The 51060-nt window shown below is 60.2% G+C and carries 51 protein-coding genes, 4 tRNA genes and 1 pseudogene (1 of these 56 cut by a window edge); 23 read left to right on the plus strand and 33 right to left on the minus strand.

Annotated features, from left to right (window positions below; all coding sequences use genetic code 11):
* Nucleotides 1-172 carry the end of a cytochrome b gene (locus tag L6D74_RS11630; protein WP_236189229.1) on the plus strand. 383 nt of this gene lie to the left of the window's left edge, so the window shows 172 of its 555 coding nt (coding positions 384-555); its start codon lies beyond the left edge, outside the window; it ends in the stop codon at nt 170-172.
* On the opposite strand, the gene L6D74_RS11635 is transcribed toward L6D74_RS11630, so the two are convergent.
* On the minus strand, nt 169-1077 hold the full coding sequence (locus L6D74_RS11635) for a 1-aminocyclopropane-1-carboxylate deaminase/D-cysteine desulfhydrase (RefSeq protein ID WP_236189231.1): 909 nt from the start codon (nt 1075-1077) through the stop codon (nt 169-171). The two genes, L6D74_RS11630 and L6D74_RS11635, sit on opposite strands and share 4 nt — an antisense overlap.
* Before the next feature lie 41 nt (nt 1078-1118).
* Nucleotides 1119-3158: an NADPH-dependent 2,4-dienoyl-CoA reductase gene (locus tag L6D74_RS11640; protein WP_064597853.1), complete on the minus strand. Its 2040-nt coding sequence runs from the start codon at nt 3156-3158 to the stop codon at nt 1119-1121.
* 204 nt (nt 3159-3362) lie between these two features.
* Here L6D74_RS11640 and L6D74_RS11645 point away from each other — a divergent pair, with 204 nt between their 5' ends.
* Both L6D74_RS11645 and L6D74_RS11650 read left to right on the plus strand, forming a co-directional pair.
* Entirely contained in the window at nt 3363-4490 is a 1128-nt protein-coding gene (locus L6D74_RS11645; RefSeq protein ID WP_236189233.1) for a nitrilase-related carbon-nitrogen hydrolase, read from the plus strand.
* 3 nt (nt 4491-4493) lie between these two features.
* Nucleotides 4494-5534: an AraC family transcriptional regulator gene (locus L6D74_RS11650; protein ID WP_064597857.1), complete on the plus strand. Its 1041-nt coding sequence runs from the start codon at nt 4494-4496 to the stop codon at nt 5532-5534.
* Nucleotides 5535-5538: 4 nt separating this feature from the next.
* On the opposite strand, the gene L6D74_RS11655 is transcribed toward L6D74_RS11650, so the two are convergent.
* From L6D74_RS11655 to L6D74_RS11665, 3 genes are all read right to left on the minus strand, one after another.
* Nucleotides 5539-5688 (minus strand): hypothetical protein, encoded by a 150-nt coding sequence (locus tag L6D74_RS11655; protein ID WP_178076487.1) that lies wholly within the window; start codon nt 5686-5688, stop codon nt 5539-5541.
* 201 nt (nt 5689-5889) lie between these two features.
* Nucleotides 5890-6753: a DUF2242 domain-containing protein gene (locus L6D74_RS11660; protein ID WP_236189235.1), complete on the minus strand. Its 864-nt coding sequence runs from the start codon at nt 6751-6753 to the stop codon at nt 5890-5892.
* Nucleotides 6754-6845: 92 nt separating this feature from the next.
* Nucleotides 6846-7745, minus strand: a complete 900-nt coding sequence (locus L6D74_RS11665; RefSeq protein WP_236189237.1) for a LysR family transcriptional regulator — start codon at nt 7743-7745, stop codon at nt 6846-6848.
* A 122-nt stretch (nt 7746-7867) separates the two neighbouring features.
* Here L6D74_RS11665 and L6D74_RS11670 point away from each other — a divergent pair, with 122 nt between their 5' ends.
* Entirely contained in the window at nt 7868-9073 is a 1206-nt protein-coding gene (locus tag L6D74_RS11670; RefSeq protein ID WP_236189238.1) for an MFS transporter, read from the plus strand.
* 60 nt (nt 9074-9133) lie between these two features.
* On the opposite strand, the gene L6D74_RS11675 is transcribed toward L6D74_RS11670, so the two are convergent.
* The 10 genes from L6D74_RS11675 to L6D74_RS11720 all read right to left on the minus strand — a co-directional run bounded on the left by L6D74_RS11675 (nt 9134) and on the right by L6D74_RS11720 (nt 18532).
* On the minus strand, nt 9134-11005 hold the full coding sequence (locus L6D74_RS11675; protein ID WP_236189239.1) for a SurA N-terminal domain-containing protein: 1872 nt from the start codon (nt 11003-11005) through the stop codon (nt 9134-9136).
* A 231-nt stretch (nt 11006-11236) separates the two neighbouring features.
* The gene (locus tag L6D74_RS11680; RefSeq protein ID WP_002552737.1) at nt 11237-11509 is read right to left on the minus strand and encodes an HU family DNA-binding protein; all 273 of its coding nucleotides are present in this window, start codon (nt 11507-11509) and stop codon (nt 11237-11239) included.
* Nucleotides 11510-11657: 148 nt separating this feature from the next.
* Entirely contained in the window at nt 11658-14054 is a 2397-nt protein-coding gene (gene lon / locus L6D74_RS11685) for an endopeptidase La (protein ID WP_039767614.1), read from the minus strand.
* Between the two features lie 163 nt (nt 14055-14217).
* Complete coding sequence (gene clpX, locus L6D74_RS11690) at nt 14218-15501, minus strand: ATP-dependent Clp protease ATP-binding subunit ClpX (protein WP_064597867.1); 1284 nt, start codon at nt 15499-15501, stop codon at nt 14218-14220.
* Nucleotides 15502-15614: 113 nt separating this feature from the next.
* A complete protein-coding gene (clpP, locus tag L6D74_RS11695; protein WP_007951559.1) occupies nt 15615-16250 on the minus strand; it encodes an ATP-dependent Clp endopeptidase proteolytic subunit ClpP in 636 nt (211 codons plus the stop codon).
* Between the two features lie 92 nt (nt 16251-16342).
* Nucleotides 16343-17653: a trigger factor gene (tig, locus tag L6D74_RS11700; protein WP_236189240.1), complete on the minus strand. Its 1311-nt coding sequence runs from the start codon at nt 17651-17653 to the stop codon at nt 16343-16345.
* A 400-nt stretch (nt 17654-18053) separates the two neighbouring features.
* Nucleotides 18054-18129, minus strand: a tRNA-His gene (locus tag L6D74_RS11705).
* A 76-nt stretch (nt 18130-18205) separates the two neighbouring features.
* A tRNA-Leu gene (locus L6D74_RS11710) sits at nt 18206-18290 on the minus strand.
* 57 nt (nt 18291-18347) lie between these two features.
* Nucleotides 18348-18423 (minus strand) — tRNA-His (locus tag L6D74_RS11715).
* Nucleotides 18424-18455: 32 nt separating this feature from the next.
* Nucleotides 18456-18532, minus strand: a tRNA-Arg gene (locus L6D74_RS11720).
* A gap of 274 nt (nt 18533-18806) precedes the next feature.
* Here L6D74_RS11720 and folD point away from each other — a divergent pair.
* The gene (gene folD / locus L6D74_RS11725) at nt 18807-19661 is read left to right on the plus strand and encodes a bifunctional methylenetetrahydrofolate dehydrogenase/methenyltetrahydrofolate cyclohydrolase FolD (RefSeq protein WP_011335038.1); all 855 of its coding nucleotides are present in this window, start codon (nt 18807-18809) and stop codon (nt 19659-19661) included.
* Nucleotides 19662-19890: 229 nt separating this feature from the next.
* Nucleotides 19891-20829: a D-alanyl-D-alanine endopeptidase gene (gene pbpG, locus L6D74_RS11730; RefSeq protein ID WP_011335039.1), complete on the plus strand. Its 939-nt coding sequence runs from the start codon at nt 19891-19893 to the stop codon at nt 20827-20829.
* Between the two features lie 53 nt (nt 20830-20882).
* Here the strand turns inward: pbpG and L6D74_RS11735 are convergent, their stop codons facing one another.
* The 3 genes from L6D74_RS11735 to L6D74_RS11745 form a co-directional block, all read right to left on the minus strand.
* Nucleotides 20883-21089: a hypothetical protein gene (locus L6D74_RS11735; protein ID WP_007951563.1), complete on the minus strand. Its 207-nt coding sequence runs from the start codon at nt 21087-21089 to the stop codon at nt 20883-20885.
* A gap of 12 nt (nt 21090-21101) precedes the next feature.
* Entirely contained in the window at nt 21102-21308 is a 207-nt protein-coding gene (locus tag L6D74_RS11740; RefSeq protein ID WP_041475356.1) for a DUF6021 family protein, read from the minus strand.
* A gap of 93 nt (nt 21309-21401) precedes the next feature.
* On the minus strand, nt 21402-22073 hold the full coding sequence (locus L6D74_RS11745; RefSeq protein WP_064597872.1) for a peptidase C39 family protein: 672 nt from the start codon (nt 22071-22073) through the stop codon (nt 21402-21404).
* Nucleotides 22074-22304: 231 nt separating this feature from the next.
* Here L6D74_RS11745 and L6D74_RS11750 point away from each other — a divergent pair, with 231 nt between their 5' ends.
* The gene (locus L6D74_RS11750; protein ID WP_172829492.1) at nt 22305-22472 is read left to right on the plus strand and encodes a hypothetical protein; all 168 of its coding nucleotides are present in this window, start codon (nt 22305-22307) and stop codon (nt 22470-22472) included.
* A 74-nt stretch (nt 22473-22546) separates the two neighbouring features.
* Here L6D74_RS11750 and L6D74_RS11755 read toward each other — a convergent pair whose 3' ends face one another.
* Nucleotides 22547-23296, minus strand: a complete 750-nt coding sequence (locus L6D74_RS11755) for a TerC family protein (RefSeq protein ID WP_039767626.1) — start codon at nt 23294-23296, stop codon at nt 22547-22549.
* Nucleotides 23297-23325: 29 nt separating this feature from the next.
* Complete coding sequence (locus tag L6D74_RS11760; protein ID WP_064597874.1) at nt 23326-23565, minus strand: hypothetical protein; 240 nt, start codon at nt 23563-23565, stop codon at nt 23326-23328.
* A 146-nt stretch (nt 23566-23711) separates the two neighbouring features.
* Here L6D74_RS11760 and nhaR point away from each other — a divergent pair, with 146 nt between their 5' ends.
* The gene (gene nhaR, locus L6D74_RS11765) at nt 23712-24611 is read left to right on the plus strand and encodes a transcriptional activator NhaR (protein WP_007951569.1); all 900 of its coding nucleotides are present in this window, start codon (nt 23712-23714) and stop codon (nt 24609-24611) included.
* Here nhaR and L6D74_RS11770 read toward each other — a convergent pair.
* Nucleotides 24608-25768, minus strand: coding sequence for an MFS transporter (locus L6D74_RS11770; RefSeq protein WP_007951570.1), 1161 nt, complete (start codon nt 25766-25768; stop codon nt 24608-24610). The genes nhaR and L6D74_RS11770 overlap by 4 nt on opposite strands.
* Before the next feature lie 336 nt (nt 25769-26104).
* On the opposite strand from L6D74_RS11770, the gene sstT reads away from it, so the two are divergent.
* Entirely contained in the window at nt 26105-27337 is a 1233-nt protein-coding gene (gene sstT / locus L6D74_RS11775; RefSeq protein WP_236189241.1) for a serine/threonine transporter SstT, read from the plus strand.
* Between the two features lie 65 nt (nt 27338-27402).
* Here sstT and L6D74_RS11780 read toward each other — a convergent pair whose 3' ends face one another.
* Entirely contained in the window at nt 27403-27912 is a 510-nt protein-coding gene (locus L6D74_RS11780) for a DUF1993 domain-containing protein (protein ID WP_007951572.1), read from the minus strand.
* Between the two features lie 125 nt (nt 27913-28037).
* On the opposite strand from L6D74_RS11780, the gene L6D74_RS11785 reads away from it, so the two are divergent.
* On the plus strand, nt 28038-28688 hold the full coding sequence (locus L6D74_RS11785; protein WP_236189242.1) for a YceH family protein: 651 nt from the start codon (nt 28038-28040) through the stop codon (nt 28686-28688).
* A gap of 17 nt (nt 28689-28705) precedes the next feature.
* Here the strand turns inward: L6D74_RS11785 and L6D74_RS11790 are convergent, their stop codons facing one another.
* Both L6D74_RS11790 and L6D74_RS11795 read right to left on the minus strand, forming a co-directional pair.
* Entirely contained in the window at nt 28706-29224 is a 519-nt protein-coding gene (locus L6D74_RS11790) for a cupin domain-containing protein (protein ID WP_039767631.1), read from the minus strand.
* Between the two features lie 97 nt (nt 29225-29321).
* Nucleotides 29322-30140: a shikimate 5-dehydrogenase gene (locus L6D74_RS11795; RefSeq protein WP_064597881.1), complete on the minus strand. Its 819-nt coding sequence runs from the start codon at nt 30138-30140 to the stop codon at nt 29322-29324.
* 254 nt (nt 30141-30394) lie between these two features.
* On the opposite strand from L6D74_RS11795, the gene L6D74_RS11800 reads away from it, so the two are divergent.
* The 3 genes from L6D74_RS11800 to L6D74_RS11810 all read left to right on the plus strand — a co-directional run bounded on the left by L6D74_RS11800 (nt 30395) and on the right by L6D74_RS11810 (nt 31483).
* On the plus strand, nt 30395-30745 hold the full coding sequence (locus tag L6D74_RS11800; RefSeq protein WP_007951578.1) for a hypothetical protein: 351 nt from the start codon (nt 30395-30397) through the stop codon (nt 30743-30745).
* A gap of 258 nt (nt 30746-31003) precedes the next feature.
* Complete coding sequence (locus tag L6D74_RS11805; protein WP_007951579.1) at nt 31004-31198, plus strand: hypothetical protein; 195 nt, start codon at nt 31004-31006, stop codon at nt 31196-31198.
* 102 nt (nt 31199-31300) lie between these two features.
* Complete coding sequence (locus tag L6D74_RS11810) at nt 31301-31483, plus strand: hypothetical protein (RefSeq protein ID WP_064597883.1); 183 nt, start codon at nt 31301-31303, stop codon at nt 31481-31483.
* Here L6D74_RS11810 and L6D74_RS11815 read toward each other — a convergent pair.
* Nucleotides 31480-32541, minus strand: coding sequence for an AI-2E family transporter (locus L6D74_RS11815; RefSeq protein ID WP_236189243.1), 1062 nt, complete (start codon nt 32539-32541; stop codon nt 31480-31482). The two genes, L6D74_RS11810 and L6D74_RS11815, sit on opposite strands and share 4 nt — an antisense overlap.
* Nucleotides 32542-32697: 156 nt before the next feature.
* On the opposite strand from L6D74_RS11815, the gene trhP reads away from it, so the two are divergent.
* The gene (gene trhP, locus L6D74_RS11820; protein WP_064597885.1) at nt 32698-34026 is read left to right on the plus strand and encodes a prephenate-dependent tRNA uridine(34) hydroxylase TrhP; all 1329 of its coding nucleotides are present in this window, start codon (nt 32698-32700) and stop codon (nt 34024-34026) included.
* Nucleotides 34027-34063: 37 nt separating this feature from the next.
* On the opposite strand, the gene L6D74_RS11825 is transcribed toward trhP, so the two are convergent.
* Nucleotides 34064-34294: a hypothetical protein gene (locus tag L6D74_RS11825; RefSeq protein WP_064597887.1), complete on the minus strand. Its 231-nt coding sequence runs from the start codon at nt 34292-34294 to the stop codon at nt 34064-34066.
* A gap of 94 nt (nt 34295-34388) precedes the next feature.
* Nucleotides 34389-35102: a FadR/GntR family transcriptional regulator gene (locus L6D74_RS11830; RefSeq protein WP_064597889.1), complete on the minus strand. Its 714-nt coding sequence runs from the start codon at nt 35100-35102 to the stop codon at nt 34389-34391.
* A gap of 365 nt (nt 35103-35467) precedes the next feature.
* On the opposite strand from L6D74_RS11830, the gene L6D74_RS11835 reads away from it, so the two are divergent.
* Entirely contained in the window at nt 35468-36814 is a 1347-nt protein-coding gene (locus tag L6D74_RS11835; protein WP_236189244.1) for an MFS transporter, read from the plus strand.
* Nucleotides 36815-36828: 14 nt separating this feature from the next.
* Nucleotides 36829-38172, plus strand: a complete 1344-nt coding sequence (gudD, locus tag L6D74_RS11840; protein WP_064597893.1) for a glucarate dehydratase — start codon at nt 36829-36831, stop codon at nt 38170-38172.
* On the opposite strand, the gene L6D74_RS11845 is transcribed toward gudD, so the two are convergent.
* Nucleotides 38169-39044, minus strand: coding sequence for a LysR family transcriptional regulator (locus L6D74_RS11845; RefSeq protein WP_236189245.1), 876 nt, complete (start codon nt 39042-39044; stop codon nt 38169-38171). The two genes, gudD and L6D74_RS11845, sit on opposite strands and share 4 nt — an antisense overlap.
* A gap of 160 nt (nt 39045-39204) precedes the next feature.
* On the opposite strand from L6D74_RS11845, the gene ampC reads away from it, so the two are divergent.
* The gene (ampC, locus tag L6D74_RS11850; RefSeq protein ID WP_236189247.1) at nt 39205-40371 is read left to right on the plus strand and encodes a class C beta-lactamase; all 1167 of its coding nucleotides are present in this window, start codon (nt 39205-39207) and stop codon (nt 40369-40371) included.
* A 72-nt stretch (nt 40372-40443) separates the two neighbouring features.
* On the opposite strand, the gene L6D74_RS11855 is transcribed toward ampC, so the two are convergent.
* Entirely contained in the window at nt 40444-41010 is a 567-nt protein-coding gene (locus L6D74_RS11855; protein ID WP_236189248.1) for a DUF4174 domain-containing protein, read from the minus strand.
* Between the two features lie 210 nt (nt 41011-41220).
* Here L6D74_RS11855 and L6D74_RS11860 point away from each other — a divergent pair, with 210 nt between their 5' ends.
* Entirely contained in the window at nt 41221-41697 is a 477-nt protein-coding gene (locus L6D74_RS11860; RefSeq protein WP_236189249.1) for a GNAT family N-acetyltransferase, read from the plus strand.
* On the opposite strand, the gene L6D74_RS11865 is transcribed toward L6D74_RS11860, so the two are convergent.
* Together L6D74_RS11865 and L6D74_RS11870 are read right to left on the minus strand one after the other, a co-directional pair.
* Nucleotides 41679-42464, minus strand: a complete 786-nt coding sequence (locus tag L6D74_RS11865) for a sulfite exporter TauE/SafE family protein (RefSeq protein ID WP_039767649.1) — start codon at nt 42462-42464, stop codon at nt 41679-41681. The genes L6D74_RS11860 and L6D74_RS11865 overlap by 19 nt on opposite strands.
* Nucleotides 42465-42560: 96 nt before the next feature.
* A complete protein-coding gene (locus L6D74_RS11870) occupies nt 42561-43310 on the minus strand; it encodes a hypothetical protein (RefSeq protein ID WP_039767696.1) in 750 nt (249 codons plus the stop codon).
* Between the two features lie 247 nt (nt 43311-43557).
* Here L6D74_RS11870 and L6D74_RS11875 point away from each other — a divergent pair, with 247 nt between their 5' ends.
* From L6D74_RS11875 to L6D74_RS11885, 3 genes are all read left to right on the plus strand, one after another.
* Complete coding sequence (locus tag L6D74_RS11875) at nt 43558-44706, plus strand: aldose epimerase family protein (protein ID WP_236189250.1); 1149 nt, start codon at nt 43558-43560, stop codon at nt 44704-44706.
* Between the two features lie 90 nt (nt 44707-44796).
* Nucleotides 44797-45618 carry an aldo/keto reductase gene (locus L6D74_RS11880; protein WP_236189251.1) on the plus strand — a complete coding sequence of 274 codons (822 nt, stop codon included), beginning with the start codon at nt 44797-44799 and terminating at the stop codon, nt 45616-45618.
* A gap of 29 nt (nt 45619-45647) precedes the next feature.
* Nucleotides 45648-46118 carry a DUF1810 domain-containing protein gene (locus L6D74_RS11885; protein ID WP_236189252.1) on the plus strand — a complete coding sequence of 157 codons (471 nt, stop codon included), beginning with the start codon at nt 45648-45650 and terminating at the stop codon, nt 46116-46118.
* Here L6D74_RS11885 and L6D74_RS11890 read toward each other — a convergent pair.
* Entirely contained in the window at nt 46083-48443 is a 2361-nt protein-coding gene (locus L6D74_RS11890) for a DNA polymerase II (protein WP_236189253.1), read from the minus strand. The two genes, L6D74_RS11885 and L6D74_RS11890, sit on opposite strands and share 36 nt — an antisense overlap.
* Nucleotides 48444-48632: 189 nt before the next feature.
* Between L6D74_RS11890 and L6D74_RS11895 the strand changes: the two genes are divergently transcribed.
* Nucleotides 48633-49073: a CBS domain-containing protein gene (locus L6D74_RS11895; RefSeq protein WP_011335068.1), complete on the plus strand. Its 441-nt coding sequence runs from the start codon at nt 48633-48635 to the stop codon at nt 49071-49073.
* Here the strand turns inward: L6D74_RS11895 and L6D74_RS11900 are convergent, their stop codons facing one another.
* On the minus strand, nt 49074-49697 hold the full coding sequence (locus L6D74_RS11900) for a glutathione S-transferase N-terminal domain-containing protein (protein ID WP_011335069.1): 624 nt from the start codon (nt 49695-49697) through the stop codon (nt 49074-49076). It lies immediately after the preceding gene.
* A gap of 1090 nt (nt 49698-50787) precedes the next feature.
* Here L6D74_RS11900 and L6D74_RS11905 point away from each other — a divergent pair.
* Nucleotides 50788-51060: pseudogene (locus L6D74_RS11905) on the plus strand (energy transducer TonB); the annotation flags it as partial.

The raw sequence follows: 51060 nt of genomic DNA on the forward strand, positions 1-51060 counted from the left end.
GCTGGTGAGTGAGGACAAGGCCTACGCCAAACAGGTTGAATACTGGCACGTACTGATCAGCACGATTGGCTATTGGCTGATCGGCCTGCATGCGCTGGCGGGCATCTATCACCATTACGTGGTGCGCGATAACACGTTGCTGCGGATGATGCCCAAGCGCAGCCAGGGTTAACCGTCGAATCCGCGCCGGCCCTGCAAGCCGCCGGTGTGGACGAAGATCAAGCGCAAACCCCGGGCAAAGCGGCCCGCCTCGATCTGTTGTTTGAGCGCCAGCAAGGCCTTGCCGGTGTACAGCGGTTCGAGGGGAATGCCGCTGGCTTGCTCGGATTGCGCGATGAACTCAAGCAACGTCGGATCGACCTTGGCGAAACCGCCACGGCTGGCGTGGATCAGCTCAAAGCCTCCGGTGTCACCGACAATCGCCTCGACATTGGCCGCAACGCCGTGATCGTCGGGCACGGCCATTGCGCCATACACCGCACGTTGGCCTGCCTCGGCCAACACCAATCCCGCTAGCGTGGTGCCCGTGCCGCAGGCCAGCCACCAACCGTGGTAGTCGTCCCAACCAAGCTTGCCGAGTTGTTCACTGACCTGGTCCTTCAGCGCCGCGCAACCCTGCGCCCCCGGCAAACCGCCGCCACCTTCGGGCACCGGATGCAGCGTCGAATACTGCGCCAGCCACGGCTGCCAGAACCCCGGCTCGTGCCGCGCCCGATAACCGCCGTAACCGAGCCAGTGCAACTGCATGCCGAAATCCTGCAGATCCCTGACCGTCGGCGTGTCCTGCGGATGCCCGCGCAATAACCCGACCGTTGTGAATCCCAGGCGTTTGCCCGCAGCCGCCAGCGCATGCAGATGATTGGAGTGCGCACCGCCCAGGCTGATGATGCCTTCGGCACCCGCGCGGTCGGCGGCTTTCAGGTGTTCGACGAGCTTGAACCACTTGTTGCCGCTGATCAGCGGATCGATGCGGTCGAGACGCAGGATCGCGACTTCAATGCCGGCGGCGGTGAGCCAGTCCAGATGAAAGGGATCGAGGGGGGCTTGAGGTAGCCAGTCGGTGGGAGGCAGAAACATGAAGGCCGGCTCTGTGCAAAGAGCCGGCATTCTAGGGTGGATCAGAGCTCGGCGGCCAGACGCGAGCCCTGATTGATCGCACGCTTGGCATCCAGTTCGGCCGCCACATCGGCGCCGCCGATCAGGTGCACGTTCTGCCCGGCTGCTACCAGCCCGTCGTGCAGCTCGCGCAGCGGATCCTGGCCGGCGCAGATGACGATGTTGTCCACCGGCAGCACTTGCGGCTCGCCGGCTTCACCGATGCGGATGTGCAGGCCTTCGTCGTCGATCTTCAGGTATTCGACGCTGTTGAGCATCTGCACCTGCTTGTTCTTCAGACCGGTGCGGTGAATCCAGCCGGTGGTCTTGCCCAGACCGTCGCCGACCTTGGACTTCTTGCGTTGCAGCAGGAACACGTCACGGGCCGGTGCGTGCGGTGCAGCCTTGATCCCGGCCACGCCACCACGGGCTTCCAGATTCGTGTCGATGCCCCACTCTTTCCAGAACGCAGCGCGATCCTGACTGGTGGCCACACCTTCATGGACGAGGAATTCCGAGACGTCGAAACCGATACCGCCAGCGCCGATCACCGCCACACGCTTGCCGACCGGTTTGCGCTCAAGCAGCACATCCAGGTAGCTCAGCACTTTGGCGTTCTCGACACCCGGAATCGCCGGCAGACGCGGCGCAATACCGGTCGCCAGAATGACTTCGTCGTAACCGCCCTCGACCAGTTTCGCCACGTCGACGCGGGTGTTCAGGCACACCTCGACGTTGGTGGTCTGCAGTTTGCGTTTGAAGTAACGCAGGGTTTCGTAGAACTCTTCCTTGCCCGGCACACGTTTGGCGACGTTGAACTGGCCGCCAATCTCGCTGGCCGAATCGAACAGCGTTACCTGATGCCCGCGCTCGGCGGCCACGGTGGCAGCGGACAGACCGGCAGGACCGGCACCGACCACGGCGATCTTCTTGATCTGCTTGACCGGCAGGTAGTTGAGCTCGGTCTCGTGGCAGGCACGCGGGTTGACCAGGCAACTGGTGAGCTTGCCGCCGAAGGTGTGATCGAGGCAGGCCTGGTTGCAGCCGATGCAGGTGTTGATTTCGTCGGCGCGGCCTTCGGCGGCCTTGTTGACGAAGTCCGGATCGGCGAGAAATGGCCGCGCCATCGAGACCATGTCGGCATCGCCTTCAGCCAGAATCTGCTCGGCGATTTCCGGGGTGTTGATGCGGTTGGTGGTGATCAGCGGAATATTCACCGAGCCACGCAGCTTGGCCGTGACCTTGCTGAACGCCGCACGCGGCACTTTGGTGGCGATGGTCGGGATCCGCGCTTCGTGCCAGCCGATGCCGGTATTGATGAGGGTTGCGCCGGCCTGCTCGATGGCTTTGGCCAGGGTGACGATTTCTTCCCAGGTGCTGCCGCCTTCCACCAGATCGAGCATCGACAGACGGAAGATGATGATGAAGTTCGGGCCGACCGCTTCACGTACGCGGCGAACGATTTCCACCGGCAGGCGCATGCGGTTTTCATAGCTGCCGCCCCAACGGTCAGTGCGGTGGTTGGTGTGGGCCGCGAGGAACTGGTTAATGAAATAACCCTCCGAGCCCATGATCTCCACGCCGTCGTACTCGGCGGTCTGGGCCAGTACCGAGCAGGTGACGAAATCGCGGATCTGCTTCTCGATGCCTTCCTCGTCCAGCTCTTTGGGCTTGAACGGGTTGATCGGCGCCTGAATGGCGCTCGGTGCGACCTGTTTCGGGCTGTAGGCATAACGGCCGGCGTGGAGGATCTGCATGCAGATCTTGCCGCCCGCATCATGCACGGCGCGGGTGACGATGCGGTGCTTGAGCGCTTCTTCCTCGGTGGTCAGCTTGGCCGCGCCGGAATACACACCGCCCTCGTCGTTCGGGCCGATACCGCCGGTGACCATCAGGCCGACGCCGCCGCGGGCACGCTCGGCGAAATACGCCGCCATGCGTTCGAAACCACCCGGCTTCTCTTCAAGGCCGGTGTGCATCGAGCCCATCAGGGTGCGGTTGCGCAGCGTGGTGAATCCCAGGTCCAACGGGGCCAACAGGTGCGGGTATTGAGTGGCGGTCATCGTTAACTCCACAGCAGCGATCACGGAAAATGCGGGAGCTCTGCGTCCCCCGTCAGTCATGCTCGACAGATTAGGAGTCGCCTCGCTGTCACTCAATGACCGTAACTGACAAGTTATTGATCCAAATGCGCAGCGCCTCTTGGCAAGCCGGGGCTGGCGCCCTACCCTGTCCGCACACCCTGTACCCGGTTGTTGTTGGATTTCATGCGCAAACTTCTGTACCTGACTTTTTCCATGGCGCTCATCGCCGCGCTCACCTTCTACGCCATGTGGGCGGCTGACCGGCCGGCCGGTCATTACCTGTCGGACCTGCGGATCAAACTCGCGGTCGATCAGGGCACCCCCGCCGACCGTGGCAACCTGCTGGGCATCCAGCCCGAGCTGTTTCCCACCGACTACCAAAGCCCCGAACGCCTGCACCGCAAGCTCGCCGCCTATTTGCAGCAGGCGCAGGATCAGGGGCTGTTGAATGAAAAAACCGTGGTCATCCTGCCGGAGCATGTCGGCACCTGGCTGATGATCAGCGGCGAGAAAGATGAGCTGTACCAGGCCGCCACCCTCGCCGAAGCGATGAACTGGCTGGCGGCGAGCAACCCGGTGCAGTTTGCTCGCGCCTGGCTCACCGCCAAGGGCAGCAGCCGTCTGGATGACGCGCACCTGCGCATGAAGTCCCGGGACATGGCCAAGGACTATCAGGCTCTGTTCGGTGGATTGGCCAAGGAGTTCCACATCACCCTGGTGGCCGGCTCGATCGTGTTGCCTGAACCGAACATCACCGACGGCCGGCTCAAGGCCGGCAGCGGCGCGCTGTACAACAGCACGGTGGTCTTCGGGCGTGACGGCGCCCCCCTCGGCCAGCCACAGCGGCAGATGCGTCCGGTCTTCGATCACGATGACTCCGGCACCCGCGAAGCTTCGCGGATCAATGTGATCGACACCCCGGCCGGACGCCTCGGCGTGTTGATCGGCAACGACAGCTGGTACCCGGACAACTACCGCAAACTCGACGAGCAAGGCGCGCAGCTGATCGCGGTGCCCGCGTTTGTCGTCGGTCATGGCGTGTGGGATCAACCCTGGAAGGGTTACAAAGGCTCGAGCGTGCCGGACTCGGTCAGCCTGAAACCGGGAGCAGTCAGTGTAGGCCAGGCCTGGCACCAACTGACCCTGACCGCGCAACCGCCGGCCAGCAAGGCGCTGGCCGGTATGAGTGTGTTTCTGCGCGGGCAGTTCTGGGACAAGCCGAGCGCCGGGCAAAGTTTCCTCAGTAGCAACGGCCAGCAATTCGCCGACAGCGAAGCCCGCGGCGCGCGCCTGCTGAACCTCTGGTTGTAAACCGTGAAGCCGCTGCCGATGCGTCTCGGGGATCTGTCGGTGGGCTTCGTCCACAGCCTGGCCGATGCCGTGCGAAGCCATGAGATCGACCCGCTGCCATTGCTCGAACAGTACGGTTTGGACACCGCACGACTGGCCGAAGCCGGGGCGCGCCTGTCGATCCCGCGCTACATGCGCCTGGGGCATGGCGCGATTCAGCTGACCGGCGACCCGGCACTGGGTTTGCGCATGGGCCGGCTCAGTCGCCTGAGTCAGGCCGGGCTGGCCGGTGTGACCGCCGCGCAGGCGCCGACCGTGCGCGAAGCCGCTCGCTGCCTGACTCGTTTCGAACCGTTGTACGGCTCCAACTATCGCGGCCAGTCGAGTTTCCACGAGGACGCCAGCGGTGCTTGGCTGCGGTTCTACTCGATCAGCCCGTACAACGCCTACAACCGCTTTGTGGTGGATTCGATCATTGCCGGCTGGCTGCATCAATTGTCCAGCGTCAGCCCCGAACCTTTGCGTGCTGAACGGATCGAGATCGAGTTCGACAGCCCGGATTATCGCGACGCCTACGCCGTGCTCGGCGACTGCCCGATTCAGTTCGGCGCCGAACACAACCAACTGCGCCTGAGCCTCACCAGCCTGGCCCAACGCAACCCGGAGCATTGCCCCAGCACCTGGAAACATTTGCTCGGTTTGTGTGAACGGGAACTAGAACAACTGACCCGCACCCGCAGCCTGCGCGAACGCATCACGCAATTGCTCGGGCCGTTGCTCAATGGTGGCCGGGAACCCGACCTGGAAGAAGTGGCGACACGCCTGAAGCTGCCGACCTGGACGTTACGGCGCAAACTGGCCGAGGAAGGCACGCAGTTTCGCGCGATCCTCAATGACACCCGCCGTGACTTGGCAATGACCTACATCCGCGACACCGAACTGGCATTCGGTGAGATCGCCTACCTGCTGGGCTTCGCCTCGGCCGAAGCTTTCCAGCGCGCCTTCAAGCGCTGGAACGGCCAGACACCGGGCGAATTTCGCCGCAGTCACCGCAAGACAGGCTGACGCCTTACAGCTCGGTGGCGTCTTCCGCAGGCTCTGGTGAATCCAGCTCAAAGGCCTGGAATTCGAGCAGTTCTTCTTGGTAGTCATCCATTGCGTAATCCCCCCTGACGCTTGCTTGAAATGGCCTGGAACAAATGACCAGTGCCTCGAGCATAAAGTGCCCGTGTGAAGGAAAAATGAAACGCGTCCTTCATGAAATAAACGTAGCAGGCGGTCAGGAATTTATCGCGGGAAATTTTGAGAAGGATTCATCCACATAGCACTGTGGGAGCGAGCCTGCTCGCGATAGCGAACTTTCCGACACATTGATATTGATTGTGCCGACGCTATCGCGAGCAGGCTCGCTCCCACAGGTTTACTGCCCGGAGGCAGGCATGGCCGGAATCGGCTCGGAGGGCGGCGGTATGTCCGTCGGATTGGCCGGTGGCGTGATGGTTTCCGTGGCGGGTGCAGGCTCGGTAACCGGTGCCGGGGTAATCGGCGCCGCTTCCGCTGGCGGCGCTACCGGCTCGGAACTGGCCGGGGTCGCTTCTGCAGGCGCTGGCGCAGGTGCTGCAGCGGGCTCGGTGGCCGGTGCTGGGGCCGGGGTCGGTTCAGCCGCGGGGGCTGGAACCAGCGGAGCCGGCGCCGCTTTGGCTTCCGGCACACCCAGGTCGGTCTTCGGTTTTTCGGTGATGTGCGCGGCCTTCTTCGCTTCGGCCGGCAGGAACAGCTCGACCAGCGTGAAGAAGCGCTCGTAGAACTTCTGCGACGACACGGTTTCACTGGCGACCTTGACCATCGAATCGTCAGACGAGCCGATCGGCATCGAAACCGAGCCCAACACGCCGACACCGAGGCTGGCCGAGTTGTTGGTCTTCTTCAGCGCGTAGCGGTCCTGCAGGGCATTGGCGAACACGGTGGCGTGATGGCCGGCGCTGCCATCATCGGCGCATACCACGTTGAAGCTGATCTCCAGGTGGGTTTCGCCGGTCTGCTGGAAGCTCTTGTGTCCGCTGACCAGTTTCGGGTCATTGCTGGTAATGATGTAGCCCTGGCTGAGCAACGCTCGGCGGGCCGCTTCGCAACTGGCAGTGTCGGTCACCGGGTAATTGCGCGAAAAGGTGCCGGAGTCGTCGAAATTCTCATGCTCGTAGATGGGCTTGTCCTTGGAGCAGCCGGCAGCGGCGGTCAGCAACAACGCCAACCCGATGAAACGCACGGGAATAGAATTCAACATTAAACATCCTGAGGGAAAACGGTCCGGGGCGTATTGTGCAACAGATCGCTGCCCCGCGGCGTATGGATTAGTGTCTTAAAACAGTTACAACTCTATCGACCTTCAGTGGCAGGAAAAAGTCGCGCCGATAAATGATCGATGAACACCCGCAACTTGGCGGTTGCATGCCGGCTCGACGGCCACAGCACCCAGAACTGTCCGACGTGCTCCAGGTGCTCATCCAGCACGCGCTGCAGGCGACCCTGCTGCTGCGCCTCGAAGATCATGAAGTCCGGCAGACAAGCGATGCCCATGCCCGCCAGCGCTGCATGCCGCACGGCTTCGATCGACGTACTGACCAGGCGTGTCGGCAAGGTCGGCTCGGGAGCGCCCTCCTCGCGTTTGAACGGCCAGGACTCCAGTTTGCCGGTGGCGTGAAACGTATGGCGCAGGCAGGCGTGCTCCGCCAGATCGGCCGGGGTCAGCGGCTCGCCGCGCTCGCGCAGATACGCGGGGCTGGCCACCAACACCATGTGAAACTCGCCCAACGGTCGTGCCATGAGTCGCGAGTCTCGCGGTTTACCCGTTCGGATCACCGCATCGAAGCCCTCCTCAACGACATCGACCATGCGATCAGTCAGGTCCAGATCCAGTTCGATCTGCGGGTACAGCGCCATGAATTCGTTCATGACCGGCATCACCAGGTCATGCACCTGCGGCAGGCTGACCCGCAACTTGCCGTGAGGCGCCGCTGCGGCATCGCACAGTTCAAATTCCGCCGCCTCCACTTCGGCGAGGATCTTGCGGCAACGTTCAAGAAACAGCGCGCCTTCACTGGTCAGCGTGATGCTGCGAGTGGTGCGGTGAAACAACCGCACATTGAGTCGTGCCTCCAGTCGGGCAATGCTTTTGCCGACCGCCGACGAAGACACGCCCTGCAAGCGGCCGGCCTCGGTAAAGCTGCGGGTTTCCGCCACCTGCACAAACACTGAAATACTGCCCAGGTTGTCCATTCATCCCTCCCTGATTCACGACATTCTTGTCCGAGATGTTCGGAACCCTAACCTGTTTTTCCCGAATGTGCAGCGCCCTACCCTATGGCCTTCGTCTTTCTCGGCAAAAGGGATGCTGGTTCATGAACGATGCGCAACTCACCTCTACACCGCTGTCCAATAGCGTCCAGCACGATGAACGACTACCGCTGGGCGCACTGCTCGCGCTGGCCACCGCCGGCTTCATCACCGTGCTGACCGAGGCAATGCCCGCCGGCCTGCTGCCGCAAATGAGCGCAGGGCTCGATGTTTCTCAGGCACTGATCGGGCAACTGGTCACGCTGTACGCGATCGGTTCGATGCTGGCGGCGATTCCCCTCACCATCGCCACCCGAGGCTGGCGTCGACGTCCGCTGTTGCTGGCGGCCATTGGTGGGTTTGCCATCGCCAACAGCATCACTGCACTGTCGGAACTATACTGGCTGACCCTGATTGCACGCTTGATCGCAGGCGTGTTCGCCGGGCTGCTCTGGGCTCTGCTGGCCGGGTACGCGAGCCGGATGGTCGCACCTCATTTGCAGGGCCGGGCGATTACGGTGGCCATGCTCGGGGCGCCGCTTGCGCTGTCGCTGGGCATTCCGGCCGGGACGCTGCTGGGCACGGCGGTCGGCTGGCGTCTGAGCTTTGCGATCATGACCGGGCTGACGTTGCTGCTGGTGATCTGGGTGCGCTGGCAAGTGCCGGATTTCGCCGGTGAACGCGCCGGAAAACGTCTGCCACTGCGTCAGGTGTTTAGCTTGCCGGGCGTGCGATCGGTGTTGTTTGTAACTTTGACCTACGTCGTCGCGCACAACCTTCTGTACACCTACATCGCGCCCTTTCTTGAACCGTCGGGACTTGGCGGAGAAATCGACCGGGTGTTGCTGGTATTCGGCCTGGCGTCGGTACTGAGCCTGTGGATCGTCGGCAGCCTGATTGATCGCTGGCTGCGTCAATTGGTTCTGGTCAGTGCCGCGCTGTTCCTGCTGTCGGCGATTGCACTGGGTCTTTGGCGCGAATGGCCGGGCGTGGTCTACACCGCCACCGCCGTCTGGGGGCTGGCATTCGGCGCGATGCCCTCGCTGTTGCAGACGGCCCTGGCGAAAACCGCCAGGGAGGCTGCCGACACCGCGCAATCGATGCTGGTGACCCTGTGGAATGTCGGAATTGCCGGCGGCGGGCTTGCGGGCGGTCTGCTGCTGAACAACCTGGGCGTCGGGAGTTACCCGTGGATTGTCGCGGGCCTATTGCTGTTAACCCTGTATGCGACCGTCAATGCCCGGAGCCATGGCTTCCCGAACGCCGGATAGCGCGCATAAAAAAGCCCCGGATTTTCATCCGGGGCTCGGGTCTTGCGGCTCAGCCAGGCATCAGAAACGCTTGATGTCGGCTTCGGCTTCCAGCTGCTTGCGGTACGCCGCGAAGTCTTGCTGGCCCACACGCGAGGCGAGGAAGCGACGGTACTGCGCTTTCTCTTCATCGGTCGGAGCCGCTGCTTCGTTCACGCCGTTAAGACGCACGATGGTCAGGCTACCGTCCGCCAGCGTCACGCTGGTGAAGGTCGGCTTGTCCTTGGCGGCCGGTTTCGGCATGCGGAACAACGCTTGCAGCACCGCTGGATCAACGCCTTCCTGAGCGCGGTTCGCCGCTTCAGTGACTTTCCAGCTCTGACCGTCCACCGCTTTGTCCAGCGGGGTCTTGCCATCACGCAGACTGGCGATCAGTTGCTCCGCCTTGGTCTTGGCAGCCGCGCTGGCATGCTCTTTGGTCAACTGGGTGCGAATGGCGGTGGCCACGCTTTCCAGCGGCAATTGAGTCGGCTTGAGGTGCTCCTTGGCGCGCAGCACGATCACGGTTTCCGGATCCAGCTCGATGGCGGTGCTGTTGGCCCCCTCTTCCAGCACTTCGGTGCTGAACGCGGCCGTCACAACGGCACGGTTGGCTGCAACGCCTTCGCCACCTTCACGGCCGAACGGCTTGGAAGTGTGCACGGTCAGTTTCAGATCCTGCGCCGGCTGGGCCAGGTCGGATGCTTCGAACGAAGAGTCTTCCAGTTGCTTGGTCGCCTCCACGAAACGCTGCTCGACCTGCTGGGTTTTCAGCTCGCGGGTCAGCTTGTCCTTCAGGCTGGCCAGAGTCGGCACTTCAGGCGCCTCGACACCCAGCAGCTTGATCAGGTGGAACCCGAAGTCGGTGCGAACCGGCTCGGAAACCTGATCCTTGTTCAGCGAATACAGGGCTTTCTCGAAGGCTGGGTCGTAAACGCCAGGACCGGCATAACCCAGGTCACCGCCATTGTTGGCCGAACCCGGATCCTGCGAGAACTCCTTGGCCAGCGCTTCGAACTTCTCGCCCTTGGCCAGACGCGCCTGGACTTCTTCGATCTTCGCCTTGGCCTGAGCTTCGGTAGTCTTGTCGTTGACTTCGATCAGAATGTGCGCCGCACGACGCTGTTCCGACAGGTTGGCGATCTCTTTCTGATACGCCGCCTGCAGGTCTTCGTCCTTGACGGCGACCTGATCGAAGAACGAAGCCTTCTTCAACTCCAGGTAATCGATGACCACTTGATCCGGGGTCATGAACTCCTTGGCGTGCTCGTCGTAGTAAGCCTTGACCTCGTCATCGGTCAGCTTCACGGTCGAAGGGTCAGCCTTGATGTTCAGCGTGGCGAAGTCGCGGGTCTGTTTTTCCAGACGGGCGAAGGCCAGCACCTGAGCATCGGTCACGAAACCGCTGCCTGCCACACCGGCGCGCAGTTGGCCGATCAGCATTTCCTGAGCCAGCATCTGGCGGAACTGCATGCGGCTGTAGCCCAGTTGACGGATCACCTGATCGAAACGGTCGGAACTGAACTTGCCGTCGACCTGGAATTCAGGCGTCTGCAGGATCACTTGGTCCAGGGCCGCTTCGGAGAAAGCGAACTTCGATTGTTCTGCGCCTTGCAGCAGCAGCTTGCGATCGATCAGACCCTTGAGGGCCGATTCGCGCAGCATTTTTTCGTCCAGCAAGGAAGCGTCGAAGTCCTTGCCCAGTTGTTGCATCAGCTGACGGCGTTGCATATCCACCGCCTGGCTCAGCTCGTTCTGGCTGATTTCTTCGCCGTTGACCTTGGCCGCCTCATTCTTGTGAGTCGTGGCCTGGAAAATGGCGTCGAAACCGGTCAGAGCCATCAGTGCAACGATGACCCCGATAATGGTCTTGGCAATCCAGCCTTGTGAATTGTCCCTGATATTCTGCAGCATGCGTCCCCCAGAAACGGTTGAACTTCAAAATTAGGCAACCGTGGAGCGTGGGTAGAATCCGGATAGAAGAAAGGCGCATCCGAGGATGCGCCTTCTCGTAACTGGCGGAGCGGACAGGGCTCGAACCCTCGATCCCGGTGTGACAGGCAGCTATTCCAACCGCCTGCTCTACCGCTCCGCTGCCAAGTCAGGCATGACCCCGACCCGGATGGGTAAAAACCTGAATCAAACTTAGTTGACGGCTTCTTTCAGGGCTTTACCGGCTTTGAAACCTGGTTTTTTGGCTGCCGCGATTTCCAGAGTCTTGCCGGTCTGTGGGTTACGACCGATGCGAGCTGGACGATCAGTCACGGAGAAAGTACCGAAACCAACCAGAACAACGGAGTCGCCAGCCTTGAGAGCGCCAGTGACGGATTCGATTACAGCGTCCAGCGCACGGCCAGCAGCAGCTTTCGGGATATCAGCGGATGCAGCGATAGCATCAATCAGTTCCGACTTGTTCACTCTAAGTCCCCTTATATCTATTTGAGTATGATTCTAAGTTTTTTGGTGAAAGCAAAAACGAGTGCTGAATGGCCTACAGACACTTAAGAGCCGCTTTATAACAAGGGCTCTAAAAAGCTGTCAAGGAAGCCCCCCAGGCAAAAGCGTATTAATGCGTGCTAATTCTTTCCTTAGAGTCAGACTCACGTTTTTCGTCCTTGGCAACTATCTCCGGAGCCACATCCGGCAAGGGCTCCGGCGCGTATTGCAGCGCAATTTGCAGGACCTCGTCAATCCATTTAACCGGTTTGATCTGCAGATCCTGCTTGATATTGTCAGGAATCTCCTTCAGATCGCGCACGTTCTCTTCCGGAATAATCACTGTCTTGATTCCGCCACGGTGAGCGGCCAGCAGTTTTTCCTTCAGACCGCCAATGGCGAGAACTTGACCACGCAGGGTGATCTCGCCGGTCATGGCGACATCGGCGCGCACAGGAATACCCGTCAAAGCCGACACCAGTGCGGTACACATGCCTACACCAGCGCTCGGGCCGTCTTTCGGCGTAGCACCTTCCGGCATGTGGATGTGCGTGTCGCGCTTCTCGTGGAAGTCCAGGGGGATACCCAGGCTCTTGGCACGGCTGCGCACCACAGTCAGGGCCGCAGTGATCGATTCGACCATTACGTCACCCAGCGAACCGGTCTTGATCAGTTGACCTTTGCCCGGCACCACAGCGGCTTCGATGGTCAGCAATTCGCCGCCCACCTGAGTCCAGGCCAAGCCGGTGACTTGTCCGATCTGATCCTGCTGCTCGGCCAGACCGTAGCGGAACTTGCGAACGCCGAGGAAATGCTCCAGCAGATCAGCTGTCACTTTTACCGAGAAGCGCTTTTCCAGCGCGTGCTCTTTGACCGCCTTGCGGCAGACTTTGGCAATCTGCCGCTCGAGGCCACGCACACCGGCTTCGCGGGTGTAGTAACGGATGATGTCGCGGATCGCTTCTTCGTCGAATTCCAGCTCGCCCTTCTTCAGGCCGTTGGCTGCAACCTGCTTGGGCGACAGGTACTTGACCGCGATGTTGATCTTCTCGTCCTCGGTGTAGCCCGGCAGACGGATGACTTCCATCCGGTCCAGCAGCGCCGGTGGGATGTTCATCGAGTTCGAGGTGCACAGGAACATCACATCCGAGAGGTCGTAATCGACTTCCAGATAGTGGTCGTTGAAGTTGTGGTTCTGCTCAGGATCGAGCACTTCCAGCAACGCCGACGCCGGGTCGCCACGCATGTCGCTGCCCATTTTGTCGATTTCATCGAGCAGGAACAGCGGGTTGCGGACACCCACTTTTGTCATCTTTTGAATCAATCTTCCTGGCATCGAACCGATGTAGGTCCGACGATGACCACGGATTTCCGCTTCGTCACGCACGCCACCGAGGGCCATGCGCACGAATTTGCGGTTGGTGGCATGGGCGATCGACTCGGCCAGCGAGGTTTTACCCACGCCCGGAGGACCGACCAGGCACAACACCGGGCCACGGATTTTCTTCACGCGCTTCTGCACGGCGAGGTATTCAAGGATGCGTTCCTTGACCTCTTCGAGGCCGTAGTGATCGGCGTCGAGAATGTCTTCGGCACGGGCCAGGTCCAGACGTACCTTGCTCTGGGCCTTCCACGGCACTTGAACCAGCCAGTCGATGTACGAGCGCACCACAGTGGCTTCAGCGGACATCGGCGACATTTGCTTGAGCTTGTTCAGCTCGGCAGTGGCCTTGGCCAGCGCGTCTTTCGGCAGACCGGCAGCGTCGATGCGCTTTTTCAGGTCTTCAATTTCGTTGTGGCCTTCGTCGCTGTCGCCGAGTTCTTTCTGAATGGCCTTCATCTGCTCATTCAGGTAGTACTCGCGCTGACTGCGCTCCATTTGCTTTTTGACGCGGCCACGAATGCGTTTTTCGACTTGCAGCAGGTCGATCTCGGCGTCCAGCAAGGCCAGAACGTGCTCGACCCGGGCCGACAAATCGATGATTTCGAGGATTTCCTGCTTCTGCTCGATCTTCAGCGCCATGTGCGCGGCCATGGTATCTACCAGGCGGCCAGGCTCGTCGATGCTGTTGAGCGACGACAGGACTTCAGCCGGGACTTTCTTGCCCAACTGCACATATTGTTCGAACTGCGACAACAGGCTGCGCACAAACACTTCGGATTCGCGCTCGGCGGCGTCGACCTCGTCGATCAGCGAGACTTCGGCACGGCAGTGGCCATCGACTTCGCTGAAGCGCTCGACAGCGCCACGCTGCTCGCCTTCGACCAGAACCTTGACGGTGCCGTCCGGCAGTTTCAGCAGCTGCAGAACGGTGGCGATAGTACCTACGCGATAGAGAGCCTCTTCACCGGGATCATCGTCAGCCGGGTTTCTCTGGGCCAGCAGCAGGATCTGCTTGTCGCCCGTCATCGCGGCCTCGAGGGCTTCGATGGATTTCTCGCGCCCCACGAACAGCGGGATAACCATGTGCGGATACACAACGACATCACGCAATGGCAGGAGAGGCAATTCGATGGTGGTCTTCATGATTTCGCCTCTACGGCGGCCATATGGCCGTAATCAGATGGAATTAAGCTTGAAACCAAGATGGGGGTTGCCTTGAAAAAAAACAAGCGCAAAGCGGATGTAAAAAACGACATAAAAAAAAAGAGGCCCGAAGGCCCCTTCCTTGTTCCGGCAGGCCGGGCGCTTACGCGTCCGGTGCAGCCTTGGCAGCCGGCTCACTGTTTTCGTAGACATACAGTGGCTTGGACGTGCCTTCGATCACGCTTTCATCGATCACGACTTTGCTCACCTCGGACTGCGAGGGGATTTCATACATCGTGTCGAGCAGCACACCTTCGAGAATCGAACGCAGGCCACGGGCACCGGTTTTACGCTCCAGGGCACGCTTGGCGACCGATTTCAGCGCGTCGGAACGGAATTCCAGATCCACGCCTTCCATCTCGAACAGCTTGGCATACTGTTTGGTCAGGGCATTTTTCGGCTCGGTGAGAATCTGCATCAAAGCAGCCTCATCCAGCTCGTCCAGCGTCGCCAGGACCGGCAGACGACCGACGAATTCCGGGATCAGACCGAACTTGACCAGATCGTCAGGCTCGACTTCACGCAGGGATTCACCAACTTTCTTGCCTTCTTCCTTGCTGCGCACTTCTGCGTTGAAACCGATGCCACCCTTGGTGGAACGGTTCTGAATGACCTTCTCCAGACCGGAGAATGCGCCACCGCAGATGAACAGGATGTTACGGGTATCAACCTGAAGGAATTCCTGCTGCGGATGCTTGCGGCCACCTTGCGGTGGTACGGAAGCGACCGTGCCTTCGATCAGCTTGAGCAAGGCCTGCTGCACGCCTTCACCGGAAACGTCCCGGGTGATCGACGGGTTGTCGGACTTGCGCGAAATCTTGTCGATTTCGTCGATGTAGACAATACCCATCTGGGCTTTCTCTACGTCGTAATCACACTTCTGCAGCAGCTTCTGAATGATGTTCTCGACGTCTTCACCCACGTAACCCGCCTCGGTGAGGGTGGTTGCGTCGGCGATGGTGAACGGAACGTTCAGCAAGCGGGCCAGGGTTTCGGCCAGCAGGGTTTTACCGGAGCCTGTCGGGCCGATCAGCAGGATGTTGCTCTTGCCGAGTTCGACGTCGTCAGCCTTTTTGTCACGCTGGTTCAGACGCTTGTAGTGGTTGTACACCGCTACTGCCAGAACCTTCTTGGCACGCTCCTGACCAATGACATATTGATCAAGGATGCCGCTGATTTCTTTAGGCGAAGGCAATTTATGCGCGCTGCTTTCGGCCTGTGCTTCCTGCACCTCCTCGCGGATGATGTCATTGCACAGGTCGACGCACTCGTCGCAGATAAAGACCGAGGGGCCGGCAATCAATTTGCGTACTTCATGCTGGCTTTTGCCACAGAAGGAGCAATAGAGCAGCTTGCCGTTGTCCTCGCCGTTGCGGGTGTCAGTCATTCGTTCGATCCAAATCCGATAGGCTTGCAACACAAGATGAAGGCTATTGCGGGCTTTTTCAAGCCCGCCGCTGATCAGACGCGCCGACCAAGCCTATTTTGAGCTGCTTATTTTTAAGCTGGGCGCTGGTTGATCACTTCGTCGATCAGACCATATTCCTTCGCAGCTTCTGCACTCATGAAGTTGTCGCGGTTGGTGTCGCGCTCGATTTCTTCAAGCGTACGGCCGCTGTGCTTGGCCATCAGCGTGTTCAGACGCTCGCGGATGAAGAGGATTTCCTTGGCATGGATTTCGATGTCCGATGCCTGGCCCTGGAAACCGCCCAGTGGCTGGTGAATCATCACGCGCGAGTTCGGCAGGCAGAAACGCTTGCCAGGTGCACCGGCCGTCAGCAGGAATGCGCCCATGCTGCACGCCTGACCGATACAGGTAGTCGATACGTTTGGCTTGATGAACTGCATGGTGTCGTAGATCGACATGCCCGCTGTCACCGAACCGCCCGGGGAGTTGATATAAAGATGGATGTCCTTGTCCGGGTTTTCCGCTTCAAGGAACAGCAATTGCGCGCAAATCAGGTTGGCCATGTAGTCCTCTACCGGCCCCACCAGAAAGATTACTCGTTCCTTGAGAAGACGCGAGTAGATGTCATAAGCGCGCTCGCCACGAGCAGATTGCTCGACAACCATCGGGACCAGGCCGCCGGCGGCCTGGATATCAGAGTTCTGCTGAATATAGGAATTACGGAACATGCTCTGCAGTCACTCCCAAATAGTCATGTCTTGAATACGCATAAGCCAGCTCGAAGGCTGGCTTATGGTGTGTGCTTCTAACGCAAAAACAATCAGTCGGCTTTTGGAGCTTCTACCGGCTTGACCGCTTCTTCGTAAGAGACCGATTTGTCGGTCACGCTAGCTTTCTGCAGAACAGTATCCACAACTTGTTCTTCCAGCACAACCGAACGAACTTCGTTCAGTTGCTGGTCGTTCTTGTAGTACCAGGACACGACCTGCTCAGGCTCCTGGTAAGCCGAAGCCATTTCCTGAATCATTTCACGAACGCGGGCTTCGTCTGGCTTCAGGTCGAACTGCTTGACCACTTCGGCCACGATCAGACCCAGGACAACGCGACGCTTGGCTTGTTCTTCGAACAGCTCGGCCGGCAGTTGGTCTGGCTTGATGTTGCCGCCGAACTGCTGGACAGCCTGCACGCGCAGACGGTCAACTTCGTTGGACAGCAGAGCCTTAGGCACTTCGATCGGGTTGGTGGCCAGCAGACCGTCCATTACCTGATTCTTGACCTTGGATTTGATCGCCTGACGCAGTTCACGCTCCATGTTCTTGCGAACTTCGGTGCGGAAACCGTCGATGCCGCTTTCCTTGATGCCGAATTGAGCGAAGAACTCTTCGTTCAGCTCTGGCAGCTTTGGCTCGGAAACGGTGTTTACAGTCACGGTGAACTCGGCGGTTTTGCCAGCCAGGTCCAGGTTCTGATAGTCCTCTGGGAAGGTCAGGTTCAGAACGCGCTCTTCGCCGGCTTCAGCGCCGACCAGGCCTTCTTCGAAGCCAGGGATCATGCGGCCGGAACCCAGTACCAGCTGAGTGCCCTTGGCGGAACCGCCAGCGAACACTTCGCCGTCAACCTTGCCAACGAAATCGATGTTCAGCTGGTCTTCGTTCTGGGCAGCACGATCGGCCACTTCGAAACGGGTGTTCTGCTTGCGCAGGATGTCCAGCATCTTGTCCAGATCGGCGTCAGCCACGTCAGCGCTCAGGCGCTCAACGGTGATGCCTTCGAAGCCGGCAACAGTGAACTCAGGGAACACTTCGAATACGGCTACGTATTCCAGGTCCTTGCCAGCTTCGAGCGATTTTGGCTCGATCGATGGCGAACCGGCCGGGTTCAGCTTCTGCTCAACCACAGCTTCGTAGAAGGAGGACTGGATCACGTCGCCGATCGCTTCCTGGCGCGCATCAGCACCGAAACGGCGCTTGATTTCGCTCATTGGCACTTTGCCTGGACGGAAGCCAGCAATCTTGGCCTTTTGGGCAGTCTGCTGCAGACGCTTGTTGACCTGAGTCTCGATGCGCTCAGCCGGCACGGTGATGCTCATGCGGCGCTCAAGAGCAGTAGTATTTTCAACAGAAACTTGCATGGATATTCCTCGTTGCACAGACGTTAGCCGGCCGTTTCCGACCCAAGAATCAAGGGCAAGCATTCTAGTAGGTCAAACTCAAGAAGTCACCCTACTGAAAACGGGTAAAAAAACAGCAGGCCATTTGAAGGCGGGGACAAGCGGTTGCGCCTCGCCTTGTTAGCAAATACAGCCAATTCAAGCCAGGGCTCTGCGCCAACCTCTTCTATATATAGAGGCGGTTGAATCATCTCCCTGACAGGCGACCTCGCAAGCAAGGCCGGCGGACAGCGCAGCATCATCGAACAACATTAATACGACGAAGCACCCTGCCCTGCGACCCGAAACCTGCAGCCGCCGAAATGCGAAACCGTAAAACAAAAAAGGCGCCAGACTGTTAAATCTGGCGCCTTTCGGAATATGGGGTGGACGATGGGGATCGAACCCACGACAACGGGAGTCACAATCCCGTGCTCTACCAACTGAGCTACGCCCACCATATTGCGTGCCAAAGAAGCCAAACAACTTCTTTGTAGAACTTCACCCGGCCAATGGCATGAATGAAGCTTTGATTGGTGCGGATGAAGAGACTCGAACTCTTACGCCTCGCGGCGCTGGAACCTAAATCCAGTGTGTCTACCAATTCCACCACATCCGCAGATGAAGCTTTTAAAGCAAAGGCGCCAGACTGTTACATCTGGCGCCTTTCGAAATATGGGGTGGACGATGGGGATCGAACCCACGACAACGGGAGTCACAATCCCGTGCTCTACCAACTGAGCTACGCCCACCATATCGCGTTACTTGTGCCAATGCTGCCTAATGGCGCACCCGGCAGGACTCGAACCTGCGACCATCCGCTTAGAAGGCGGATGCTCTATCCAGCTGAGCTACGGGCGCCTTGTTAGCTGTACCCTTGGAGGACTACAAACTAAGTGCTTTCCAGCCTCGCAAAACGTTGATTTCGCTCGACCTTCTTAACCAGTGCTAGGCTGTGCCCGACAAGTGCGACGAATAGTATAGAGCGACCTGAAGGTCGTCAAATCCTTTTTGAAAAAAATTCATTTAATTAAAGGGCTTAGGGGAATTTGCTGACCAAGCGCCTTTGCCCTCACCGTTTGACATGCGAGAATGCGTTCTCTTTTTTTCCCCTCTCGATGGTTAATCACGCGCAATGACTGCACAACTAATCGACGGCAAATCGATCGCCGCCAGCCTGCGCCAGCAGATCGCCCAACGGGTTGCCGAACGTCGCCAGCAAGGTCTGCGCACGCCAGGCCTCGCGGTGATCCTGGTCGGCAGCGATCCTGCCTCTCAGGTTTATGTCTCGCACAAGCGTAAAGACTGTGAAGAGGTCGGCTTCCTCTCTCAAGCCTACGACCTGCCTTCCGAAACCACTCAAGAAGCGCTGACCGATCTGATCGATCGACTGAACGACGACCCGGCAATCGACGGCGTTCTGCTTCAACTTCCTCTGCCAGAGCACCTGGACGCTTCCAAACTGCTGGAACGCATCCGCCCGGACAAGGACGTCGACGGTTTCCATCCTTATAACGTCGGTCGTCTGGCCCAGCGTATTCCGCTGCTGCGTCCGTGCACCCCGAAGGGCATCATGACCCTGCTGGAAAGCACCGGTGCCGATCTGTACGGGATGGACGCGGTGGTTGTTGGCGCATCCAACATCGTCGGTCGTCCGATGGCGATGGAGCTGCTGCTGGCCGGTTGCACCGTAACCGTTACCCACCGCTTCACCAAGGATCTGGCCGGACACGTCGGCCGCGCAGACCTGGTGGTCGTGGCCGCCGGCAAGCCGGGCCTGGTCAAGGGCGAGTGGATCAAGGAAGGCGCGATCGTGATCGACGTCGGCATCAACCGCCAGGAAGACGGCAAACTGGTGGGTGATGTGGTCTACGAGACCGCCCTGCCCCGCGCCGGCTGGATCACTCCGGTACCCGGCGGCGTCGGCCCGATGACCCGCGCCTGCCTGCTGGAAAACACCCTCTACGCGGCAGAAACCCTGCACGCCTGAGTCGCGTTTTCCGCGCTCCGAGAACCCCGCCTTGTGCGGGGTTTTTCATGCCCTCGAAAAAACCTTTACCGTTCGCCGGAAACCCCTATTTTTACAGGGCTTTTCACGACTTTTTCATGCCTTGCGGACAACCATCGACAGTTCTTCAACCATACTCCTACAATGCGTCGTTTTTACGACACAGGCCGTTACAAAGAACGGCATTTCCAACCTTCATGAGTTCGCCCGCGTGAATATTCGTCTGTCCATCCTGAGCCTGGTTTTTGCATTTTCAGGCACGCTCCTCACGCCAACGGTCAACGCCGCCGAAACCACCGCCGCCCCTCGAGACGCTTCGCAATTGAAGATTGCCTCCGGCAGCGCCCTGCTGATGGATCTGCAGACCAACAAAGTCATTTATTCCAGCAACCCGGACGTGGTGGTGCCCATCGCTTCCGTGAGCAAATTGATGACCGGTTTGGTAGTGGTCGAAGCGCACCAGAACATGGACGAATGGATTGACGTCGACATCAGCCACACGCCGGAAATGAAAGGCGTGTTTTCCCGCGTCAAGCTGCGCAGCGAACTGCCCCGCCGGGAGATGCTGCTGATTGCCCTGATGTCCTCGGAAAACCGCGCCGCCGCCAGCCTGGCTCACCACTACCCGGGCGGTTACGCGGCATTCATCGCAGCGATGAACGCCAAGGCCAAGGCGCTGGGCATGACCAGCACACATTTTGTGGAGCCCACCGGCCTGTCCGAGCGCAACGTCTCCACCGCCCGCGACCTGAGCAAGTTGCTGGTGGCTGCGCACAAACAGCCGCTGCTCATCGAGCTGACCACCACCAAGGAAAAGACCGTTTCGTTCCGCAAACCCAATTACACCTTGGGCTTCCGTAACACCGATCACCTGGTCAACAAGGCCGACTGGGATATCCGCATCACTAAGACCGGTTTCACCAACCCTGCCGGTCACTGTCTGGTGTTGGTGACCCGCATGGCCAACCGCCCGGTCGCCCTGGTGATTCTCGACGCGTTCGGCAAATACACTCACTTCGCCGATGCCAGCCGCATCCGCAGTTGGGTGGAAACCGGCAAGAGTGCCAACGTCCCCGCCGTGGCTCAGCAATACAAGGCCGACAAAAACCTCAAGAGTCGCCAGAGCGGCGTGATCGAAGCGTCCAAGTAATCCGTCCCCCCATGAAAAAGCCCCGAATCGTCGGGGCTTTTTCATTTATGCACTCAGTCGTTGGGCAACGGCATCTTGTCGTCATCGGGAATGCCGTCACCAGCGCTCGGGTCGCGGGAATGCTCCGGCGTCACTACCGCCGGACGCGCCAGCGGATCGCGCAGAGGGCTCTCAGGATCCAGCACCGGATCAACTTCCGGCTCAGGCGTGGTGGGCACACTGTCAGGCTTGTGGTCGTCGAAACTCGAATCGGTACTCATACGCACCTCGCTTCAAGGCTTGAGATCAGCCAAGGGATCGTAAGGCTTGGCCGGACGCTTGGGATCGTCGCCCGGCTGCACATCCTTCGGCGCCTTCGCCGGGCCAATGGGATCGACTTGCGGATCGTCCAGATCAGGCGAGTCCGGATCGAAGCCCAGGTCGTCGCCGCTGCCATGCTCGGAAGAATGCGGCCCGCTGGGTGAAGTTGGAATTGCCATATTCGCCTCCTGAAACTGGCCCGTAAAACACGGGACGCTACAGTTCAGAGGCGCATCCTCCGCCAGGGTGCCCGACAGGCGACGAACGGAACCTCAATGCGCCGCCAGCGCCTTCCTCGCCTGCGCCGCTTCCCGCTCCTGCCCGGCTTGCGCCAGTGCGTCGGCAGCCTTGAGCCAGCGCTGTTGATCGACCGCCGCCGGAATCTGCGTCGGCTTCTGGATCAACACTGCCCAGCCGCCGGATTTTTCCAGGGCCGACTCGAACGAGCTGAAGCTCATCAATTCACGGCGATTCATCCCGGCGCGCAGCAGCACCTTCTGCTTCAAGCGATCGTAGCCGGACAGGATCGCGTAACGCGGCTCCGCCCAAAACGCCGAACCTTCGCTGAAACGCACCATCACCGGATACCCGGCCGCCACCTGAGTCAGCAGCGCCGAGAGGTTGCTGTCCAGCGGATACACGACCATGCCGTATTCACGGGCAAGGTTCTGCAGATTCTGTTGCAACTTGTCCTCGGCGCCCGGCAAATGCAGCGGTTTTTCCAGCAAACCCGGGGTGATCACGATGCCCTGCTGCGACAGCAGGCTGGCCAGCACTTGCGGCCCGCTTTGATAGGCCTCACCGCGATAGAACGTACCACTAAGCTCGACCCGCTCCGGCAGGCGCTTGACCTCCGGCGCCACACTGCCCGCACACCCCACCAATGCTGTCACGCAACCGGCCACCAGCAGCGCCGCGCGAATCCGGGAAAATAGCTGCACCATCGTCACTCTCTTGATCAGTTACCGGTCATCGTGTTCCGGCTTGGTCGAGGATCATAGGACGGCGCCACGCTGCGGTATAGCCCAAAGCGGCAGATGCGTCGGCTGCATAGAGCGAACTGATTGGTCACCACCGACCTTCGGTCAATAGCTTGAAACACACCAGCGACTAGACTGTCATTCAGACAAGAGCCAAAGAAAGCGCGCCCGACGCAGGGCAAAGAGGAGGCACAGATGAGCCTGACCATGACCATCGTAATGCTGATTGCCGGCTGGCTGGCCGTTGCCGCCGCCATGCTGTGGGGCGTGTTGCGGATTTCCCGCCGCCATCACCACCCGGTTCAACCTGCACCGAACAGGAAGATCGATAAACACGACGCCCGTCACGCCACCGCGCACTGATTTTCCGTAACCGACTCCAACAAAAAGGCCGCCTGGACTCTCGCAAGTTCAGGCGGCCTTTGGTTTTCCAGCGATTACGCTTCGGCAGTCAGTTTCTTCTGCTTGGCGCGGCGCGACATCATGTTCAGCACTTCAATCGCAGCCGAGAACGCCATGGCGGCATACACATAACCTTTCGGTACGTGGGCGCCAAAGCCTTCGGCGATCAGCGTCATGCCGATCATGATCAGGAAGCCCAGAGCCAGCATGACCACCGTCGGGTTGTCGTTGATGAACTTGGCCAGCGGGTCAGCTGCAAACAGCATCACCAGCACCGAGACCACAACCGCAATCACCATGATCGGCAAGTGTTCGGTCATGCCGACAGCGGTAATGATGCTGTCGATCGAGAACACCATGTCAAGCATCAGGATCTGCCCGATGGCGGCGGCGAAGCCCAGGGTCACCTTCGACGTCGCGGTCTTCGGATCTTCCGGTGCCGGGTCCATGCTGTGATGGATCTCTGTCGTCGCTTTCCACAACAGGAACAGGCCGCCGGCGATCAGGATCATGTCCTTCCAGGAGAACGCGTGGCCGAGGATCTCGATGACCGGCGCGGTCAGCTGAACGATGAACGCGATGGTGCTCAACAGGGCCAGACGCATGATCAGCGCCATGCCGATCCCCAGACGACGGGCCTTCTGCCGGTACTGCTCGGGCAGTTTGTTGGTCAGGATCGAGATGAAGATCAGGTTATCGATGCCGAGCACGATTTCCATCACCACGAGTGTGGCCAAAGCAATCCATGCGGTCGGGCTGGAAGCGAGTTCTAACAGGTATTCCATGGGTCAGTCCTGACTCTGTATAAGACGGTTTAGATTTCCTGGGAGGACGATTCGGATTTTTCTTCGTCGTCTTTCGGTTCTTTCTTGCTGATCAGATTGCCGGTGGCATCGCTGAGCGCCTGCTCGGCGGCTTTGTGCGTGTCGTCGATGGCTTGTTTGGCCGCCTCGGCCGCCTGCCCCATCAGTTGCTGCGCGCTCTTTTCGGCCTGGTCGCAACCGGCCAGTACCAGTAAAGACGCGATCAACAGCCCCGTAGTTTTTAGTTTCATGATGCTTCCCTCGATAGAACTGACAGAGCGGTACAGACCGGCCGTCGATGGCTGGGCATTCTAGGGAGACAAACACTTCAGGAAAATTCGTATTTTTAGCGGCTATACTTCGATTTATACGAACTGTATTGGACGGACCGAACCCCATGCTCAATTACCGACAACTGCATTACTTCTGGGTGGTGGCCAAGACCGGCAGCATCGTGCGCGCCTGCGAGCAACTGAACCTGACGCCGCAGACCATCAGCGGGCAGATTTCCCTGCTCGAACAAACCTACGGTATCGAGCTGTTTCAACGGGTCGGCCGCCAGCTTGAGCTCACCGAAGCCGGGCGTCAGGCCCTGCCCTACGCCGAACAGATGTTCCAGCTCGGCGGTGAACTGGAGCTGATGCTGCGCGCCCAGCCCAATGAACAGCAGATCCTGTTTCGGGTCGGCGTGGCGGACGTAGTGCCCAAATCCATCGTTTATCGCCTGATCGCGCCGACCATGGAATTGAGCGAGCCACTGCGCATCACCTGCCGCGAAGACAAACTCGAGCGCCTGCTGGCAGACCTGGCAATCCAGCGCCTGGACCTGGTGATTTCCGACAGCCCGATGCCCTCGCACCTGGACATCAAGGGCTACAGCCAGAAGCTAGGCGAATGCGGGATCAGTTTTTTCGCCACCGCCGAACTGGCCGCGCAATACGGTCAGGATTTCCCGCGCAGCCTGCACGGTGCGCCGCTGTTGATCCCCGGCGCGGAAACCGTGGTGCGCAGCCGTCTACAGCGCTGGTTCGCCGAGCAGCAGATTCAGCCGAGGATTGTCGGGGAGTTCGATGACAGCGCCTTGATGCAGGCGTTCGGCCAGTCCGGCAGCGGGATTTTCATCGGCCCGAGCGTGATTGCCGATGAGGTGAAGCGCCAGTACGGCGTCGAGTTGATCGGCCAGACCGATGCGGTGAGCGAGTCGTTCTACGCGATCTCGGTGGAGCGCAAGGTCAAGCACCCCGGCATCAAAGCGATTACCGAAGGTGCCCGACGCGAGCTGTTTACAGCCTTTTAAGCCGGCGCGCAGACGTCGCGCGGCTTGAGCACCATCAGCACCATGGCGAGGAAAATCGACAGCAGGATGAACCCGGCGGCGGCGAAACCCACAAAGCCCAGGCCGGCGCTGTCAATCACCCGACCGCCAATGATCGCGCCCAGACCAATCCCGAGGTTGGCCCCGGCGATGTTCAGCGACGCGGCGAAGGCCGGCGCTTCAGGAGCCGCTTTCATCAAGCGCACGTGGCTGACCAGAAACAGCGCCGCCTGGGTCACGCCCCAGATGCCCATCGCCGCCGCCAGACCCAGCGACGAATTGATGTTCGGCACCAGCGCCACCATCCCCGGAATCATGAACGCGCAGAACATCACCGAAGCCATCAGCGGATGACGATCCACCGCACGACCGCCCAGCGAGTTGCCGATCAGACCGACCGCGCCAAAGCCCATCAGGCACCAGCCGACCACGGTGCCATTGAAGCCGGCCAGCCTTTCGAGAATATCCGCCAGATAGGTGTAGGCGGTGAACATGCCACTGAACACCAGGATCGACAGCAGCACATGACCCAGCATCAGCGGGCTGCGCAGGATCTTGAACTGCGAAGCGAAACTGACCTGATGCTGGTGCAGGCTGGTTTTCGGCAGGTAGACAAACAGCAGCAACGCCTTGGCGAATGCAATCACCGCCAGAATGGCGAACGCACTGCGCCAGCCGAACGCATCGGAAATCAGCGTGCCAACCGGAATGCCGAACACGGTGGCGCAGACAATGCCGAAGCCGATCTTGGCGATCGCGCGACCGGCGAAGTCCGGGCCGACGATATCCACCGCCGTTTCGCTGGCCAGCGCCCAGAACACCGGCAACCCCAACGCCGGGATCAACCGGGCAATGGCCATCACCCAGATGTTCGGCGCCAATGCCGCCACGGTATTGGCCAGGCCGAACATGATCAGGATGGTGATGAACAGCTTGCGTCGCTCGAAGCGGGCGAAATACGCGGTCAAGAAAGGACCGAACATGGCCACGGTAAAAGCGAACAGCGTCACCAGCAGCCCGGCTTGCGGGATGGTGACAGCAAGATCGCGGGCAATCGCCGGCAGCAGGCCGACGATGACGAACTCCGTGGTCAGCACCGTAAACCCGGCGGCAGACAACAGAAGGATGGGCAACAGCATGAGGAACTCCAGCAAAACGACGACACCAGCGTTGACCCGAGGGCCCGCTGGCAGAACTTGAAAATAAGGATGCGCAATCTTAACAGAGTGTTTCCCGAGTGACTTGCACAAACCTGTCTAAGTTGTAGATGGATCCGGTGGCAGATCGTCACAGGCCTGAAGGAATCGGACGACCCTGTGATAAAGTCCGCGCCCTGCAAAACGTACACCCTGTTCAACCACCCGTTTAACGGCGTGGCTGGCGCGTCAGTCCTTTCGGTTTGCGTCCGTGGCCTGCCCCCGATCAATCGCCCGGATCACGCAACCTTGCACCCTATAAAAACAGAGATGCCGTTCATGACCGCTTCATCCCCTTCTCTATTGCAACGTCTTAAAAGCCTCAGCCTGGTCACCCAGATCCTGATCGGCCTGATTGCCAGCATCGCCCTCGCGCTGTTCGCGCCGGAAGCGGCCAAAGGCACGGCCTTCATCGGCAAAGTGTTCGTCTCGGCCCTGAAAGCCGTGGCGCCGATCCTGGTGTTCGTGCTGGTCATGGCGTCGATCGCCAACCACAAGCACGGCCAGGAAACTCACATCCGGCCGATTCTGTTCCTGTATCTGCTGGGCACCTTCGCCGCTGCCGTGGTCGCGGTGATTGCCAGCATGATGTTCCCGTCGCATCTGGTGCTGTCCACCGACAATATCGCTGTAAGCGCGCCGGGCGGCATCAGTGAAGTGCTGCAAAGCCTGTTGCTGAGCGTGGTCGACAACCCGGTGAGCGCACTGATGAACGCCAACTTCATCGGCATTCTGGCCTGGGCCATCGGCATGGGCGTGGCGATCCGCCACGCCGGCGACACCACCCGCGAGGTGCTGGGTGATCTGTCCAACGGCGTGACGCTGATTGTCCGGGTGGTGATTCGCTTCGCACCGCTGGGCATTTTCGGTCTGGTAGCGTCGACCCTGGCCACCTCCGGGTTTGGCGCATTGATCGGTTATGCGCACCTGCTGGCGGTACTGCTCGGCTGCATGCTGTTCGTGGCGCTGGTGATGAACCCGCTGATCGTGTTCTGGAAGCTGCGCCGCAACCCGTACCCGCTAACGCTCCAGTGCCTGCGTGAAAGCGGCATCACTGCGTTTTTCACCCGCAGCTCGGCGGCGAACATTCCGGTCAATCTGGAACTGAGCAAGCGCCTGGGCCTGCATGAAGACACCTATTCGGTATCGATCCCGCTCGGCGCCACCATCAACATGGCCGGCGCGGCGATCACCATCACCGTGCTGACCCTCGCCGCCGTGCACACCTTGGGTATCGCCGTGGACATCCCGACCGCGATCCTGCTCAGCGTCGTCGCTGCGATCTGCGCCTGCGGTGCCTCGGGCGTGGCCGGTGGTTCGCTGCTGTTGATCCCGCTGGCGTGCAGCCTGTTCGGCATCCCGAGCGAAATCGCCATGCAGGTGGTGGCCGTCGGTTTCATCATCGGCGTGCTGCAGGATTCGGCCGAAACGGCGCTGAACTCCTCCACCGACGTGCTGTTCACCGCCGCCGCGTGCCTGGGCGAAGAGCAGAAAACCCAGCGTCCGGCGTAAAAAACCGGCGCAATAAAAAGCCCGCCAAGGCGCAGACCTTGGCGGGCTTTTTATTGCAGAACGTTTTAGAACGCGCCCATGTAATCGCGCTTGCCCACTTCCACCCCGTTATGACGCAGCAGTGCGTAGGTGGTGGTGACGTGGAAGAAGAACTGCGGCAGACCGTAGCTCAGCAGATAAGCCTGGCCGCTGAAGCGCTTCTCTTTCGGGGTGCCCGGGCGAGTCACGATCTCGATGCCTTCCTTGCCATTGATTTGCTCTGGCTTGATCTCGCCGATGAAGGCCAGAACCTTGGCGATCAGCGCTTGCAGCTCGGCGAAGGTGGTTTCGGTGTCGTCATATTTCGGAATTTCGATTTCGGCCAGACGCGAGGAAACGCCTTTGGCGAAGTCCACGGCGATCTGCACCTGACGCACCAGCGGGAACATGTCCGGGTACAGACGCGCTTGCAGGAAGGCGTTCGGGTCGATGTTTTTCTCGGTGGCGTGGGCTTCAGCCTTTTTCAGCACATCGCTCACGGCGTTGAGCATTTGTTGAAAAACCGGGACGGATGCGGCGTACAGGGAAATGGTCATGGCAGTCTCACGTGGTGGCTGGGTGAATCGTGGGGGCGATTATAGCCATGCTCGCGGGCGGCGCGGCTTGTCTTTTATCCAGCAAGGATTAGGCTAGGCGCCTTCGACTGCAGAGGGAACGCGCGATGACCACAGAATTTGAAACCCGCTCCGACGAACCAAGGCTCAACGCCACGGAAATCCGCATTCTGGGCTCGTTGATCGAGAAACAGGCCACCAGCCCGGAAACCTACCCGTTGACCCTCAACGCACTGGTGCTGGCCTGCAACCAGAAAACCAGCCGGGAGCCAGTGATGAACCTGACTCAGGGCCAGGTCGGCCAGAGCCTGCGCGCCCTCGAAAGCCGCGGCTTCACCAAACTGGTGATGGGCAGCCGCGCCGACCGCTGGGAGCATAAGGTCGACAAGGCGCTGGAGCTGGTGCCGGCGCAATTGATCCTGACCGGGTTGATGTTCCTGCGCGGCCCGCAGACCGTCAACGAACTGCTGACCCGCAGCGGTCGCATGCATGAGTTTGAAGACGCCGAACAAGTGGTGCATCAGCTGGAACGCCTGATCGCCCGGGAGCTGGCGGTGTTGATTCCACGTCAGGCCGGCCAGCGCGAAGATCGTTATACCCACGCGCTGGGCGATCCGGCGGACATCGAGGCGATTATCGCGGCGCGGCAGAACCAGAGTGATCGCGGCGCTGCCAGCGGCGTGTCAGTGGAGCGCATCGAAGAGCTGGAAGCGCGGATTGCGGCGCTGGAAGAGCGTCTGGCCCGTCTCGAAGAATAAGTGCACCGGGGACGGTGTTATTCGCCGTCCCAGTAATCCACCCCGTCCGCCTGCCGCGCCACCGCCACGAAGCCCGAGGCATTGCCTTCGGCATCGACGCTGAAGTTGTCCATCACCGCGTATTTGTTGGAATCCGGGTACTCGCAGATTTCCGGTTGCTGCTGGGTGCTGACCGCCAGATAGCGCAGTTCCGCAGCACTGGTGTTGATGATCTGATGCGCAGCTTCCGGGCCGCCCGGTGGGCAGGCGATCACGTCGCCGGCGCGAATCGGGAAACGCTCGGCGCCGAGGCGCACTTCCCCTTCCCCGGCCACCACGTAAAACATTTCCTCATTGACCCGATGACTGTGAAACGGACTGCCACGCATGCCCGGCGGTAGCGCATACAGGCGATATCCGAGCTTTTGCGCGCCCAATTGCTGGCCGACCCGGGCGAACCGTTGCTGATAACGCCCGGCGGTTTCGCCCTCGGGGGCCAATGATTCGGGAAGCGGTTCGAGTTCGACGTCATTCAGGTTGAGAATGGGCGGATGCATGCAAACCTCGGCTTTTGTGATGGGCAAGTCTGTGCTTGCTGATCCGGCAGTATAGGCAACGGCAAATTCGGGCGGATATGCCGTTGCTCAGGCGCCATCAACTGCGGGCAAACGCCACCGCCGCATCGAACTGCTCGACCGTCGGCCGCACGCCGGTGTACAGCACGAACTGCTCCAGCGCCTGGATCGCGATGACTTCCAGCCCGGTGATCACCTTTTTACCTTCGGCACGACCGCGCACGATCAGCGGGGTTTCCGAGGGGATCGCCACCACATCGAACACGGTGTCGGCAGACTTGATCACATCCACCTCAAACGACAGTTGACCCGCTTCCGGGCCACCGTCCATGCCGACAGGGGTCACGTTGATCAGCATCTGCGGGCGCTCGTCGCCCAGTTCCGCCTGCCAGCGATACCCCAGGGAGTCCGCCAGCGCACGCCCGGCGCGCTCGTTGCGAGCGACGATCAAACCATTTTTGTAACCGCCATCGCGCAAGGCACTGGCCACAGCCTTGGCCATGCCGCCGCTGCCGCGCAGGGCGAAAGTCGAGTCCTTCGGCACCGCGTGGGTTTCCAGCAACTGGGCGATGGCGATGTAATCGGTGTTGTAGGCCTTGAGATGGCCGTTGGTGTTGACGATGGTGTTGATCGACTGGATCGCCGCCGCCGAGGCGTCCAGCTCATCAACCAGCGCAATGCTCGCTTCCTTGAACGGCATCGACACGCCGCAACCACGAATCCCCAGCGCGCGGATCCCGCCGACCGCACCGGGAAGGTCCTGGCTGCTGAACGCCTTATAGTAGAAATTCAGCCCCAGTTGTTCATACAAATGGTTATGAAAACGCAGACCGAAATTCCCGGGACGCCCAGACAGGGACATGCACAATTGGGTGTCTTTGTTGGGGTTCATCTGCATGGGAGGCTCCTTCGTATGCACTTTCGGATGGACGGGATTAGCCAGGCCATCGGGTTCTGAACGATCATAAGGCGGTCTGTTCCGGGCATCACAGTCGATGCCGCAAGCTTGGTAAACAAACCGGTACAGACCTTACACAAAATTTACCTGGCGGCCGTGCTGTTTTTCAAAATGTTGCTGTCTTAGAAGTATCCCCGCGCCATTCCGGGCCTGTTGCAGGTTCGGACGCCGGGTCGAAGAACCGAGGAATTATCATGATTCGTAAACTCCCCATCGTGGCCTTGTTGATTGGTGCATTCGCGATCACGGGTCAGGCAGAAGCCCACGGCGGTGGCTGGCAGGGCCCGGCGGTATTTGGTGCGATCGTCGGCTCGGCCATCATCGGCTCGGCGCTCATTAACCAGGATCGGCCGGTGTATGTCCAACAGCCTGTTTACGCTCAACCGGCTCCGGTCTACGTCCAGCAACCGCCGCCACCGGTTTATTACCAGCCGGCCCCGGTCTATGTGCAGCAACCGGTCTACGTCCAACCGGCCCCGGTGTATTACGGCCCGCCGCGTGGTTATTACGGCCGGCCACACTACTACGGTGGCCCGCGCTGGTAATCGGCACACGAAGCCCCGCTTGATAGCGGGGCTTTTTATTGCGCGCATATTATTGCCCGCGGAAAAGCCAACCGTCCGTCGGCCAAGGTCTGAAAAAATCTCGCCAAGGTCGCTGTGGGGACAGTTTGAACCGTTAAAGTCGGCATGATGGACTCGACCGTCGGGGGCAACACACAAACGGTCATCTATTTGTCATGACGGAACCGCACTCTGAATCCGTCCGCAAACAACAGGTTGATAACAACAAGGACGACTTGAATGCCTACACAGAATCCGCACCGCATCGTCGGTTTATGCACCTCGAGCAAGGTCTACAACGCCCTGACCGAACTCAAGCACCTGGAAGGCCACCGCACGGCGAAGTTTCTCTCGTTGCTGGCGGAAAACCTGGTGCGCAAGGGTTTTCTCAACGAACACGAGATCGTGCACATGCTCGATCAAGTGGTGGATTGAGCCAGCCCTCAGCGGCGTCAATGACCACTATCGAAAGCGTTGATTGTCCCTGAAACGGCCAATTCCCTAAGGTAGCTCCACAGATTGATGGAGGTACTTTTCATGGCTCAGGTTCAAATCATGTCCGTTGTCGGCAGCGCCGTTCCCGCATCGCTCAGAGAGCTGGGGCTGCTCGCCTGCTGGTATCTGGTGCGCGACGGCGAGCCGGTCAGCGGCCCGCTTACGTCCTTGCCGGCGGCTCAAGCGCTGTCGCAACAACTGCTCAGCGGCCCGTTCAAGGCTTAAGGCAGCTGCACTTTCGGTTTGCTTTCGATGAACAACGCCCAGCTCGACATGAACAGGGCCGCGATCAGCGGCCCAATCACAAAGCCGTTCAGCCCGAACACCGCCAATCCGCCCAGGGTCGAGATCAGGATCATGTAGTCCGGCATCCGTGTGTCCTTGCCCACCAGGATCGGGCGCAGCAGGTTGTCCACCAGACCGATCACGAACACCCCGAACAGCCCCAGCACCACGCCCTGCCAGATCATCCCGCTGAGCAGGAAGTAAACCGCGACCGGCACCCAGACAATCCCCGCGCCCACCGCCGGCAGCAACGACAGAAACGCCATCAATACCGCCCAGAGCAACGCACTGGGAATGTCGAGAAACCAGAAAATCGCCCCGCCCAGCGCACCCTGCGTGATCGCCACCAGCAGATTGCCCTTCACCGTGGCGCGTACCACGCGATTGAATTTCAACTGCAAGCGACGCTTGTGATGCTCCTCCAGCGGTATCGCTGTGCGCACCTTGCGCGCCAGTTCGGCGCCGTCGCGCAGGAAGAAAAACAGCAAGTACAGCATGATGAAAAAACTCACCACGAACTCGAACGTGCCCTGGCCGAAACTGAACGCCTGGCTCGCCAGCGCCTGACTGCCCTGCATGGCGGTCTTGACGATCTTCTCGCGCAAGGCATTCAGCTCGCCCATGCCGAAGCGGTCGAGCAGGTGCTGAAAGTAAGGCGGCAGGCTGTGCTTGAACTGCGCCAGATAAGCGCCGATATCGAGCTTGCCGCTTTCGATATTGTCGTAAAGCGTCGCCCCTTCCTGCACCAGCAGTACACTGAGGACGATCACCGGCAAGATCGCAATCACCAGGCAGATGCTCAAGGTACATAGTGATGTGAGGTTGCGTTGCCAGCCGAATTTCAGTTGCAACTGGCGCTGCATCGGTGCGAACAGGATGCCGAGGATCACCGCCCAGAACACCGCACCGTAGAACGGCAGCAGGATCCAGATGAAGGCGACCGTCACCAGCAACAACAGCACGGTGAGGGATTTGAATTGCAGACTCTTTTGGTTCATGTCCGGTCCAGGTCAGTCAGGCGCCACCCGCGCCCGTCCCGTTTAGTCAGCCAGCGTCAGCGCGAGTGCCCTGTTTCTTCATTGAGCATAGATCCAGATCAATAAACCCTCGGCGCAACTGCTCTACCCTGCCGCGCTTTTGCGACCGACGCCGCCATGACGACCTCCTTCACCCCCGAACTGCTCGCCCCCGCCGGCACCCTGAAAAACATGCGTTACGCCTTCGCCTATGGGGCCGATGCGGTGTACGCCGGCCAGCCACGCTACAGCCTGCGGGTGCGCAACAACGAGTTCGATCATGCCAACCTGGCGCTTGGCATTCGTGAAGCCCAGGCCCAGGGCAAGCGCTTCTACGTGGTGGTCAACATCGCGCCGCACAACGCCAAACTGAAGACCTTCCTCAAGGACCTGGCGCCGGTGATCGAGATGGCGCCGGACGCGCTGATCATGTCTGACCCCGGCCTGATCATGCTGGTGCGCCGGCACTTTCCGCAGATGCCGATCCACCTCTCGGTGCAGGCCAACACGGTGAACTGGGCGAGTGTCGAATTCTGGCAACAGCAGGGCTTGAGTCGGATCATCCTGTCCCGTGAATTGTCGCTGGAAGAGATCGGCGAAATCCGCGAGCAAGTGCCCGGCATGGAACTGGAAGTGTTCGTCCACGGCGCGCTGTGCATGGCCTATTCCGGCCGCTGCCTGCTCTCGGGTTACATGAACAAACGCGACGCCAATCAGGGCACCTGCACCAACGCCTGCCGCTGGAAATACTCGGCGCAGGAGGCCAGCGAAAACCAGCTCGGCGAAATCGTGCAGACCTTCGAACCGCAACCGACCCTCGGCCTCGGCGCCCCCACCGATCAGGTGTTCCTGCTGCAGGAAGCCAACCGCCCCGGCGAGCTGATGCCGGCCTTCGAAGACGAGCACGGCACCTACATCATGAACGCCAAGGACCTGCGCGCGGTGCAGCACGTCGAGCGCCTGACCCGCATGGGCGTGCACTCACTGAAGATCGAAGGCCGGACCAAATCGCACTTCTATTGCGCGCGCACCACCCAGGTCTATCGCCGGGCTATCGACGATGCTGTGGCCGGTCGCGAATTCGACCGCAGCCTGATGACCGATCTGGAATCCCTCGCCCAGCGCGGCTACACCGAAGGCTTCCTGCGCCGGCATGTGCATGACGAATACCAGAACTATCAGAACGGCAGCTCGGTGTCGGAGCGTCAGCAGTTTGTGGGCGAGTTGACCGGCGAACGTCGGGATCGTCTGGCCGAGGTCAAGGTTAAGAACCGTTTTGCACTGGGCGATCACCTGGAACTGATGACGCCCAAGGGCAACTTCCATTTTGATCTGCATGAATTGCAGAACCTGAAAGGTGAAGCCATCGACGTGGCGCCGGGGGACGGGCATACGGTGTATCTGCCGATTCCGGATGCGGTGGATTTGCGGTTTGGGTTGTTGATGCGCGATCTCGGCGCTGTTTAAAAGCATCAAAAAAACCCGGCAATCAGCCGGGGTTTGTTCAGCGCCTGTCATCGGACAGCGGTGTCGGCTCATCAGCCGGCGGTATGTCTTCATCGGACGACGGATCCTTCCAGTCTTCCGGCCGATCGGCATCGCTCAACGGGTCGCGCCCGGGCATCACGCCCGGTGGCATCTCGTGATCGGCCAGCGTCGGCTCATCCGTACCGGGGACTTTGCGGGTAGGGTCGGTTGGGGCCGTGCCTCCCTGAAACAGCGTATCGTCAGCCATGATTGCACCTCAGAGCATGAGGCCCGGAAGATCCGGGTCGTACTCGTTGGAAGTGCCGCCGCACCGGGCGTGCTATCGAACAGACCAGCGGCATTCAGCTCGTGGCTGAAAACCGGTCTCGACTGTTGGTCAGGTGCAACCACATTGCCGCGCGCGCCGCGTCCGCGTCCTGACGTTTGATGGCGTTGAAGATCGCCTCATGCTCAAGATTCGCCAGTTGCCCGAGCTTGCTCAAATCCACCGCGCCGCGCTCGGCCGCATTGACCCGGGTGCGCGGGATCATTGCGCTACCCAGGTGCTGCATGATTTCGGTGAAGCAGACATTGCCGGTGGCTTCGGCAATCAGCAGGTGAAAGCGTCGGTCGGCTTCGACGCAACTGTCGTTGTTAGCCAATAGACGCTGATAGTCGTCCAGCGCCTGACGCATCTGCATCAGTTGTTGCTCGGTGCGGCGCTGCGCGGCCAGTGCCGCGGCTTGCGTCTCCAGGCCCATGCGCAGCTCGAGAATGCTGCGCACCCCCAGCGCGGTGTCGACATTCAGTCGCAGCCCCTGCTCCGGTGCGCGCTCGATCACGAAGGTGCCGATGCCGTGCCGCGTCTCCACCAGCCCCGACGCCTGCAATTTGGAAATCGCCTCGCGCACGACGGTGCGACTGACGCCGTGTTCCTGAACGATCGAGTTCTCCGACGGCAACTTGTCACCGGGCAACATCTGGCCGAGCAGGATGCTCTGGGTGAGTTTTTCCACCAGATCGTGGGCCAGGTTGTGCGCGCGTTTACGGGCGGGGGCGTCGAAGTCGTCTTGCATGGTCGGTTCCGGTGATCGGGGCAAACCGATCGTAGCACTGGCGGCAATGACTTGTATGAGCTCCTATGAATTCCGGGATCTAACTTGTATGACAACACTCAATTTTAGCTAGAAAATCTTCCACTGCGCCGAGCAGTCGCCCCACTTGCACTGGAACAAAACGCTCTACTACGCGTGCCAAACCCCCTACAAAAGCCAACAAACACGGCGCATAAAATCTGAAAAAGCATAAAAACCCTTTCCCGTAGACAAATTTGATTGAGCACTCCCGCTTGTAGGACAAAAAAATCTAGTTGTATGATGTCTATCAACAACGCAACACCCAGATACACCCCGCATAAAAATAACGAGTGGGAGAAAACCAAGTGAAATCGTCCATTGCCGGGATGAACGAGGGCGCCGATTCGGTGCTGTCCTCCGCCATTGCCAAAGTCAAACGCCACGTCCTGCCGCTGTTCGTCATCATGTTCATCGTCAATTACATTGACCGGGTGAACATCGGCTTCGTCCGTACCCACATGGAACACGACCTCGGCATCGGTGCCGCGGCCTACGGTTTCGGTGCCGGTCTGTTCTTCATCGGTTACGCGCTGTTCGAAGTCCCTTCCAACATGTTGCTGCAAAAGGTCGGCGCGCGAATCTGGCTGACCCGCATCATGCTCACCTGGGGTCTGGTGGCCGCCGGCATGGCGTTCATCCAGAACGAAACCCACTTCTACATCCTGCGATTTCTGCTCGGCGTGGCCGAAGCCGGGTTCTTTCCCGGGGTGATCTACTACTTCACCCGCTGGTTGCCGGGGGCCGAGCGCGGCAAGGCGATTGCAATTTTCTTGAGCGGTTCGGCCGTGGCCTCGCTGATTTCCGGCCCGCTGTCGGGCTTGTTGTTACAGATCGAAGGTCTGGGCCTGCACGGCTGGCAGTGGATGTACTTCATTGAAGGGATGTTCTCGGTTTGCCTGTGCGTATTCGTCTGGTTCTGGCTCGACGCCAAACCCCACGATGCCAAGTGGCTGACCTGCGCCGAGCAGGATGCGCTGGTCAAAGCCATCGACGATGAGCAGAAGGCCCGCGAAGCCGCGACCCCGATCCGGCCGTCGCTGAGCAAACTGCTCAAGGATCGCCAGATCATCCTGTTCTGCCTGATCTACTTCTTCATTCAATTGACGATCTACGCCGCAACGTTCTGGCTGCCGAGCATCATCAAGAAGATGGGCGAGATGAGTGACTTCCAGGTCGGCCTGTTCAACTCGATTCCGTGGCTGCTGTCGATCATCGGCATGTACGCGTTCGCTTCGTTCTCGGCGAAGTGGAAACACCAGCAGGCGTGGGTGGCCACGGCATTGCTGATCGCCGCAGCGGGGATGTTCATGTCCACCACCGGCGGGCCGTTTTTTGCCTTCGTCGCGATCTGCTTTGCTGCGCTGGGTTTCAAATCCGCGTCGTCGCTGTTCTGGCCGATTCCGCAGGCTTATCTCGACGCGCGGATCGCCGCTGCCGTGATCGCGTTGATCAACTCGGTAGGCAACCTCGGCGGCTTCGTCGCTCCCACCACTTTCGGTTTGCTCGAGCAACACACCGGTTCGATCCAGGGCGGCCTCTATGGCCTGGCCGCGACCTCGATCATTGCCGCAATCATCGTGTTCGCCGCCCGCATGACACCCAAATCCGCACCTGACGTCGCCGTGGCCGATGCCGCGCCGAAGCACGCTTGAAAGGACAATCAAAAATGACCGCACACGACATCGCCAAAGCTCCAATCATCACCGAGATGCAAGTCATCCCGGTGGCCGGCCACGACGGCATGCTGCTCAACCTGAGCGGCGCCCACGGGCCGTTTTTCACCCGCAACATCGTCATCCTCAAGGACAACGCCGGCCATACCGGCGTCGGCGAAGTGCCCGGCGGCGAACGCATCCGCCAGACCCTCGAAGACGCCCGCAACCTGGTGGTCGGCAGCCCGATCGGCACGTATCAGAAGATCCTCAACCAGGTTCGCCAGACGTTCGCTGACCGTGATGCCGGCGGCCGTGGCCTGCAGACCTTCGACCTGCGCATCACCATTCACGCCGTCACCGGGCTCGAAGCCGCCCTGCTCGACCTGCTCGGCCAGCACCTCGACGTGCCGGTGGCGGCATTGCTCGGCGAAGGTCAGCAACGTGATGAAGTGAAGATGCTTGGCTACCTGTTCTACGTGGGCGATCGCCGGGAAACCGACCTCGCCTACCGCAGCGAACCGGATGCCGACAACGACTGGTTCCGCGTGCGTCACGAGAAAGCCATGACCGCCGACGCCGTGGTGCGTCTGGCCGAGGCTGCCCACGCACGCTATGGCTTCAAGGACTTCAAGCTCAAGGGCGGCGTACTCAGCGGCGATGCGGAAATCGAAGCGGTGACCGCACTGGCCGAACGCTTCCCCGACGCCCGCATTACCCTCGATCCGAACGGCGCGTGGTCATTGAAAGAAGCGATCCGTCTGTGCCGCGACCAGCATCATGTACTCGCTTACGCCGAAGACCCGTGCGGTGCAGAAAGCGGTTATTCGGGCCGTGAAGTGATGGCTGAATTCCGTCGGGCCACCGGGCTGAAAACCGCCACCAACATGATCGCCACCGACTGGCGCGAAATGGGCCATGCGATCCAGTTGCAGTCGGTCGACATTCCGCTGGCCGACCCGCACTTCTGGACCATGCAGGGTTCGGTGCGCGTGGCGCAGATGTGCCACGAATGGGGCCTGACCTGGGGCTCGCACTCCAACAACCACTTCGACATTTCCCTGGCGATGTTCACCCACGTCGCGGCCGCCGCACCGGGCGACATCACCGCGATCGACACCCACTGGATCTGGCAGGACGGCCAGCGCCTGACCAAGGCGCCGCTGCAAATCGTCGACGGCTGCGTGCAAGTGCCGAAGAAACCGGGGCTGGGCGTGGAACTGGACATGGATCAGGTGGCCAAGGCCCACGAACTCTATAAAGGCATGGGACTGGGCGCGCGGGATGACAGCGTAGCGATGCAGTTTCTGATTCCGGGCTGGACGTTCGATAACAAGAAGCCGTGCCTGGTGCGCTAGGCCTGCGCAGCCTCCAGCAACCAGTGTCTGAACGCCGCCATCGCCGACGTCTCCGGCCGTGACTGCAAGCGCGTCAGCCAATAGCTGCCGGTGGTGATTTCGATGGCAAAGGGTTGGCGGATCAGGTCCGCCGCCAGTTGCCGGGCAAACATCAACGGCGGCGCCAGTGCCACCCCGCCGCCCTGCAACGCCGCTTCCATCATCGCCAGCGACGAGTCGAACACGATGCTCTGGGGCGGCGCAGCATGGGTCGCCATACCCGCCGCGTGAAACCATTCCGGCCACTCATCGGTGCGATAGGAGCGCAGCAAACGGTGCTGCAGAAGATCCCCCGGCGCGTGCAGTTGCCGAGCGATTTCCGGCACGCAGAGCACCGACAATGGCGCCTCCAGCAAACGGGTCGCCTCGATACCGTGCCATGCCCCGGCACCGAAGCGGATCGCGTAATCCAGCCCCTCGGCGGCGACGTCCACCCGGTTGTTGTTGGTCGACAGTCGCAAATCTATGAGCGGATGTTTCGCCTGAAAGTCTGCCAGCCTCGGCAACAGCCATCCCACCGTGAAGGTGCCCACCGCGCCGACCGTGAGCATTTCCCGATATTGCCCGCCCGCCAGACGCTCGAGCATCTGCGCGATATGATCAAACGACGTGGTCAGCACCGGCAGCAGGGTTTCGCCCTCGCCGGTCAGCATCAGCCCACGGGGCAGGCGTTTGAACAGGATCACGCCGAGTTGCGCTTCCAGGCTTTTGACCTGATGGCTGACGGCCGCCTGGGTTACGCACAACTCCACGGCCGCACGGGTGAAGCTCAGGTGGCGCGCAGAGGCTTCAAAGGCGCGTAATGCATTCAAGGGCAATTGAGGTCGAATCATGCCAAGTCCCAAATTTTTCTAATGGCTCGTCCGAGTTTTCATCGTTTGTCGAAAGACGCCGGACTGCCTAGATTTGGCGGCGCCGATCAGCCGGCCCGACGGAAAACGCTCGCAGTGTAGCGGGATAACACCATCAACACTCATGGAGAGTGGTTCAAGCATGCCTTCGATCAACCTGAACAAATTCAAGTCCTACAGCGCTTTCGGACTTTTCTTCAGCACCGCCACTTGCTTGGCCGCCCCGCCAACCGACGATCAGTTGCAGGCGCTGGTCAAGGCCACCGTGACCCCGGTCATGCAGCAACAGGACATCGCAGGTCTCGCCGTGGCCGTGACAGTCGATGGCAAGGCGCATTACTTTAATTACGGTGTCGCCGACAAAAGCACCGGGCAAGCGGTAAGTGAAAACACCCTGTTCGAAATCGGTTCGGTGAGCAAAACCTTCACCGCGACCCTCGCCGCGTACGCCCAGGCCAGCGGCAAACTGCAATTCTCCGACAAGGCCAGCCAGCACTGGCCCGAACTCAAAGGCAGCGCCTTCGACCACATCAGCCTGCTGCAACTGGGCACTTACAGCGCGGGCGGCCTGCCGCTGCAATTTCCGGATGCTGCGGACTCTTCCGACAAGATGCTCGGCTATTACCAACAGTGGAAACCGACCTTTCCGGCCGGCAGCCAGCGCCTGTATTCCAATCCAAGCATTGGTCTATTCGGTTACCTGGCCGCAAAAAGCCTCGGCCAGCCGTTCAATCAGGTCATGACCGAAACCCTTCTGCCGAAACTCGGGCTCAAGCACACCTTCCTGTCGGTGCCGGCGTCTGAACAAAAGCTCTACGCCCAAGGCTATGACAAGAACAACAAACCGATCCGAGTCAGCCCCGGCGCCCTCGACTCCGAAGCCTACGGCGTGAAAACCAGCGCCGCCGACCTCCTTCAATACGTCGAAGCCAACCTCAACACCGCCAAACTCGAAACACCCCTGCAAAAAGCCATCGCCCTCACCCACACCGGCTACTACACCGTCGGCGACATGACCCAGGGGCTGGGCTGGGAACGCTACGCCTACCCGATCAGCCTCGACCGCCTGCTGGACGGCAACTCGACGCCAATGGCCATGGAGGCGCACAAGGTCAAATGGCTGAATCCGCCGCAGCCAGAACTGGCGAACGTGCTGTTGAACAAGACTGGCTCCACCGCTGGCTACGGTGCGTATGTCGCGTTTGTACCGTCGAAGAAAGTCGGGATCGTGATTCTGGCGAACCGCAATTATCCGAATGGAGAGCGGGTGAAGATTGCGCACAGAATTCTGGGTGAGCTGACCCGGTAATCACGCCATAAAAAACGGGCGACCTGAGAAGGTCGCCCGTTTTTCTTTTCTGATCCCCCCTGAATCAGAACATCAATCATCCGGCATTTCCGGCGGCTTGGCCGGTTTGGTCGGTTTCGCCGGCTTGGTCCCTTTTGCGCCCTTGGCCGGCGCCGGTTCTGCAGCAGCCGGGGCCGTGACCACGGTGGAAGTGGCTTCTTTTTCAGCGGCAGGCAACGCATCAATGGTGTCGAAAATCTTCTTCAAATCGACCGCCGCCGCTTCATCCCCCGAAGCCGTCAGTTTGGTCTCGCCATCCTTGCCCACCAGGAAGACTTTCGGATACGCCCCGGCGCCCAGCTTCAGCGAGCGCAGCAGCGCCATGGTTTGCTGCTGCTCGAGGCTTTTGCCATCGACCTGACCGCTCATGCTCAGGATGGTGTAAACCTTGATCTTGCGGTCGGCGATGCCTTGTTTGTTGGCCGGGTCATCCAGCGCTTTTTTCAGGCTGACCCAATAAGAATCGACTGTGCTGGAAGCGATCACGATCAATGGGCGGTTAATGCCCTTGTCGACGTCCAGAGGGGAATCGCCGTCGGCGGCGAACAGGGGGCCGGCAATCGCCAGCAAGAGTGTCAGGGTCAGTGACCTGATGAGCATGCGCATCTCCTTTTGATATCCACGCTCTAATGATTGCGCATCGCGGCGATTGTTCCGGGGGCTGCCCGGCAAAAGTGTTTCGCCTTGCCCAAAGCTTAGGTCAGCACCGGTTTTGCGCAACCGGATGGGCGCGATCGTGTCGCGCATTTGATTAGCTCTTATGACCGCATTAGGGTGGCAGCTCCAACTGTGAAATGGAGTTCAACGCGCATGCACATCGACTACCTCTGCCATCACCCCGAACTGATTGAAGAACTGGCCGAACTCAACTTCAAGGAATGGGGCCAGTACAAACCCGAAGACACCCTCGCCAGCCGCACCGAACGTATGCGCGCCGCCTGCGGCAAAGGTGCGATTCCCAGCGTGGTAGTGGCGATCGAAGACGGAAAACTGCTCGGCGGTGCGCTGCTGATCGACAGCGACATGGATGCCCGTCCGCAATTGACGCCGTGGCTGGCCGGGGTCTACGTGAAGGCCGAACAGCGTGGTCGCGGCATCGCCTCGCAACTGGTCAACCGCATCGTCGAGGAAGCCGCCGCCCTGGGTGTGCCGCAGTTGTACCTGTACACCGATGCCGCGCAGTCGCTATATGCGCGCCTGGGTTGGGAGGTGCTGGAGGAAATGGAATATGACGGGTTGCCGGTGACGGTGATGAAGCGGGCGCTCGGTCAGAACGCCAGCTTGTAACCGATCAACACCAGCATCGTCGCCAGGCACGGGCGCAGCAGTTCATCGGAGACCCGACCGGTCAGGTGGCTGCCGAGCCAGATGCCCGGCAGCGAGCCGACCAGCAGAAAACCCAGCACGCCCCAGTCCATGTTGCCCATGCTCGCGTGGCCGAGGCCGGCGACCAGGGTCAGCGGGACGGCGTGGGCGATTTCGGTGCCGACCAGACGGCGGGTCGGCAGCAGCGGATAGAGGATGAACAGTGCGACAGTGCCGAGGGCGCCGGCGCCGATGGAGGTCAGGGCGACCATGGTGCCGAGGATCAGACCGGTGATCACGGTCATGCCATTCAGGCGCGCACCGCTGGGGTTGTAGTTGCCGCCAGCACGTTTGTGGGCGAATTCCAGCAGGCGTTTCTTGAACAGAATCGCCAGCGCCGTGGCGAACAGCACGAAGCCCAGCGCTTGCTTGATGATGGCGTTCATCGCATCCGGCGCAGTGTGCAGGGTGCTGAGGAACCACAAGGTCATCGCCACCGCCGGAACACTGCCCAGGGTCAGCCAGCCGGTGATGGCCCAGTCGATGTTCTTGTTCTTCCTGTGCACCAGCACGCCACTGGATTTGGTGATGGCCGCGTACAGCAGATCCGTGCCCACCGCCGTGGCCGGATTGATGCCGAACCACAGCAGGATCGGCGTCATCAACGAACCGCCGCCGACACCGGTCATGCCGACGATGAACCCCACCACCAGCCCGGCAATCACCAGGCCGAAATTTGCCAATTCCATTAAGACGTCCAGACAAACCACAGGAAAAATCCGGCCCGCAGCATAACCAGTTTTCTTATAACGCCCTATATCGATCGGATCTATCGTTATGCCATTTCACTGCACGGGCAAAAAATTCAAAAACAACAGGCTCTGGGCGTAATTCAGCCCGATGCGCCGGTAGCGCTCGTCGAGCATCTGGGTCAGCAGATCCAGACGCGCCACGACTTTGCCGAACTCCGTGGCGAAACTCAGGTTGCTGCCCTCCTCGGAAATCTCATTGGAAAACAGCAGCGGTTGGCCATCCTTGTTCTGCCGCTGGGCGAGGATCCAAGTGGCTTTCTCGATATTGCGCGCGGCGTTGTTGACGAAGGTCGGGTTGATCGCATCGGTCATGTAGAACTCGGTGCGATTGCCGTGGGCGGTGACCAGCATGCTGCCGATCGCATAGATGAACGCGCCGACCCGGTCGCCGAGGAATTCCGGGCTCATGGCATAGCTCAGCGCTGCCAGATCCTTTTTGCCGCCGAGGGTCGGCAAGGGTTGCTGTTGCTCAATGGCCAGTCGCACCTGCTTGACCGCCGTGCGAATGTCGAGAAAACCGGATTTGCGTAGTTCCTCCGGGTTACGCAAATACAACTTGCCCATCAAGCGGTAGAGGCTGTCGAGGTTGTCACGCATCGCCAGAGTTGCCATGCGATCGACGCTGGTCTGGAGAAATTCCTGAGGCCTGCCTTCGCGCATCTGGGTGATGAAATTGTTGCCGTCCTGATGGCTGCAACCGCCGAGCAGCAGCGTCGACAGGCAGGCCAGCAGCAGGCACGGGCGATGAATGAATGCAGCGATGGGGTGCAAAACTCTCGGCATGAATTCTTTGACGGACACGTTCCTGTGCGGCGGAAGTCACCGCACCCTGGCCATGGATAGAGCCGGGGATTTCGCAAAAGTGCAGTGCCGGCGTGGATTCCCGACCTTCGGCGCCCTTGGCTCAATCAATTTAGTCCGACTTTATTTTTGCATTAATCGTTTAATCCGCTATAAATCCTCACTCAAGCATTAATTAGCATGACTATTTAAAGATTTTCAAAACAACAACAAAAAGGAAGGTCAACCCATGCTTCAATCCCGACACTCACTCTGCGGCCTCGGACTGTCCCTGATGATCGCCACCCTCTCCGCCCAGGCCGCCGGCCTGACCAGCGAACACAAAGCCTTCGGCCAAACCAATGACGGCACGCCGGTCGAGCAATACATCCTGCGCAACAGCCACGGCATGCAAGCCACGGTCATCACCTACGGCGCGACCTTGCAGGCGCTGCAAGTGCCGGACAAGCACGGCAAGCTCGACGACATCGTCCTCGGTTTCGATGATGTGCAGGGTTATCAGAAAGGCACCGCGTACTTCGGCGCAACCATCGGCCGCTTCGGCAATCGCCTGGCCGACGGTGCGTTCGAGCTCGACGGCAAACGCTACCAGGTGCCGCAGAACGACAAGACCAACGCCTTGCACGGCGGCACTCAGGGCTTCGACAAAAAGGTCTGGAAGGCGAAGGAAACCAAGGACAAGGACTCGGTCGGCGTGACCCTGACCTATCTGTCGGCGGATGGTGAAATGGGTTTCCCCGGCAACCTCACCACCGAGGTGACCTACCGCCTTACCGACTCTAACGAGCTGCGCATCGACTACAAGGCCAACACCGACAAACCCACTGTGCTCAACCTGACCAACCACAGCTACTTCAACCTTGCCGGCGCCGGCAATGGCGACATCCTCAAGCAAGTCGCCACCCTGCACGCCAGCCATTACACCCCGGTCACCGCCAAGCTGATACCGACCGGCGAACTGGCGCCCGTGGCCGGCACACCGATGGACTTCACCAAACCGACCGCCATCGGCCAGCACATCAAGGCCGATCATCCGCAGTTGAAATTCGCTGAAGAGAAACAAGGCGGCTTCGATTTCAACTGGGCGCTGGACACCAAGGGAGACGTCAGCAAACTCGCCGCCGAAGTCAGTGACCCGCAATCCGGTCGCCACTTGCAGCTGTTCACCAACGAACCGGGCGTGCAGTTCTACACCAGCAACTTCCTCGACGGCACGGTCAAGGGCAAGGGTGGCAAGGTCTATCCGCACTGGGGCGCGTTCACCCTGGAGACTCAGCACTACCCGGATTCGCCGAACCAGCCGAACTTCCCGAGTACCCGCCTCGATCCCGGCCAGACCTACACCCAGAGCGTGGTGTTGAAGTTCTCCGCTAAGTAAGCACCTGACCTCCTTTCTGAAACCGGACGGAACCCGTGGGCTATTCTGCTGCCCACCCAAGGTATCGACCGTTTCAGAAAGGAGGTTTGAATGCGTACCCTCGAATTGGCTGGCGTGCAGGTGCCGGTGATTGGCCAGGGCACCTGGCGCATGGGCGAAGACCGCTCGGCGCACACGCGTGAAGTGGCGGCCCTGCGCAGTGGCATCGAACTGGGCATGACCCTGATCGACACTGCGGAAATGTACGGTGAAGGCGGTGCCGAAACCGTCGTCGGCGAAGCCATTGCCGGCCTGCGCGATCAAGTGTTCCTGGTGAGCAAGGTCTACCCGCACAACGCCAGCCGCAAAGGCATTCCCCAGGCTTGCGAGCGCAGTCTGCGCCGGCTCGACACCGATTACATCGACCTCTATTTGCTGCATTGGCGCGGCCAGTATCCGCTGGAAGAAACCGTCGAGGCTTTCGAGCGTCTGCGCGAGGACGGCAAGATCGGCCGCTGGGGCGTGTCGAATTTCGACGTCGATGATCTTGAGGAACTGTCTTCATCGGCCTGCGCGACCAATCAGGTGCTGTACAACCTGGAAGAGCGCGGCATCGAATTCGACCTGCTGCCGTGGTGCCAGCAACAGCGCATGCCGCTGATGGCGTACTGCCCGATCGGCCAGGGCGGCGCGATGCTCGCCGAGCCGGTGTTGAAACAGATTGCCGCTCGTCACGGCGTGCCCCCGGCACAGGTTTCGCTGGCGTGGATTCTGCGTCAGGATGGGCTGATCGCGATTCCCAAGGCCGTGCGCCCGGAACACGTGCAGCTCAATGCACAGGCGGCGCAGCTGCAACTCGAGGCCGGGGATCTGGCGGCGCTGGACCAGGCGTTTCACGCGCCAAAACGCAAGCAGCGGCTGGCCATGGTCTGAGCCACCGCCGACTGACAGAGGGCTTCGCCATGAGAAGCACTGATCAGGACGATCCATTCAACCTGCAACGCTTCGTGCTCGCCCAGGACCCGGTGTTCGAACGGGTCCAGCGCGAGCTCGGCGAGGGCCGCAAGCGCAGCCACTGGATGTGGTTCGTGTTCCCGCAGTTCGCCGGGCTCGGCGGCAGCGAGATGTCGCGGCGGTTCGCGATCAGCTCGGCCGATGAGGCCAAGGCCTATCTGGCCCATGAGCTGCTCGGCGCCCGGCTGCGGACCTGCACGCAGCTGGTGCTGAACGTGCAGCAGCGTTCGATTGCCGAGATTTTCGGCCATCCGGACGACCTGAAATTCCACTCATCAATGACCCTGTTCGCCCAGTTCGCTGACGACGACAGCCCTTGGCATCAGGCGCTGGAGCGTTTCTTCCACGGCATTCAGGACGAGTGGACCCTGCAACTGCTGGACTCAAAACAGGCCCAATTGCCCCCCGATCAGGGTTGAGAAATCGTCGTCGACAAACGGCAGGATCGCATCCGCCACCGGTTGCAGCTGGCGAGTGATGTAGTGGTCGTAGTCGATGGCCGCGCGGCGAACTTCCAGCGGTTCGGGCCCGGCGAGGGTGATGACGTAGCTGATCCAGCCGCCGTTCTGATACTGGCGGGGGCGCCCGTGCTGCGCGTTGTAATCGTCCGCCAGCCGCGCGGCGCGGACGTGGGGCGGCACGTTGCGTTCGTAGTCATCGAGGGTGCGGCGCAGGCGCTTGCGGTAGACCAGTCGCTCGTCGAACTCGCCGGCCAGGGTCTTGCGCACGTACTCGCGCACGTAATCCTGATACGGCTTGCGCTGGAAGATCCGCTCGTACAGCTCCTGCTGAAATTGCCGGGCCAGCAGCGACCAGTCGGTGCGGACGGTTTCCAGGCCTTTGTAGACCATTTCATCGCTGCCGTCGGCGCGGGTCACCAGACCGGCGTAGCGCTTTTTGCTGCCCTCCTCGGCGCCACGGATAGTCGGCATCAGGAAGCGTTTGTAGTGGGTTTCAAACTGCAATTCGAGGGCGCTTTCCAGCCCGTACTGCTCGCGCACATGCTCGCGCCACCAGTCGTTGACGTGTTGCACCAGCGCCCGGCCGATGGTTGCCGCCTCTTCCTGACCGTGGAGGCGACGCAGCCAGACGAACGTCGAGTCGGTATCGCCATAAATCACCGCGTGGCCCTGGGCTTCGATCAACTGCCGGGTGCGCAGCATGATCTCGTGGCCGCGCAGGGTGATCGATGACGCCAGCCGCGTATCGAAAAACCGGCAACCGCTGGAACCGAGTACACCGTAAAAGGCGTTCATGATGATCTTCAGCGCCTGGGACAACGGCGCGTTTTGCTCACGCTTGGCGGTCTCGCGCCCCTCGGCGACCCGAGCGACGATGGACGGCAGGCAATGCCGGGTACGGGAAAAGCGCGCACCGCGAAAGCCCGGCACCGAGTCACTGTCGTCAGGATGCTGCAAGCCTTCGATCAACCCCACCGGATCAATCAGAAAGGTACGAATGATCGACGGGTAAAGACTCTTGTAGTCGAGCACCAGCACCGATTCGTAAAGCCCCGGTCGCGAGTCCATGACAAACCCACCGGGGCTGGCCTGCGGTGGATTGGTGCCAAGGTTCGGCGCCACAAAACCCTGGCGGTGCATCAGCGGCATGTACAAATGGGTGAATGCCGCCACCGAGCCGCCGCTGCGATCCGCCGGCAGGCCGGTGACGCTGGCGCGCTCCAGCAAAAATTTCAGCAGCTCGGTCTTGGCGAAGATCCGCGTGACCAGTTCGCAGTCCTTGAGGTTGTACTTGGCCAGCGCCGGTTTGTCCTCGGCGAACATGCGGTTGATCTCGTCCATGCGCTGGTACGGATTGTCGATGGACTTGCCTTCGCCAAGCAGGGTCTGGGCGACGTTTTCCAGGCTGAACGACGGAAAGCTCCAGGTCGCCGAACGCAGGGATTCGATGCCGTCGATGATCAACCTTCCTGCCGCTGCCGCGAAGTAGTGATTGCGGCTGCCGTGTTCGCGCCACTGCATTTCCTCGCCGCCACGCCCGAGCTTGAGCGGCACGCCGAGGCGCCGGGCGTGTTCGTGGAGGATGCGCAGGTCGAACTGCACGAGGTTCCAGCCGATGATCGCGTCGGGGTCGTGGCGGGCGAACCAGTCGTTGAGCTTCTTCAGGATCAGGGTCCGCGACTCGCAGTACTCGAGATCGAAGTCGACAAGGCTGTCATCGCCGTTCGGTGCGCCGAGCATGTATACCTGGCGCTCGCCGCAGCCTTCCAGCGCGATGGAGTACAACTCGCCCTGCTCGGTGGTTTCGATGTCCAGCGAGACCAGCCGCAGTTGCGGGCGATAGTCAGGTGAAGGTTTGAGGTGGGCGTCGAGCAACACGCCGTCGGCATCGGGCGTGCCGCTGAACCAGACGGGCGCGGTGATGAAACGCTCCATCAGGTAGCGCTCGGGCGGTCGCACGTCGGCTTCGAAGACATCGACACTGTGCCGGTTGAGCGCGGTTTCGAGGCGCATCAACTGACCGTGCTGCTGGCAGTACAGCCCAAGCACCGGGCGATGCTCGAAATCCTGCAGGGCCAAGGGGCGCAGCTCGACGCTCTTTTCGTCCGCCAATACCCGCTCGGCCTGCTCACGCTGCGCAGCCGGGATGAACGCCACCGACGGCTGATGCGGCAGGCGCACACGGCGCGGCCCGGCGTCGGTCGCCAGCCAGAACTCGACTTCGGTGCCGGCCGGGGTGTCGCGCCAATGCCGGGTCAGGACGAAGCCCTGCTGTAAATCCACCACTTCAACCTCAGGAATTGATTCAGACGGGCATTCTACGCGGCATTGCCGCCACCCGTGAAAAAGGCCTCGCCATGAAAAACCCGGTCAAATGACGTTTTTTGCGTGTTATCTGCCGTTTTGCGGCCTTGCCCTGCGCGCCTGCGTCTACGATGCTTGGAGAACAACGACAACACCTGAGTAACCGCCATGAAAACCGTCGCCCAGCTGCTCAAGCTCAAAGATCCGAAAAATCAGGAAGTGCACCAGATCAAACCCGATCACATGGTGCTCGAAGCGCTGATGAAAATGGCCGAGAAGAACGTCGGCGCCTTGCTCGTGGTGGAAGACGACAACGTGGTGGGCATCATCAGCGAGCGCGATTACGCACGCAAACTGGTGCTGCACGGTCGCTCCTCGGTGGGCACGCCGGTGCGCGACATCATGGTGGCGAACGTGATCACGGTGGACACCCATCAGACCGTCGACACTTGCCTTGGCATCATGTCCGACAAACGCCTGCGTCACTTGCCGGTGGTGGAGAACGGCAAGCTGATCGGCCTGCTGTCGATCGGCGACCTGGTCAAGGAAGCGATTGCCGAACAGGCCGAACTGATCAAGCAGCTGGAGCAGTACATTCGCGGGGAGTGATCAGCCGGGCCAATGCCGCGCAAAGACCGGCGCCAGCACCGGGTGCCGGTCGATGCGCTGCAGCCACGCATGGAAACCGGGTCGGGCCTGGCGCAGGTGTTCGCGGGCACCGGCCCAGCGCGTGACCACCGCCGCCAGCACATCCAGTGCGCCCGGTGTTTCATCGTCCAGGTACAGCTCGGCCGAGAACTGATCGGCAAACACCTCCCAGCTCCAATGCAGTCGTTCCCGCGCACCCGCCATCAGATTCTGTCGCGAGGCCTCGTCCGGCATCACCAGCCAGCGCTCCGGGTAATCAATGATCCCGATGGCCGCATAACAATTGCTGACGATGTACACCAGGCCCCGAATCGCCTGATCGCGGTCAGCGCCGTTGGCCGGCAGCAGGCCGGATTGCGCAAAGCTTTGCCCCAGATGAATCAGGATCGCCGCACTTTCGGTGATGACACTGCCGTCCGGCAGTTGCAGGGTCGGGATCTGTTTGAGCGGATTGAGCCGCGCCAGCTCCTGCGCCGCTTCCGCACTGGCCTCGATATCGATGAAGCGGTAAGCCACCTGGCACAGCTCGAGCGCCGCCTCGATGGCCGCTGCTCCTGAGTTGCGGTGTCCGTAGAGCTGATACATATCCCCTCCTCCACTGCGAAAGGCATCCCGCCTGGCCCTATTTATAGCCGTTGTATCGAATTTGGCACGGATTGCGCATTCATCGGCAGCTTGCGAATCCCTGATCTCGCAAAACAGCGCTGGCGGTGCCCATCCCGCACCAAGAGCAATCAGCGAACGCTATCCGCGTTCTTGTAAGGTGCGATACCGAACCAAAAGTTCGCGTATCCGAGCTGGCAACAAGGAGTTCACCGCGTGAATCTTCATCTGCTGCGCCACCCTCTTCTCTCCGTGCCCGTTTACCTGCGCCGCGTTCGCCCGCCGAACAGTCCGTGCATTCCTTTTATTACCTGAACACCTTCACTATTTATTTTTTAAATAGCACGCAAGCAGTCATTGCGTGCGCGCTGCATTAATGAATGCCAGAACAGATTGTTCGACAATAACTTTCAGACAGCACACCCGTACAACTTTTGCTGTTTTGAGTTGATGCTCGAAGCGCACCAAAACTGCACTTCCAGTCATTACATCGTTCATGCGGAACGACCGACTTTACTTAAACAAGAACAAGGAACATCGCCTGTGACCCGCTAAAACCCTGACCCGCACCAAATCAGTCCGCCACGCACCATCACGCGCCCTGGCCGACACGAGAACAGCCGCTCTATCTCGCTGAACAGCGCGATACCGCGCCAGAGCTGTCTCGCCCTGGAAAAAGCCCTGCAAACAGGGCCATCGGGAGGTTATGCGCCCAGGAAAACCGGCCTGTTTAATGAAACTTATATAAATGCGACATACGTATCACCCATGAAATAACCGATACACATTTGGTCACTCTTTGGCACAGCGGTTGCTATTGCATCAACCATGAGGGCACGAATGATGTTCGCCACTCAATTGCACACTCACTTATAAAAGAACAGCCACGGACCGGATCAATGAACCATCGAAGTCGACATTACTGAAGCAATAAGCTGCACAAGCCCTGCTCAATAGATAGTTCAACTATCGGCTTCTGCACACCTGTATGAAAGTTGCGACCACTCACTCGAACAACGCTGTGTTGTTCGAACGGCACCTTATTGCCCTTCATCCACCCGAGGGAGCTTTAATGAACGATGCGGTAAAGCACAGAACGCCGCCGGGGCCATTGCCGAACGCAGCGCTTGCGTCGGTGGCGGGTCGGCCCGTCTACAAGGCCAACACTTCGCAGCCCGGCGGCCTGAACAAACAGCAGATGCTGTTGCTGGTGGCGGTGTCGGCGCTGATACACGGCGGCGCCTGGTGGTTTTTCCAGCAGGCGCGGGCCGAGCCGCTGCCCACGCCACCGGAAATTCCGGAAATGACCGTCGAGCTGACCAGCCCGACACCTCCGGCCCCGCCG

It is taken from the genome of Pseudomonas pharyngis, from assembly GCF_021602345.1.
In the GTDB taxonomy this organism is placed as follows: Bacteria; Pseudomonadota; Gammaproteobacteria; order Pseudomonadales; family Pseudomonadaceae; genus Aquipseudomonas; species Aquipseudomonas pharyngis.

Bases quoted from the DNA above. Each gene is read 5' to 3' on its own strand.
- L6D74_RS11635 (WP_236189231.1), bottom strand. From the start codon at position 1,077: ATGTTTCTGCCTCCCACCGACTGGCTACCTCAAGCCCCCCTCGATCCC.
- L6D74_RS11640 (WP_064597853.1), bottom strand. From the start codon at position 3,158: ATGACCGCCACTCAATACCCGCACCTGTTGGCCCCGTTGGACCTGGGA.
- L6D74_RS11645 (WP_236189233.1), top strand. From the start codon at position 3,363: ATGCGCAAACTTCTGTACCTGACTTTTTCCATGGCGCTCATCGCCGCG.
- L6D74_RS11655 (WP_178076487.1), bottom strand. From the start codon at position 5,688: ATGCTCGAGGCACTGGTCATTTGTTCCAGGCCATTTCAAGCAAGCGTC.
- L6D74_RS11660 (WP_236189235.1), bottom strand. From the start codon at position 6,753: ATGTTGAATTCTATTCCCGTGCGTTTCATCGGGTTGGCGTTGTTGCTG.
- L6D74_RS11665 (WP_236189237.1), bottom strand. From the start codon at position 7,745: ATGGACAACCTGGGCAGTATTTCAGTGTTTGTGCAGGTGGCGGAAACC.
- L6D74_RS11670 (WP_236189238.1), top strand. From the start codon at position 7,868: ATGAACGATGCGCAACTCACCTCTACACCGCTGTCCAATAGCGTCCAG.
- L6D74_RS11675 (WP_236189239.1), bottom strand. From the start codon at position 11,005: ATGCTGCAGAATATCAGGGACAATTCACAAGGCTGGATTGCCAAGACC.
- lon (WP_039767614.1), bottom strand. From the start codon at position 14,054: ATGAAGACCACCATCGAATTGCCTCTCCTGCCATTGCGTGATGTCGTT.
- clpX (WP_064597867.1), bottom strand. From the start codon at position 15,501: ATGACTGACACCCGCAACGGCGAGGACAACGGCAAGCTGCTCTATTGC.
- clpP (WP_007951559.1), bottom strand. From the start codon at position 16,250: ATGTTCCGTAATTCCTATATTCAGCAGAACTCTGATATCCAGGCCGCC.
- tig (WP_236189240.1), bottom strand. From the start codon at position 17,653: ATGCAAGTTTCTGTTGAAAATACTACTGCTCTTGAGCGCCGCATGAGC.
- folD (WP_011335038.1), top strand. From the start codon at position 18,807: ATGACTGCACAACTAATCGACGGCAAATCGATCGCCGCCAGCCTGCGC.
- L6D74_RS11735 (WP_007951563.1), bottom strand. From the start codon at position 21,089: ATGAGTACCGATTCGAGTTTCGACGACCACAAGCCTGACAGTGTGCCC.
- L6D74_RS11740 (WP_041475356.1), bottom strand. From the start codon at position 21,308: ATGGCAATTCCAACTTCACCCAGCGGGCCGCATTCTTCCGAGCATGGC.
- L6D74_RS11745 (WP_064597872.1), bottom strand. From the start codon at position 22,073: ATGGTGCAGCTATTTTCCCGGATTCGCGCGGCGCTGCTGGTGGCCGGT.
- L6D74_RS11750 (WP_172829492.1), top strand. From the start codon at position 22,305: ATGAGCCTGACCATGACCATCGTAATGCTGATTGCCGGCTGGCTGGCC.
- L6D74_RS11755 (WP_039767626.1), bottom strand. From the start codon at position 23,296: ATGGAATACCTGTTAGAACTCGCTTCCAGCCCGACCGCATGGATTGCT.
- L6D74_RS11760 (WP_064597874.1), bottom strand. From the start codon at position 23,565: ATGAAACTAAAAACTACGGGGCTGTTGATCGCGTCTTTACTGGTACTG.
- nhaR (WP_007951569.1), top strand. From the start codon at position 23,712: ATGCTCAATTACCGACAACTGCATTACTTCTGGGTGGTGGCCAAGACC.
- L6D74_RS11770 (WP_007951570.1), bottom strand. From the start codon at position 25,768: ATGCTGTTGCCCATCCTTCTGTTGTCTGCCGCCGGGTTTACGGTGCTG.
- sstT (WP_236189241.1), top strand. From the start codon at position 26,105: ATGACCGCTTCATCCCCTTCTCTATTGCAACGTCTTAAAAGCCTCAGC.
- L6D74_RS11780 (WP_007951572.1), bottom strand. From the start codon at position 27,912: ATGACCATTTCCCTGTACGCCGCATCCGTCCCGGTTTTTCAACAAATG.
- L6D74_RS11785 (WP_236189242.1), top strand. From the start codon at position 28,038: ATGACCACAGAATTTGAAACCCGCTCCGACGAACCAAGGCTCAACGCC.
- L6D74_RS11790 (WP_039767631.1), bottom strand. From the start codon at position 29,224: ATGCATCCGCCCATTCTCAACCTGAATGACGTCGAACTCGAACCGCTT.
- L6D74_RS11795 (WP_064597881.1), bottom strand. From the start codon at position 30,140: ATGCAGATGAACCCCAACAAAGACACCCAATTGTGCATGTCCCTGTCT.
- L6D74_RS11800 (WP_007951578.1), top strand. From the start codon at position 30,395: ATGATTCGTAAACTCCCCATCGTGGCCTTGTTGATTGGTGCATTCGCG.
- L6D74_RS11805 (WP_007951579.1), top strand. From the start codon at position 31,004: ATGCCTACACAGAATCCGCACCGCATCGTCGGTTTATGCACCTCGAGC.
- L6D74_RS11810 (WP_064597883.1), top strand. From the start codon at position 31,301: ATGGCTCAGGTTCAAATCATGTCCGTTGTCGGCAGCGCCGTTCCCGCA.
- L6D74_RS11815 (WP_236189243.1), bottom strand. From the start codon at position 32,541: ATGAACCAAAAGAGTCTGCAATTCAAATCCCTCACCGTGCTGTTGTTG.
- trhP (WP_064597885.1), top strand. From the start codon at position 32,698: ATGACGACCTCCTTCACCCCCGAACTGCTCGCCCCCGCCGGCACCCTG.
- L6D74_RS11825 (WP_064597887.1), bottom strand. From the start codon at position 34,294: ATGGCTGACGATACGCTGTTTCAGGGAGGCACGGCCCCAACCGACCCT.
- L6D74_RS11830 (WP_064597889.1), bottom strand. From the start codon at position 35,102: ATGCAAGACGACTTCGACGCCCCCGCCCGTAAACGCGCGCACAACCTG.
- gudD (WP_064597893.1), top strand. From the start codon at position 36,829: ATGACCGCACACGACATCGCCAAAGCTCCAATCATCACCGAGATGCAA.
- L6D74_RS11845 (WP_236189245.1), bottom strand. From the start codon at position 39,044: ATGATTCGACCTCAATTGCCCTTGAATGCATTACGCGCCTTTGAAGCC.
- ampC (WP_236189247.1), top strand. From the start codon at position 39,205: ATGCCTTCGATCAACCTGAACAAATTCAAGTCCTACAGCGCTTTCGGA.
- L6D74_RS11855 (WP_236189248.1), bottom strand. From the start codon at position 41,010: ATGCTCATCAGGTCACTGACCCTGACACTCTTGCTGGCGATTGCCGGC.
- L6D74_RS11860 (WP_236189249.1), top strand. From the start codon at position 41,221: ATGCACATCGACTACCTCTGCCATCACCCCGAACTGATTGAAGAACTG.
- L6D74_RS11865 (WP_039767649.1), bottom strand. From the start codon at position 42,464: ATGGAATTGGCAAATTTCGGCCTGGTGATTGCCGGGCTGGTGGTGGGG.
- L6D74_RS11870 (WP_039767696.1), bottom strand. From the start codon at position 43,310: ATGCCGAGAGTTTTGCACCCCATCGCTGCATTCATTCATCGCCCGTGC.
- L6D74_RS11875 (WP_236189250.1), top strand. From the start codon at position 43,558: ATGCTTCAATCCCGACACTCACTCTGCGGCCTCGGACTGTCCCTGATG.
- L6D74_RS11880 (WP_236189251.1), top strand. From the start codon at position 44,797: ATGCGTACCCTCGAATTGGCTGGCGTGCAGGTGCCGGTGATTGGCCAG.
- L6D74_RS11885 (WP_236189252.1), top strand. From the start codon at position 45,648: ATGAGAAGCACTGATCAGGACGATCCATTCAACCTGCAACGCTTCGTG.
- L6D74_RS11895 (WP_011335068.1), top strand. From the start codon at position 48,633: ATGAAAACCGTCGCCCAGCTGCTCAAGCTCAAAGATCCGAAAAATCAG.
- L6D74_RS11900 (WP_011335069.1), bottom strand. From the start codon at position 49,697: ATGTATCAGCTCTACGGACACCGCAACTCAGGAGCAGCGGCCATCGAG.